The organism is Paenibacillus sp. E194 (assembly GCF_000935845.1).
GTDB lineage: Bacteria > Bacillota > Bacilli > Paenibacillales > Paenibacillaceae > Paenibacillus_B > Paenibacillus_B alvei_B.
Genome location: NZ_JMDX01000018.1, coordinates 1 through 42,276, shown reverse-complemented (window position 1 = coordinate 42,276; position 42,276 = coordinate 1). Strand labels below are relative to the sequence as shown.

The window sequence follows — 42,276 nt, the reverse complement described above, 5'->3', positions numbered from 1 at the left end:
TTTCCTGTGGCTATATTTTATAGATAGGCCCCTATAATGGAGTCATTGCTGGATTTCAACGAATCGGGCGTACCGGTGGCGATGACGGTACCACCCTCTTGCCCTCCTCCTGGGCCAAGCTCGATCAGCCAATCCGAATTTGTGATAAGTTGGGTATTATGCTCGATCAGTAGAACCGAATCCCCGCGATCGACGAGCCGATTCAATACGGCAAGCAATTTGCTCGTATCCTGGTCATGCAATCCGACGGAAGGCTCATCCAATATATACAGCGTGTGGCCGCTGCGGGCATTGAATAGTTCTGCTGCCAGCTTGACGCGCTGCGCCTCGCCTCCAGAGAATGTGCTGGATGGTTGCCCCATCCGCAAATATCCTAAGCCTATATCGCATAAGCAATCCAGCTTGACTGCGATCTTCGGAATATCGCGGAACAGTTCTCTTGCTTGCTCGATGCTCATGCCCAATACATCGGCTATGGAATGTCCATGCCATTGCACAGACAGTATTTTCTCACGATAACGCTTCCCGTGGCAAGTCGGACAAGGAATCAAGCGATCGGCCATGAAGTGCATCTGAACCTTAAGACTGCCCGTGCCTTTGCAGGATTCGCATCTTCCTCCAGCTACATTGAAGGAGAAATCAGAGGCTTTCAACCGCAAGCCTTGTCTAGAGGCCAATTCCTTGAACCATTCCCGAATGTCATCGAATACCTTTGTATAGGTTGCAGCATTAGAACGGGACATTTTGCCCATCGCTTGCTGATCGACAACGACGAGATGCTGAATATGTTCTATACCGCCAATTCGGCTAGAAGCATTCGATGCCGAACCAATTGATTGCAACTGGGGAAGCAGTTCTTCCATGACCAGCGTGGACTTTCCGGAGCCCGACACGCCAGCAATGGCGGTAATGATGCCCAGAGGAATGTCCACAGTAATATGCTTTAGGTTGTTTGTGTGTGCATCGCGGATGGTTAATGTGCGGTTCCAGCTTCGAGCGGTTGAACGATGCCGATTCAGAGATTCACGAAGGCTTTGAGCCGTCATGGATTCCGGATGATACAGCAACTCATTAACCGTGCCTTGGAAGACAAGCTCTCCTCCAAGCTCTCCTGCGCCTGGACCGATGTCCACCACATAATCGGCTTGTCGGATAACATCGATATCATGTTCAATGACGATTACGGTGTTGCCGAGTGAGGCCAGCTTACGCACCGAACGCATCAGCTTGTCGGTATCCTGCGGGTGCAATCCTGTCGTAGGTTCATCAAGTACGCAGATCATGCCGCTCAAGTTCGAATTCAGCAAAGAAGCCAGCCGCATACGTTGCGCTTCTCCGCCAGATAGGCTAGAAAAGCTTCGATCTAGTGATAGATAGTTCAGTCCCGCATTCATGAGACTTCGTGTACGTTCCCATAATTCCCTGCAGATAGGCTGAGCCGCTTCGACGTATCGCTCAGGCAGAGCAGAAGGTAAGCCTTCAAGCCAATTCAGCAGTTGAGTTAGAGACATAGACATAAGATGGTGGATAGGCGTCCCGTTCACCAGGACGTACGAGCTTGTTGCATTCAACCGCGAACCGTGACAGGACTCGCAAGGAACTGTACGGAGGAAGCGGGCGAATTCCAGCAGCGATTCCTCGTCATCGTCACCCTCGTAATATCGGCGCAGTAGGCTGTTCACGGCACCTTCATATTTGCCTTGCTTCATATTGGATGGGGCAGGGGCATCAGGGCGAAGCTCGCGAATGCGTGGATCGTCCGTGCCGTGCAGCAGCATGTGACGCACGATGTCCGGCAATTCGCCGATCGGCCGCTGAAGATCTTCTTCATACAGAGGAAGGTGATAATATTTGGCTGCACGCAAGAGAAGCGGAGCAAAGTGCCACAGGAATCCCTTTTTCCATACTTGAATGCCTCCATCTTGAATCGACAAATCGGGACGTACAATTGCATCGAGAATGGGTTCAATTTGTTCGCCCAGACCGGTACACGCCGGGCATGCACCGAGCTGTGAATTGAAGGAAAAGTGAGCCATGGTTATATTTTCAACGGGTTGTCCGCAAGAAGGACACGCATAGTGCTTCTGATGGGAATGCTCTTCCTCAGACAGACGAACAGGGGTCGTACGTATATCCGCATAACTGAACGCAGCGTGGCAATGCGGACAAGCACGCTCTCCAATTGCCGTATACAGCAAACGCAGATATGTATAAATCTCGCTATATGTTCCAACGGTAGAGCGTCGGCTGAAGTTATGATGATGCTGACTAACGCTGACGATAGGGGACAGACCGTAGATGTCGTCATAATCTGGCCGCTGCACGTTGTCTGCTGCATGTCCGGAAGCACTAACAAATTTGCGCTCACCCTCTTGGACAAGTATGTTAAACAGCAGGGTTGATTTCCCTGAACCAGATACGCCGGATACAACGGACAAATGATTTCGTGGAAAACGAACAGTGACATCCTTCAAGTTATGTTCCCGAGCCCCTTGAATGACGATCCACTCGGGTGATGATGCAGTCATGTTAATTCCTCCTTATTACTTGAATAATTCAATAGTTGAGTTAGGAAACTATTGATTGCAGAAATTAATATAGACCTATACGTAGAAGTTGTCAAATGGCGATAGAGTGAGACTCTGAGACTCATTAAGCTTCGTGCACCTGCACTTTATTGTCCCAATGTTCTGTGTTACGGAATAAAAAGAAACGAGCCTGCTCGGATATTTTGGCGAGCAGGCCCTTGTGAGAACAGAATAATTGATGATCATGCTTCGTTAATATACGGTACAGATTGATAATAGAAATTCGGATTCACAATCGTATTGTCGTAGCTTTGGTGGAAAATAGGTGTTGCGGCGGGTGACATCGGTGGAATCAGCCATGTCCAGTCGCCTGTATGAGCACGGTCACAACTCTGTTCCTGCTCCTGGAACTTAACGAATTGTTGTGCTGCCGTATGGTGGTCTACGATGCTAACACCCGCTTCCTTGAAGGAGTGAAGCACTGCGGCATTAAGCTCAACAAGAGCCCTGTCCTTCCACAGTGATGTATTCGACACCGTAGACAGCCCCATTTGCTCTGCGATGACTGGCAGCAAATTGTATCGTCCTTCATCGGCCAAATTCCGTGCGCCGATTTCTGTTCCCATGTACCAGCCATTGAATGGCGCGGCAGGATAGGAGATGCCGCCGATTTCAAGACGCATATCAGCAATAAGCGGCACAGCATACCAACGCAGCTGCAGCTCGGCAAACCATTCGAACTCGGGATGGATGAGCGGCACCTCTATGACGGTGGACTTCGGTATCTCAAATAGCTGCGGGGGGTTCGTTCCTGTCTGAATGACAAGAGGCAGTACATCGAACGGAGTGCGTTCTCCCAGCCATCCAAGTGATTCACATATTCGGGTAAATGGGAGCGAGTGTGGATCTCCCATGATGCCTTGGTTAGTCTCATAGCCGGCATAGCGAATCAACTGATGATTCCATATCCGAACAGGATGCATTCCGTCTGGATGAGCAGGTGGAAAAATCGTGATTGCAGGACGAATCCGGCCATCATTTGTTGCGAAGTCAATATGTTGGACTAACGCGTCTGCGATCTGCTTACCCTCGGTTATATGTCTGGCGTCAACCACATGCAAGGATGACCAGAACAAGCGGCCAATACAGCGATTGCTATTGCGCCAAGCCATCTTAGCTCCGTGAGTTAGTTCTTCTGTAGTATGCGAATAAGTGCCAGTATGTTCAATCTCGGAATGTATTTGTGATAGGCGCCCCTCTATGTCAGTTGGGAGCTTGCCAAGCTCTTGATAGCATTGCCTAATAAATGTTGAAGCTTCTTCTAGAAGCGTATGCTTCGCGTATACATTCATCTTCCGATGTCCTTCCTTGCGGCGTAAGCGCCGTAATGTGTCGGATTAACTATATCAGATTCTAACGATTTGGTATGTACCATTGATGAGGATGTCGATGAGATGTAACAATTTCAGCCAGAGAATCGTCGCAAAAATTTTGTTATCCGATCATAAATGGTGACATACAAGCTGTCACCATTCACATGATATAATCAGGTCAAACCATGAAAATCATCCAGCTAAGGAGAAGCCATTGAAACGAATCGATCGATTAATTGCTATCATTATCGCCCTCCATCACCGTTCCGAAACGGCTCAATCGTTAGCAGAGAAATTCGAAGTCTCTCGCCGTACCATTATCCGAGACATGCAGGCATTGGGCGAGATGGGAGTACCGTTATATGCGACAGCGGGTTCAAGCGGGGGCTATCGGTTAATGGATGGCTACAAGCTCCAGCCGCTTCAATTATCGACCACAGAAGCATTAACCGTGCTCTTCGCGCTGCAAGGCATGACACAGCTTCCCGATTCACCATTCAATCAGGAGCGTTGGACGGTCATGGACAAGCTGAAGCAGATCGTTTCCAGTGAAGTGCTGACTGAGGTAGAACCGATGTTAGAGCGTGTCGAGCTGTCCGTACCTACAAGAAACTACCGTGCTCCGCAGTTGAAGCAGCTGATTGCGCATCTATCACAGGCGAAGCCCAAGTGGCTCCATATATTTTATCGTTCTCAGAAGCATCAGCGTTGGTTGTATGTTCAGCCGAAGCGGATATATTCTGCACATGGGTTCTGGTATTGTGAAGCCTATTCGTTAACACATGGTGAAGATCGATCGTTCCGTGTCGATCGTATGTCTCAAATCTCGATAGCCGAAGATGAAGATGTACGCACAGTACAGGGCAACGGGGACAACGGCAAGGTCAGCCAAGTAAAGCGTAATCTAGAAGCCGTGAAGAAGGAAGACCCGATCCGAATCCGGGCAAAACTGACTTATCGTGGCATGCTGCTTGTCGAGCAAGACGAACATATTGGGGAATTGGTGCATGAAACCGGTGAAGATGTGGGAGAGGTTGAGTTTAACTGTCCTCGATCAGAATGGGAATGGGCACAGCGCTTCTTCTATGGCCTTGGATTGGATGCAGAGGTGTTGGAGCCTGTGGAATTGCGAGAAGCCATTTATAAGCATGCTTATCAGGTATATGAGAGGTACAAGGGAACAACGTGAGGCCTTTAGGTCTCTCTTTGATACATAGCGATTGGAACAGAGGAAGGAAGAAGATGTTAGATCAGACGAAGAAGGGATGAAATCGAAGATGAGCGCGAATACGAATTTGATTCACAGTTATAAAGAAGCAGTTGAGCTTATTCGCCAAGTGGGTATTCTGCCGCTGGCCAACCTTGCACCCCATCATCCTTCACTTGCGGGTGTGACAGAAGAATCAGCATGGCATAGTGACACGGATGCGGATCCCTGGCGATGGCGGGTTCAATTTCCTGGGGATGGGGTTGCTGCCTACGGCAAGTTCATCAAGAAGAAAGGGGTGTTTATCTCGCTGGAGTGGGTATCGATTGTCCGCTCCGTACTTGGCGATACTCGTTCCGTCAAGGAACGGTATGCAGCGGGTGAGATGTCGCCGGAGGCGAAGCTGTTGTATGGCATCATTGTTGAACATCCCGGTATCGATACGAGGCTGCTTCGAGTGAAGGCAGATATGAAATCCCCTGATCAGAAGAAGGCATTCGACAATGCGTTAAATGAGCTGCAGGGGACGATGGATATTGTCATCTCGGGTGTGACAGAACGGCGCAATAGCGCTGGCGAAGTGAACGGATGGAATAGTACATCCTATGAGACGATTGACCATTGGCTGGAGAATCTGGGTATCGAGACGTCAATGATATCTGTACAGGATGCGAAGGAACAGCTCTATGAACGTCTTGTTCGTTCTACGACTTCAGAAGCAGTAACTTATTTTAATAAAATCCTGAAGCTGCGTTAAACTGCAATGACGAGGCGGGACAAGATGTTCATGCAATGAACCACACTAATTATTATAGGAGTTGATAATAATGTTGAGTGTAGACAGCTTCAATCGCGCGCAGCGCTTTATTTACGAGAATGCGAGACTGCTCGACCGCAGACGTTTTGAATATCATTTCGGCCAAGGGAGCAAGGCAGCTGTTATCAAAGCCCTTACAGGTTTTCAAAATGAGGATGGCGGCTTCGGTCAAGCGCTGGAGCCAGATATTCGTTGTCCGCATAGTCAGCCTGTACCGACAGAAGTAGCACTATCAATTATGCAGGAGATTGACGAATATGACCGCGAGTTAATCGTTGGAATCGGCAGCTATTTGAAATCGGTTACAGTAGGCGACACTGGAGGATTCCCTCTTATTCAGACGTCAGCGAATGAATATCCACACGCGCCTTGGTGGACAGTCGCCGATGATCGTCATGCCTCCATAAATCCTACGGGACATATTCTCGGGTATTTGATGAAGCAGCATACCGTTCCTGAGCTCACCCGAGAAGAATGGTTCCAACAGGCTGAGCAGTTCATGTGGAATCAGCTAGAGGCAGCCGGTAATGAAGGCTATCACAGCAATATACAATATATCTCCTTCTTAACTGCGCATCCGGATAAGGAACGAGCAGAGAGTGCATTGCAGAAGGTGAACGAATGGCTGCAGCTGCCAGGTGTCATTGAACGCAATACGAAGGCGGAAGGGTATGTTCATAAGGTGCTGGATTGGGCACCAACGTGTCACAGCTACTGCGCACAATTTGTCACTAAGAAAGAAATCGAAGACCATCTGCAATCCCTAGTGGAAGAGCAGCAAGAGGATGGCGGTTGGCCAATAAGCTGGCCAGCAGTGAGTCCAGCAGGCGAGATGGAATGGCGGGGATACGTAACCGTCAATCGGCTGCTGACCTTGAAGTCATATGGATGGTTGGAACGCTAACAATAACGACGATAAGGCCGACTTCCAACAATTACGAAGTTATGCACAACATAGTGATTTTGTTGTTTTGTCTATGTCTACAAGGGGGAACTTGGATTTGAGCAACATGCATCGAATTTTATGGTTTGATCAAGAAGTACGATCGAATCATTTTCCGAATTGCACTCAATTAGCACATCAATTCGAACTGTCTACCAGACAAGCCAATCGAGATATTGAATATATGGTCAACTCTCTTGGAGCTCCTCTTCAGTATGATGCCAAAAAAAGAGGCTATCGGTATACGGATGCGACATTTGCTTTGCCTAGCACGTATATTACGGAAGAATTAAGACGAACGCTGGCATTCTTGTCTCATCGTTATCAGGATTACAATTATGGCGGTTATGATGAATACCAAGCGAAATTGCCAATTATGATGCAAGTATCAGAATTGTTCCGTCGCTTGTCAGACGTTAATGAGCTGCAGTCTCAGCAAATTCCAGCTTATGAGATCAATGCCGAGATCATTGACATAGCAAATCAACTAAGCATGGCCATTCAGAACAACCAAGTGCTTACCATTCAATATGACGGTATGGAAGGAGCAGAGACGTATACGTTTCACCCCTATAAGCTGTGCTACAAGCAATACGTCGATTACGTCATTGGATGGTGCGAGCAGGAGGAGGAGCAGAAGATGCTTCGCTTGGATCGAATCATCCGAATGGAACGAGCAGCGGGAATATCTCGGCTAAATGGTGAACTGCCCTCTACCTTCGGTTCATCGAATCTTCCTGTTCAGCCATTTACGGCAATCATAGAGTTTATAGATAAGCCTTCGGAAGCATGGAGAGATTACAATCTTATGAAACGAGAAGATTCGGTGGTATTCGAGATCCAATTTTTCGATGTATCCTTATTTATAAATCAGTTGATGTCAACAAGAGATTGGGCAAGGATTGTGAAACCGAAATGGCTGAAAGAGAAGGTAAAAGCAAGATGTGAACAAATAATGGGGATGCTTAGCGAATAGGCGTAAATATAACAGGAAAGACAAAAAACAAAACGAATTTTAAGGTATGACATTATATGTCGTACCTTCTTTACTATAATTGGATTATCGCGATAAGAGAGGAGCGGCCGCTCATGAGTATAGGAACTACTCTATCTCTTTCTTTTCAAATTGAACATCGTTCTTACGTGGATGCCCTGCATGCTGTTCTCACGGGTGCTGGTCTGTACGAGGGTTCGAAATATATGCTAGGCGGAATGACAGGTCTATTATCTAAGTTTGTTATTCACAAGGAATTATCAAGGAGTTCGGTTACAGCATACGGCAACTTGGGAGAAGAACATGGCAATGCGCTCCTTCGAATTGGGATTGAATCAAATCAATTTGCTTGGCATACGCGTCAACGTACGTTTGAATTGGCGCAGCAGGAGTCGATACGTCATATTCAGCACAGCATCGATCGAGGAATAGGCGTCGTCTATTGGAAGCCTGAGTTTGCCGTGATTACGGGTTATGACGATGAGGACGAAGTGTTCTTCTATCTAGACGGTTACTCGAAGGAACAACAAGTGCTGCTGTATCGGAATTTTGGCATCATCGATAATCCTACGCCGTTCTGGTACTATCAAACGATTATTGGTGCAGTGGACATGCCGTACCAAGAAATCTACCGAGAGTCGCTAATTACAGCAGTTACAGATTGGGATACGCCGCATCGAACTTTGCCGGATCTGGACTTTGCTGCAGGCTGTAAAGCATACGATTATATGATTGCCGCACTGTCTAGTCAACAATATCATCCGCATGGTAGCGCTTATACCATTAGCTCTTATGCTGGTATCAAGCGTGACATGATGAAGTATTTGGCTTCTATCCAAGATGAGGTTGGCATATCTGCAGAGATTGTTCAACTTTATCAACTTGTAGATGAGGCATTTCAAGTAATGAAAGCGACGGTTCAGAATGGGTCGGGACATGAGCTGTGCATCCAATCAGACCATGTACCACAGCTAATCGAGCAGGCTCACCTTGCGAGGGAACATGAACGAGCAGCGATTGAAATACTGCGCACTGAAATCGGTTACGAGGAAGTCATGCGTTCGCGTTCCAACAGTCTCCACTGGGGATCGACGGCGCCAAGATAATTGCGGTCAACAACTAAGAATAGGTGCAGGTGAAGAGATGACGTCTATTATCCTTGGAAATATGAAAATCGTACCGGAAACAAAAACGTTTATCGATCATTTCCATAGTGTACTGCTGGCCGGCGGGCTAACCACGTATCCGAAGCATACGATTGCGTGTATGTCATCATTGGCCTTCCGCATGTCCGTTCATCGTCAGTTGGATGCTATATCTGTGACGGCCTATAACTGGCCTGCCGAACACTTCGTTGCTGCGGATTTGCTTGGTCTCTACTCAGAGACGTATGCAGGCTACAATACAGATCCGGTCTTCCCGGTCTCTCGTAAGTATGCAATCGAAGAAATGAAGCTTTCTCTACAAGAAGGTGTCGGACTCATTTATTGGCACGATCAGTACTACACGATCTATGGCTATGACGAAGCAGAACAGTGTTTTTTCGCAATAGATTCGTGCGGGAATAGCGGATGCAAGGTGTCTTATCAGACACTCGGGCAAACGGGAAATTCGTCGATTGTATTTATACAGCGGATATCCAAACGAAGCATTTCCTTAGATGTACGTGATCTGATTACGGAATCGCTGGTGCAGGCGATTTATAAATGGGAGCAGCATGATAGCATTTTGCCGCCTGAGCAATTTGCATGTGGCGAACAAGCTTATGATGCAATGATAGAGGAAATCCAGTCGGGCACGGCGGATTGGGATGGGGCGGAGCAAACATTGTCCATGTATCGTACGTTCAAGCACTACATTGCTCGTTATTTGCATGATATGAAGCAGTCGATGGATGGGCTGGAGCAGCTGGCTGAGAAATATCGAGTTCTAGCGGGCTTATATGATGATATTGTGGCAATCCTCCGAAGATTACGACACGACTGGAATGATGCGCATGAAGAGGGGCTATGTCACGAGATGGTGACCACTCTTATCTCTGCCCAACAAATTGAAAAAGATGCTATAGAAGCTATGAAACAGGTGGTGAAGGACGTTCGCGAAGCGCGCGGAGCCACACCACATTTACGATAATAGATACGAAAAAGGGGAAACGAAATGGCTAAAACAAAACGCGGTAAAGCATTATGGAACGTTCCATCACATGGACGGGGAACATGCCCAGTGTGTGGAAGCACACGGATTAAAGTATTGTACACGCAAACAAAAAGCGATGGCACATCTCTTAAAGTTTGCAAAAAATGTGTAAAAGCGACTCAATATCGAATTGATATGGCGTTATCTGGTTAGTAGTTAGTAGTTAGTAGTTAGTAGTTAGTAGTTAGTAGTTAGTAGTTATGCTGTCTGTGCATGCAGAATCTTACCATTAGCATCCTTGCCGATTATTTCGGCAAGGATGTTTTTTTGTAGATGACTTCGTTTAAAAGGGACGCTTTTTCCCCATACTCGGATATACATGCTCTTTTTTCTATAAATAATCCACAAAATTTTTAAATTTGCCTATTCATTTTTGTCGAAATATGACGATATATAGCTCATTGGCATAGATTGATCGGTCAGCAAAATCGGACAAGGTTTATAGGCAATAGGATTCGAATGGAAAGAACTCCTGTATATAACCTGTTTGTCAGTCAACTAGGAGGCTATTGAATGAAAAACAGAGGTTTAGTGATGAAATCTATCATCGTCGTGACCATTCTTCTTATGGTCATGTCTATTGTATTCATATCATCCTCATATATGATGGAGAGAAAAATCTATAATGATGAATTACTATCCCTTCATACTACGCTTACGAAGAATATCGAGATAGAAACGGAGGGTATTGCAGGAGCTGCTAACAAGCTTAAGTCAATGGAGTCCTCACAATATGCAAAGGATAAGAATATTGTTTGGATTCAGGAGAGCTTGAACAGCATGGTACGGGACAATTTCATATCGAATTCGTACTTGCTTGCTCCCGGTTTCACGGAACGTGATGGAAAGTTCTATCTGAAGGTGCTTCAGGGCAACGATTCCTTTGTTGAATTAGGAAATGCGCCAGGAAGCGAGTATGAGATCAAGCCAGAGCTTGTCGATGCGATCCATGAAATGGAGCGGACAGGTGTTGGCTTTAGTGACATCTATGAAGATCTTGATGGCGAATGGATTACGGTGCTGAGGCCGATCTATAATGACAGGAATGAGACGATAGCGGTCTTTGCCATAGATTTCAATAATAAGAAGATTGAAGACGATCTGAATTCCATGTTGTGGGAAATTGTTGGTATTGGCTCATCGATCGGTATCGTGTTTATTATCGTGATTGCCTTCTTAATACGCCGATTAGTTAAGCCTCTTACAGAGTTGTCCGTTCTGTCCACGAGAGTGGCGGCCGGCGACTTAACGGTATCTATTCCGGTTCGCTCGAAAGATGAAATCGGCGTTCTATCTGATAGTTTCAACACGATGATTGCTCAAATCAAGCACTTGGTTACCGATGTCAAGACGACTGCAGATCAGGTTGCGGAATCGTCACAGCAACTGACGGTAATCGCTAAGCAAACATCTCAATCCAGCTATGAAATATCCGGCTCTATTCAAGAAGTTGCGGCTGGTTCGGACACGCAGATGCAAGGTGCCGAAGAAAGTAAGGCTGCTATGGAGGAAATTGCAATCGGCATCCAGCGAATCGCGGAATCATCCTCTGCCGTATCTGAACTGAGCATGGATGCAACAGAGTCGGTAGAACAGGGCAATCAGGTTGTTCAGCTGACGGTGAATCAGATGGCACAGATCAGAAATTCCGTCAGTCGTTCAGAAGCGATTACACAGTCTTTGTTGAATCAATCCGAGAAGATTGAGCATATCGTCAGTATCATTGGCAATGTAGCGGTGCAAACCAATTTGTTGGCGCTCAATGCTTCTATTGAAGCGGCACGGGCAGGAGAACATGGACGAGGCTTCGGCGTTGTTGCCCAAGAGGTACGCAAGCTTGCAGAGCAAACGAAGGACTCTACGGAACAAATTGCTGAGATGGTGAATACAGTAATTGCATTTACGAAGGAACTGGCCGAAGCGATGGGCGAAAATACGGAGCAGGCTGAACAAGGAACCTTAATTGTAGAAGAGGCCGGGGAGCATTTTAGCAAAATATGGACGTCTGTGCAGCAGGTCACGGAGCAAATTCAAGAGGTATCGGCTGCTGCTGAAGAGATGTCTGCTGGTAGTGAGGAGGTCGCTGCTACATTAGACAACCTCGCATCCATAGCGAAGGATTCATCACTGAATACACAGAGCGTCGCCGCTTCGACCGAGGAGCAGCTCGCTATTGTGGAAGAAATATCGGATACAGCTACCTTATTGAATCGCAAAATGCAAGATCTGCAAGAAGAACTTCGAAAATTTACGATATAAACGAACAATACTCCCTGCTCGCTAAAAAGAGCAGGGAGTATTGCTGTATTACGTTCCTCATGATGGGATCGCAGCTAACTAATTTTATCCAGACCACCGGTTAGCAGTTGAACCAACATGTATAGTGCAATCAACCAAATGGTGATCGCGGATATCTTGTTCAACCAAGTGAGGATGCGGCCGTCAGCATCGATTTTGCGAGTGAAAAGACCTACTGCAGCAAGTCCCAGGAACCACAGCCACGAGATTGCGATACATGCAATTGTGAATACCCACTTGAGTTCATCGGAATATTGCAAAGAGTTCGTTCCAATAACGCCAATCGTATCGAGAATCGCGTGCGGATTCAGAAGAGAGACGGACATGGCAAACATCATTTGCTTCGGGACACTCATAGCATTTCCCTGACTCCCATTCAACCTGCTTATCGACTTCCACAGACTCCAACCCATATATAATAGGAAGATGAATCCCAATAGATACAGTCCGTATTGAAGCCATTTCCACTTCCAGATGAATAGCGAGATACCTTGAACTGCTGCTAGAATAAGCAGGGTATCGCATAATGCCGCTATTATCACGACAGGGATGGCCTTTACGAACGGCTTAGATAAAGCCCCTTGATTGAAAATAAACACATTTTGTGCGCCTAACGGCAATATAAGGCCAAGTGCGAGCAATATTCCGTGAACGAATGCCTCGACCATTGATATCTACCTCCGTTTGTCATCATCCATAGAACCGGTTCTAAGACAATATCATAACGCAGCTATTTACAATTGTCCCCGACCATTTGGTTGAGTTCAAGACCAACCAAATTCTATAATAAGCTTATCAATCAACATGGTGCAGGAGAGGAACATATGCGAAAGACGTGCAGCATTGACTACAGCGATTGGAGACTCGAACGATCCTCATCGATCGCGCTGTATAAACAAATCGAGCATTATATGAAATCTAAAATCTTGTCTATGGAATGGGAAGCGGGTGCGAGACTCCCTGCACAACGTGAGCTTGCGAAGCAATTGGGTGTGAATCGAAGCACGCTGGTAGCGGCCTTGGATTGCTTGACTGATGCGGGGTTTATTGAAGGGAATAGCGGAGGCGGTACGGTTATATCGGACATAGTCCATCGTGTCGATAGCATGTCTCCTATTCTACCGAATTGGAATGCATATGTGGAAGAAGGCTCACATTATCCCAATTTACCGATTATTCAGACGATAAATAACATGGAATTCTCACCGCAAATGATTCGCATGGGCACGGGCGAGCTTTCCCCTGACTTATTGCCAACAAAAGAGATGGAGAAAACGATACGCTGTGCAATCGATCATGGAATATTACTCGGGTATGAACAGCCGCTTGGGCATTATCCGCTGCGAGAGCAGCTCAGCAAGAGTTGTCGAAGCAAGGCATTGAAGCAGCGCCTAACTCGATATTGATTGTCTCGGGGGCACTTCAAGCACTGCAGCTCATTGCAGCAGGCCTCGTTGGTCGTGGATCCACTATGCTCGTAGAGAAGCCCTCCTATTTATATTCTATTCATGCCTTCCAATCGGCCGGACTAAGAATGGTTGGTGTACCAATGGATCAAGGCGGTATACAAGTGAATGCTCTGGAGCAATATGCTCTACAGTATAAGGCTTCGCTGCTGTATACGATTCCTAGCTTCCATAATCCAACGGGTACGGTGATGGAGCAGGACAGAAGAGAAGCATTAATGAACATCAGCAATCGCATTGGATTGCCGATTATTGAAGACAGTGCCTACGAATCGTTATGGCTGGATGCCCCGGCGCCACGATCATTGAAGTCGATGGATAAGCATGGACAAGTCCTCTACGTAGGAACGATGTCCAAGTGTGTTTGCCCTGGCCTACGAATGGGCTGGATTGTTGGTTCGAGAGAGGTGATAGAACGCTTGGCAGATATTAAAATGCAGATGGATTACGGCTCCAGCTCATTATCGCAACAAGTTACAGCGGAGTGGCTCCGATCGGGCCTTCACGAGGCGCGCAATCAACACATCAGGTCATATTTATGATCGTTCGAGCAAGCATCAACTTCGACTATCGTACGCTTACGCAAGCTTTGAAGAAATGGAGCGGGCTATCCAATTGATTGCGAAGTGGGTAAAGAATAGGAATGTCACCGAATGATGGGATGTCAAAAGTGTTTGACATATTAATATGGATCACTATAATAAAAGATGTAAAATGTTTTTTACATTTGAGGAGATAGAACTCGTTATGAAAAACAAGATTTCAGAGCTGCGCAAGCGAATGGGCATGTCACAGCAAGAGCTGGCTCAGCGGTGTGAAGTGAGTCGGCAGACGATTAACGCGATTGAGAATGATAAGTATGATCCAACCTTAGCGCTAGCGTTCAAGCTGTCACGAACGTTAGAGGTCACAGTCGATCAGTTGTTCACTTATGAGGAGGCATCAAGATGAGAAAGCAAGATGAAATGGAACGTTATCATAATGACAAGTCAGCGAAGAACGGCTACATGTTCTATACGATCGCATTGCTGGTGTGGGGGCTGTATGATTTTACTGTCAAGGGGAATAGCGGATTGCAATTTACCATCCTATTAATCGGGAACGCCATCTTCCTATGGACACGCGTCTATTATAAGCGAAAAGTGATGTAAGAATTACAGTAGATAAATCGATGAGATAAGGTTCGCCTGTATGAATATATAAATTTAATTATGTAAATTAAAATAAATAATGATGAAGATTGAACGTAAGGATCGTCTCAACCGTACTATAGATACTTTATGATTCATTATGGGTTTCCGTCTAGAAAAGGCGGTTGAGGAGGAGTATTGATGATGATTATCGTAACAACAGAGCAAGTGGCCAATTATGAAGTAAAGGAAGTACTCGGTACAGCATTCGGACTGACCGTTCGCGCACGAGGGTTGGGGAAGGATATCGCTGCTGCATTCAAAGGATTGGTTGGAGGCGAAATCACTCAATATACGGAAATGCTGGAGGATGCAAGGAAGCAAGCGCTGGATCGCTTAGTATCAAACGCTCAGGCGATGGGGGCGGATGCTGTCATAATGGTGCGCTTCGACTCTGGTGAGGTCGGAACCAATATGAGTGAAATTGTTGCATACGGCACGGCTGTAACGCTTCGGCCTAATCGTGAAGTAAGATGATAACGTTTTTGATTGTTTATTTTTCATTGCAGTTGCTCTTTTTTATCGTATTTCTTATTGTCTCAGCTTTCCGAGATCGCCGTCACCAAGCGAATGAACATGAACATGTGCCGGAAGGCTTCGAGGAGACTTCGGAAGTTAGTATCGATCCATCAACAGGGAAAAAGGTAACGGTTTATTACAATCCGCGTACAGGACAGCGATGGTACCGCGTGGAGTAACAATGGAAGGATGCAATCCACGAATGAACAATTTTGTTAAGGTGGTTGCTTTCAATAGCCAGATACCTCGATACTCAAGTGATACCCCAGTGTTGGTAGGCGGTTCGTAAGTCGTAACAGTACTTATGAGCCCGATGCTGCCAGCTGCTGGGGTATTTTTTGTATATTCATTCTCAGCCACAGAGAACAGTGATAAAGAATTACGTCCTCAGTCCTATTTATTAGACAAAAGTATACTTTTGTCGCTATATACATTCGGTTTGAAATATTTTAAACTTAAACTGCTTCAAAGATTGAAATAAAATTTCATTCATCTAGAGCCGACATACGATGATGTTCTCATTACTTGATATCCAAAAGGAGGGAATTAACATTGTATTTTGCAAGGAACCGGGCTCGTATCTTACTCATGTCGATGATGTCGGTCGTGCTTATGTTCAGCACAATTGTAAACGCTTCCGCAATGAGTTCCTCTGAGTTATCCCCTTCATCCTTATCATCATCTGAAGCGCAGGCAGAACTGCTCGCATCAGGCAGTACGGCTTCATCCCAGATTATTGAAGACTTCGAGCAGCTTCAACAGCTGTCTGCAACCTCAGTAAGAGTAGTCCCTGGTTCTGTTAAGGCGGTTTTAACCTCACGACCGGAACCGGTACAACATGATGAACATGCAGTAAAGCTCACCTATGATTTCACGGAAACGACGGGAACATCAGCGGCTTATCTGAATTTCTTGAATGCATCTGGGGGAGTAGGACGTGAGATGATAGGATATCCATCTTCAATCGGAGTGTGGGTGTATGGGGATGGAAATAAGCACTGGCTGCGAGGTCAACTGCAGGATGCCAGCGGAGCGAAGCCAACGATTGACTTTACTACTAGCAATGGGCTCAGCTGGAATGGCTGGCGGTACGTTACAGCGAGTTTGCCTAGTAATCTTGTTCAGCCTATCAAATTGAATCAGCTCTATGTGGTAGAAACGAATGATCGAAATAAAAATAGCGGCGCTATTTATTTTGATAGCCTGCGAGCTTTCTATGGATCAACAAATATATATGAGCTAACGATGATCGGCTTGCCCCCTATGCAAGCAGGAGAGACAAAACGGGTTCAGGTGTTAGCGACATCTGCTGGTGAAGCAGAACAAGTAGATGTGACGAAGGAAGCTGTACTTATCAGTGATGATCCTTCCATTGTCGCTGTAAATCCAGACAATACGCTTACTGCTGTGGCCGAAGGACGCACAAGACTAACGGCTCGCTACATGCAAGCACCAGAATCCGTAGTTGATGTAGTCGTCAGCCAAGCCGCACCAGTCATTCAGCAATTGAACTTGTATGGAGCATCAGCTATGGAGATTGGTGAGCGCGTGAAGACCCATACATTTGCGCGATATGAAGGTGCTGCGAAGCCTGTATCCATGCTGGATGGAGTTAGCTACAATAGCAGCAATCCGGAGGTTGCTTCCATTGATGCAGCTGGCATGGTCACTGCACAAGCGAATGGAACGACTGTTATGCGGGCGGTATATGGCGAACTCTCCTCCGCTTATGAATTGAAGGTATCCGTGCCTCAGCCGAAGCTGGAACGACTTGAGCTGACCGGCTTGCGTGCAATGACCATCGGCGAGTCGCTGCAAGGGAAGGTGACAGCATACTATTCCGATGGCTCCTCCTCAGAAGTATCGACAGGCGTTGTGTTCAAATCCAGTCAGCCGAACAATGCAACGATAGATGCTAGCGGCAACATCATGGCTCTTCAAGTAGGCATCAGCTCCATTACGGCTGCTTTCGGAGGCAAGACTGCCGATTTCACACTTGTCGTGAACAAGGATACAATCCTGCCTAAGCGGCAATTGCGAGCAGCTTGGATTGCTTCCGTCGTCAATATTGATTGGCCGCGTGAAGGTGTAGTTACGGAAAAAGAGCAGAAGCAAGACTTTGTAAATCTTCTCAATGAATTAGAAACAGCAGGCATGAATGCTATTGTGATGCAAATTAAACCGACTGCGGATGCTTTTTATCCATCTAAATATGCACCTTGGTCGGAATGGCTCACTGGCGTACAGGGCAAGGATCCTGGCTATAATCCGCTTCAATTCATGATTGACGAAGCACACAAGCGCAATATGGAATTCCACGCATGGTTCAATCCGTATCGTGTAAGTATGCAGCCAGATATCAACAAGTTAGTTCCCAACCATCCTGCAAGATTGCATCCAGATTGGGTGGTATCTTATGGCGGCAAGCTTTACTTCAATCCAGGGGTGCCGGAAGCGAAGCAATTCGTGATGGACAGCATCATGGAGGTCGTCAACAATTATGACATTGACGCGGTTCATTTCGACGATTACTTCTATCCGTATAAGGTGGATGGGGTAGAGTTCCCTGATCGCGCAACCTACCAGCAGTATGGAGCTGGATTCTCCGATATTACGGACTGGAGACGCAATAATGTGAATACCTTCATTGAGGAATTGTCCAAAGAAATGAAGCAGGCGAAGCCTTATATGAAATTCGGCATCAGCCCATTCGGCGTATGGCGCAACAAAGCGACAGATCCGACAGGCTCGGATACAACAGCTGGGGTTCAGAATTATGATGACCTCTATGCAGATACACGCTTGTGGATTCAAAAGGGATGGATTGATTACATTACGCCACAGATATATTGGTATTTTGGCTTTACTCCTGCATCCTTCGAGAAGCTTGTGGATTGGTGGGTGAAGGAAACAGAAGGAACAGATACACAGCTCTATGTCGGTCACGCTGATTATAAGGTGAATGATCCGAACACGCCAGCCTGGCTCAATCCCGATGAGCTTCCGAATCAATTGAAATACCTGCTCAACTTCGATACGGTGAAGGGAAGTATGCATTTCAGCACCGTTGATATTCTCAATAATCCGCTTGGGTTGAAGGATCGACTAAGCGGGGACAGTTACCGGTATAAAGCACTTGTGCCAGAGATGCCGTGGCTTCCCGCCAATACTCCATCTGCACCGAAGCTTACAACTGCACATGTCACCGATAAAGGAGTTCACCTGTCATGGGAGGACGTTACGAACAGCTCGGCTGCATACTATGTGATCTATCGGGCAGAGGGCAGCGAGTCGATTAATGTCAATGATCCGAAGCAAATCGTGAAGACTATACGTAAAATAAACGGCGTATATCAATTTTACCTCGATACGACAGGTGAGTCAGGCAAACAATATACGTATGCGGTTACGGCGGCTGACCGTCTGCACAACGAGAGTGTGCCTAGCCAATCCAAATGGATTTGGAATGAACCGCTTGTCTTAATTGAGGTGAAGGGCGATACGAACATGACAGCGGGGAAACAACAGCAATTGAAGGTGTTCGGAGTTGGCAAGAGTGGGACTCGAGTGGAATTAGCGAATGATCTTCGATTCACAACGAATCAGCCTTCGGTGTTGTCCATTAACGAGGCTGGCATGGTGAAGGCGAATCAAACGGGTACTGCTGTTGTGACCGTAAAGTATGGAAGCTTCTTGCTGAGCACAATGCAAATTAAAGTGTCACAGAAGTAGTCGGACAATATCACATCACGATATTCGTTATAGCCGTTACAGCATATTCAGCGAAAATAGAAGCATACGAGAGACAGTGCCAGTGTTCCTTGCGAATGCTGGCATTGTTTATAAGCAATGACAGAAAAGGAGTTGCGATCAGGCTATACCGTTATTTTCAGAAAATTTATGAAAAATATTGAAAGGTTGTTTCAAATAAGATTAATGAGGTTAATAATAGACATGTCCTGCAACACTCATCGCAGGACGCCACTCTGGTGAAGTGAGAGGATTGCTACAAGGAGGCAGTTTCAATATGAACGCACAAGGCAAAACTTATCAACTGAAAGCAGAGAGAAGAACGGACTTTACTCGCTCTTCCCTTCGTGAATTACGTCAGAAAGGTCGGATCCCGGGCGTCGTATACGGTGCGGATATCGAGAGTACTGCATTGCATGTCGATTCAAGAGACTTCGTCAAGCTTGCACATGTTGGCCGGACAGAAGTGTTCCAACTGCAGGTGGAAGGCATGAAGCCAGTCCAAGCGCTAATCAAAGACGTTGTCAAACAAGATGGTGCTTATGCGCATGTTGATTTCCAACAGGTATCTGCAAATCACCCAATACGTATTCATGTGCCTATAGAATATATCGGTACACCTGCTGGGGTCAAAAAAGGCGGTATCTTGCAAACGCAAGAAACAAGTTTGGAAATCGAGGGTCTGCCCGCACATCTTCCTTCTGTGATTCAAGTGGATATCTCCCATTTGGGCATAGGTGGTAAGATGTTGGTGGAAGACGTGCAAATTCCAGAACATATCCATCTCTTGTCCCATAAGAATGAGCTATTGGTTTCCATTGTTACACAGCGGGGCATTGAAGAGGTAGAGGATGAAGAATCAGAAGCGGCAGCAGCAGTACCGGTTTCTGTGGAAGCATAGCACTTTATTTCATTTAACTAAATTAAATATAAACAGTAATGAGGAGTCTGCCAAGTGCGAATGGGCGAGCACAAAGCAGGCTCTTTTTTCTTGCATACAACTGATAATTGGCTCACATGAATCATGTCTCATCGATCCATACTAACGATAGGCGATGGGGGTGATGGATTGCGATTTGCACGAGTAATGTCCATGCTGTTGTTGATTCCATTATGCAGCAGCTGCAGGATACAAGGGATGGAACATCCAAGATATGGAGTGACAGTGACTACACAGATGAACGCTCTCCATCCAAGACAAGCAGTCGATGCTGTCGCGATGCAGCTGGATGGTTTGAAGTCATTCCAGCATACGATGTTGAAGATGCATCAGATCCCAATTGAACTTACTGTCAAAATGGATAAGACTCAAATCGGCAGTATCGGGATCCTTGTTAATAAATTTCACGAACTCCCTCTTGATTACCGGCCAGATGATCTGGTTTATCCGAGGGCTCCCTTTATTTTTGACGAGCGAGTAGATAAGCGCAAATTGCGCAAGGAAGCAGCTCGAGCTCTGGAGCAGCTAATCGCTGGTGCAAGACAAGACGGTATTTATTTGGCAGGTGTGTCTGCTTACCGATCGCATGCTGCTCAGACGGCCATTTATCATAGCAATGTACGGCGTTATGGCAAGAAAAATGCGGAGTTGTATTGTGCGGAGCCGGGGCATAGCGAACACAAGACAGGGCTCGCCGTAGACCTCACGCGCAGCGATGGAAGATGTGCAGCGGAAGCTTGCTTCGCGGACATGAAAGAGGCAAAATGGCTGCAGAATCATGCACATGAGTATGGGTATATTGTTCGGTATCCAAAAGGAAAAGAGCATATTACAGGATATCAATATGAGCCATGGCACATCCGTTATGTTGGGAAGAAATTGTCCGCTCTATTGACAGCACGGAGGATCACACTGGAAGAATATTATGATTCATCTTATCCGTATTGGTCTGCTCCTGAGAATGGATAACGACGTCGATGGCAAAAGGAAAACCACCCAAGCAATGCCTGGGTGGTCGCCTGGGCGCAGCTCTTAGAACAAGAAAGAACGGCTTATGATTACGAGCAAAATGAAAAGTACCAAGATAACGCCAGTGCTTGTAAATCCAAATCCACCGAAGCCACAGCTTCCACAGCCTCTTACATCAGACATGTTCAAATCCCCTTTCGTTTGGTTATGATGTATTACCGTATAAGTGTATGAAGGAAACTGAGGAGGTGATTGGACGTTTGACGGGTTGCTTCGCGTCTGTTATGTAAATAAGCCATGCATTTCCTGCATGGCTTGTATGTTCTACTAGGATTAGAAGCCTTTATATTGAGGCTCCTCCGTTTCTAATTGTTGCACACGGTTTTCCACTTGGTCGACGATCTGCTGCGTTTGCTCTGCGGCATTCGTATATAATTGCTTTGCTTCTTGGTTCTGAGTGGCCAATGCGAAAGACTCCAAGTCAGCTTGTACACCTTTTAACGAAGCTAAGCATGTTTTCACTTGAGATCCAACTGTCATGCTGCACACCTCCCTTCCTCCTCCGATACAGAGGATAATGTGTCCCGAAAGAGGAGCAGCCATACCTCCATTAAATAAATTAACTCACTTCATAAAATCATGAGCATCTACAAATAATGACGTAGTGGAATGGAACTTTTTCTTTTCAAGGAGGATGTATAATGCCACTTTGGCTGGAAATCACGCTTCGAACTTTGGTTGCGGTCGTTGTCTTGTTCCTGATAACGAAGATGTTAGGGAAGCGACAAGTTACTCAATTATCCGTATTTGAATACATAACCGGCATCACGATCGGAAGCCTTGCTGCGTATGTTTCCTTGGATTTGGAGGACAATTGGTATCTTGGGCTTGTGTCGCTGGGCGTGTGGACTGCGGTATCATTCGGGATCGAATTCTTGCAATTGAAGAGCAAGACGATGCGGGATTGGATTGACGGCAAATCTACGGTTCTCATCAAGAATGGTAAAATTCTTGAAGACAACTTAAAAAGGAACGCCTGACCTCTGATGAATTGATGCTGAAGCTTCGCAAGAAGAATGTGTTCAAGGTAGCTGATGTGGAATTCGCGATGATGGAATCAAGTGGAGATGTCAGTGTACTGTTGAAGAATGAAAATATGCCTTTTACTCCAAAGCATCTGGGGATTAAGGTCGCACCTGAGTATGAACCGCAAGTGGTTATTATGGACGGGCAGGTTATGGAGCAGCCGCTTGCAACGATTGGCCGCGATAAAAAGTGGCTGAGCGAGCAGCTGACTTCGCTTGGTGTAAAGGCGGTTCAGGATGTATATTTCGGCCAAGTAGATAGCTTCGGGGAGCTGTATGTTGATCTCTTCAACGATCAAATTAAAGTTACGATCCCACAGAAGCGGGCTAATGCTTTAGCAACGATGAAAAAGTGCGAAGCTGATCTGGAAATGTTCTGTCTGTCAACGGAAGATGAGAAAGCAAAACAAATGTATGGACAGTGCTCTCGCACGTTGCAGCACATTATTGAGAAGGTACGACCATTACTCATCCAATAATCGAAGGTATGCGATAAAGTGAGGTGGCTTCATGCTAGTAGGTAAGCAATCTTGGAAATTCGAGCGAGCTCCTTATATTATAGGCACTTCAGCCATCGTTGGGCCTGAGGAAGGGCAGGGGCCGCTTGCCGCTGATTATGACCTTATCCACGAGCAGCTTGATATCTATGAGACCAGCTGGGAGAAGGCAGAGCGCAAACTTCTCGAACAAGCAACAAGTCTTGCGATCACCAAGGCGAACGTCAACACGAACCATATCGAATATTTTATTGGCGGGGACTTGATGAACCAAATTACGAGTAACAGCTTCGCGGCTCGAACTCTGTCTGTTCCCTATATTGGCGTATTCGGTGCGTGTTCAACTTCCATGGAATCACTTGCGCTTGCAGCGATGATTATTGATTCCGGGAATGCGCATTATGCACTTGCAGGAACATGCAGTCATAACTGCACAGCGGAGAAGCAATTCCGTTACCCTACGGAATACGGTTCCCAGAAGCCTCCTACTGCACAATTCACCGTAACCGGGGCAGGCGCTGCGGTATTGTGCAATCGCGGGAGTGGGCCACGGGTAACGACCGCTACAATTGGGAAGGTCATAGACTTAGGTATAACCGATCCGTTCAACATGGGGGCGGCTATGGCGCCAGCCGCAGTAGATACCTTGCGGGCGCATTTCACAGATACTGGGAGAGAGGCTAGCTATTACGACATGATCGTAACCGGGGATTTGTCTGCCGTGGGCCATCCTATTGCTTCAGACTTATTGAGGCAGTCCGGGGTATCGATGGAGGATACCGTATTCGATGATTGCGGCTTAATGATATTTGACCGCAACAAGCAAGCCGTACAAGCTGGAGGGAGCGGCTGCGGCTGCTCTGCTGTTGTCACCTATGGGCACCTGATGAAGCGGATGATTCGAGGACAATTGAAACGAATGTTAATTGTGGCCACTGGTTCACTGCTGTCGCCACTCTCTTATCAACAAGGAGAGAGCATACCATGCATTGCTCATGCGGTATCCATTGAGATGGATTCGGAAGGTAAGTAAGAAGATAATATCACAACAAATAATTACTATTATGGATCTTGTATATCAAGATCCCTTTTTATGTAATAATGTATTTTGTTTTCAGACATATGGTTAATTATTCATATGTCTTCCGTAGAGGAATCCACATGTATGAAAATCCTCCCCACGACTACTCCTGTAAGAAAATCTAAGAAACTACTTTACAAAACTATGTAGATAAAGTAGTATAGTGAGAAATATTGAAGTGCCTATTTATGGTAAGCGGTTTTAGATGCAAAGAATCGTACGGAGAACACTCGGAATTCTCGTTTTTTTGTCGCTGCTTCCATGTTTAAAATAGTGCATAAAAAAACATCACATCATTGGATTTATTCCAGAAATAGGGGGAGTTTTGTATGAAGAAGAAGTGGAGTTTGTTCTTGAGTACGCTTCTTGCTGTATCGATCGCGTTGTCCGCGTGCGGTAGCGACAAAGCGAAGGAACCAGAGAAGAACGCTCAATCGAATGAGCAGGGTTCTAGTCAAGAAGAGAAGAAGGATGATGCGGCTGGAGAAGGCGAAATAGTTTCTGAAGGTGTCATTAAGGCTTCAGATCCTTCCAAGTCTCCCGAATTGGCGAACAACCGTAAAGATATGGTGATTATCGGTATTACAGCTCCGAAGGGGATTTTCAACCCGATTTACTCGGAGTCTGCATATGATGTATACGTTATGCGTTCCTTGTTCAAAGGGATGTTACAATATGACAAAGACGGTACAGTGAAGCCAGCATTGGCGGAAGAATATCAAGTGTCTCCTGACAATTTGAAATATACATTCAAGCTGAAGAAAGACTTGAAATTTAGCGACGGAACGGCTCTTACGGCAGAAGATGTAGCGTTTACATTTACAGTATTTCATGATAAATCCTACGACGGTCCGGCTGATATTGTGAAGGATGCACATATTAAGGGTGGACAAGACTACCGCGATGGCAAAGTATCTTCCATCGAAGGGATTAAAGTTATCGATCCGTTGACAATCGAATTCACGACCACTGAAGTTAGTGCGACAGCACTAGCTGCAATCGGCGCTTTGGAAATTATGCCTAAGGCTTACTACGGCAAGGATTACAAGCAAGGCAACCTGAGCTACATGCCTGACTTGTTCACGAGTCCAGTTGGCGCAGGCCCTTACAAGCTGGATAAGTTCGTAGCTGGACAAGAAGCTCAGCTTACGGCAAATGAGAACTACTACTTGGGCAAGCCTAAGGTTGAGAAGCTGATCTATAAATTTACAACCGACGAAACAAACGTTCAATTGCTACAAACAGGTGAAACGGATATGGATGCTCCAGCAGTATCCAAAGACCAAGTTGAGCAATTGAAGGAAATGGCCTTCTTGGATAATACATTGTATCGTACGAATGGTTACGGCTATATCGCATTCAACCACAAGTTGGATAAGTTCAAGGATAAGCGTGTTCGTCAAGCGTTGACATACGGCTTGAACCGTCAAGAGATCGTTGATGCGGTATACCAAGGCTATGCAGACGTTATCGACGTTCCACAATCGAAGCAATCCTGGTCTTACACAGACGATGTAACGAAGTACAACTTCGATCTGGAGAAGGCAAAGCAATTGCTTGACGAAGCTGGCTGGAAAGTCGGCGCTGACGGCAAGCGTGAGAAGAATGGCGAGAAGTTCGTCATCCACTTCACAGCATCTACGCCTAACGTAGTTAATGATGCAATCATTCCGGTTGCTCAGAAGAACTTCGGCGATCTCGGCATTGAGTTCATCGCTGACCAAATGGAGTTCAACGCCGTTATCGATAAGCGTAAGAAGGGTGACTTCGACATGCTGTTCATGGCATGGGGCTTGACACCAGATCCACAATCTTCTGAAGGTGTATTCACAACGAAGGGCTTCCAGAACGATATTGGATACAGCAATCCGAAGATCGATGATCTGTACAAGCAATCCAATTCGACTCTCGATGTTGAGAAGCGTAAAGAAGTCTTCCACCAAATCTATAAAGAGTTGAACGAAGATCTTCCTTATATCTTCATGTACCAACGTCGTGATATGTTCGCAACGAACGCTCGTGTTCAAGGCTTCGATATGTCGCCTTACAACGATTTCACTTATTCTCTTCCTACGATCCACATTCAATAATTGAACATGAAGATGTTCTCGGGAAGTCCAGCAATTTGCTGGACTTTCTTTTTTGATGTTAACAAATAGACATGATTTTGTTCGTTATATGATAATCATCTATGCGTTTTCCTGTATTCAAATCTTTGCTCCGATATCGTTTCATAACTAGGAGTACGAGAATTTTATTCTAATGGCTCATTCATGTTACAATAGTGGCTGATTACATTAGCTGTAGATAGATATATGGAGGGAATTATACGTTGAGATGGATGAAATCGCTGTTCGTCCTGTTCCTTACCTTGATGGTAATGACAGGTTGCGGCACGACACAGATTGGAAATGAGAAGAAGGTTGCGATAGATGGCCCTTCGACAACAGTAGAAACAAACGAACCAGCCCAATCGAAGTCCCTCACAGACTTCGAGGAAGTGGCGAGTTATATACGGAAGCATCATTCTCTTCCTGATAATTTCATCACGAAGAAGGATGCTGAGAAGCTGGGCTGGAATGCGAAGGAAGGCAATCTAAATGAAGTAGCTCCAGGCAAGAGCATTGGCGGAGACATCTTCCGCAATCGGGAAGGCAAGCTGCCGAAGAAGAAGGGACGCATTTGGTATGAAGCAGATATGAACTATTCCAAGGGATTCCGCGGCAAAGATCGTCTTCTCTTCTCAAATGACGGGCTGATCTATAAGACAGAGGATCATTATGATACATTCCAGCAGATGAAAGGGAAGGATGGAGAGCGATGACCAGACAGATTGTTGAATTGGATGGACGACTCTTAACCTCGCATACGATGCTGCATGATCTCCTCAGCAAGGAATTAGAGCTCCCTGAACATTATGGACGTAATCTGGATGCACTGTGGGATTGCTTGACGGAATCATCTGCACGTCCGTTAACAATCCATTGGAGCCATTATGAGGCAAGCAAAAAGCAGTTGGGAGAGTATTGCGAGCAGGTGCTGCATTTGTTCCAAGATGCAGAAGCCCAGTTGGATGGATTCAAAGTGAAGGTCACACGGTAATGTGCGGCAGATAAGGAATAAAGACATCATAATGAATATAGAAGCTATAACAGAGAACAAGCCTTTGACAATAGGGACAAAGGCTTGTTCTTGTATAAATCACATGTGTTATCTTACAAGAAGACAAAATAAATGACGGCTGCCAATACGATGCGATAGATAGCAAATGGTACGAGTTTCACTCGATTAATCAGCTTCAAGAAGAAGCGGATAGATATGAGAGCGAATAGGAATGCGCTAATGAAGCCGACGATGAAGAACGGCAGTGCATCCATGGAGAAATCCTTCCAATGCTTCAGAAGAGATAATCCGCTCGCTCCAGCCATGACAGGTACGGCCATAATGAATGTAAAATCAGCAGCCGCACGGTGACTCATCCCCAGCAGTACCCCGCCTGAGATCGTAGAGCCGGAACGGGAGAATCCTGGCCATAGGCCGAGACATTGGAACAAGCCGATGCCAAATGCTTGCTTGTACGTTACTTGATCCACCGTCTTTGCCGTTGGCTTCGCAGGGCGGAACCAGTCTGCTGCGATCATGAGCACTGCTCCGAGCACAAGGCCAATCAACACAGTCTGGATGGAAAATAAGTATTGATCAATATACTTTTCGAACAGTAATCCAAGCACTGCTGCTGGAATTAATCCAACGAGCACTTGTGTGAGCTTCAATCTGGAATGTCCGGCTCTACCTAGCTCTGGATCAATTGGAGCACGCTTCAACCCAAGCAGTTGGAAAAAACGATCCCAAAACACAACGACAACCGCAAGGATGGAGCCAAGCTGGATCACGACTTTGAACATATTCGCCATTTGAGGGCTAAATATCTCTTTTGAATGAAGCATAAAGTCATCCACTAGAATCATATGCCCGGTCGAAGAGACCGGAGCAAACTCAGTCAGGCCTTCTACCACACCTAAAATAAATCCAACAAACATGTCCCACCAATTCAACGATAGTCACTCTCCTATGTAAGGCCTGTAAAATAGAATGGCATAGCACAGATTGTATTATATAGCGATCTTGCACATTGTGGTAGTGCTAGTTTACATAATATGTAGTGTGTTAACAAATGATTTACATACAAATAGTACGGGAGTTAGCGCCAATCGAAAAATCATCTAGTATAGAATACAAATAAAAAACTGCTTACGACGTTAAGCAGGATTTTTTCAGGAATTCATATCTGCAAATATTTCCTCGCTTTTGTTCGTATCAAAAACAGAAAACCAAATACTAAACCTGAGGTATTAAAAAATGCTAAAAATAACTGAGCTTCTGGCATGAATATACGCCCAGCATTTCTTTTTGATATTTGAAGAAAAATTCCATCGTGGATCAAAAGCTCAGATATAAGGAAATATACACGCATATTTAGCTTTAGTTTCAGCTCTGTCCGGCGGGGATAGAAGGATTCTTTATTCAATGAACAAAATAACTTCTTCGGTCGACGATACATAATCCGTGTCTGTATCGCTACATTCAGTGCTATGTTCAAATATCAGATCAACAACGATTTTTTAATGATTTGAAGTAGTTCGCGCTCAGATTTATGTCTTGTACTTGTAAGAGAGCTCGTATATGATAATTATATCTAAATAGGTAAATTATTCCCAAATATAAAAATAACAAGATGATTAGGAGGTAGTCGATTGTGGGGAAGACGGTCAGAGTGCACCAGACGTACATGACAAGCTGGAGTGCGCTTGGTATCGCTGTCATCTGTATAATGCTTGTTCTCGCAACACTTTGGTCAGAACAGCCGCCGGCGCCAAAAGGAGAGAACGCGCCGATCGAACAATTTTCAGCGGAAAGAGCTATGAAGCATGTGAGAGCCATCGCACAGCTGCCGCATCCATCAGGTTCGCTTGAGAATGAAAGGGTTCGAACCTATTTAGTTGAGCAAATGGAGCTATTAGGGCTACAGCCAAATGTGAACATGTATCCAAGGGCAGGGCAATTTAATGGCATTTCCGAGTCGTTCGAGCTGCACAATATCATTGGAGTACATAAGGGAACCAAGCCGGGAAAAGCATTGATGCTTACCGCTCATTACGATTCTACACCGTTTGGCCCAGGGGCTAATGACGACGCGGTTGGAGTTGCAGCACTCTTGGAGACGGCACGCATTCTACAGGCCAGTCCGTCGATGGATCGGGACATTTGGTTCGTTCTGACCGACGGGGAAGAGAAAGGGTTGCTTGGTGCAGAGGCATTCTGGTTAAACAATAAAGTTCGTGAACAGATAGGACTTGTCGTGAATTTCGAGGCAAGAGGTTCGAGAGGACCGTCAATCATGTTCCAAACGAGTCGAGATAATGGGAATCTTATTTCTGAATTTGCCTCTTTCGCGGTGTCTCCAGTCAGCACTTCTCTGTTAGGCGACATGTATCGGACGATGCCGAATGAGACGGATTTGACCGTCTCACTGAATGCAGGCATACCAGGGCTGAATTTCGGATATATCGACGGCTGGGACAAATACCATTCCGAACAAGATACGCCCGATAATGTCTCAATGGCTACATTTCAGCACCATGGTGAGAATGCACTTGCAGCGGCGAAGCAGTTCGGAAGTATGGATTTGGAGCAATTGAATGGTTCCGATAGGGTCTATTTTAACTGGTTTACGATGCTCCTTCATTATCCTGCTTCCTGGACGATACCGATGTCTATCCTGATTGGAATTGGATGGCTATTCTGCATCGCGGTGTTCTTCAAGAAGAGAACGATTACGTTGAAGGGAATGGCACTCAGCTTCCTGCTTACACTTGGAAGCATCATAACATCAGTTGTGATTGGTTACTTGGTGTTTGTAGGGGTTATGTATATTGGAAGTTCAGTGGCGGGGATGCCACTGGAACCGGCTTCCATTCCGGCTCAGGTCAATCTTGCTTTTGTACTGATCGCACTACTTGTTCATCTCGTATTCACGCGTCTGACTCGGCATAGGGTCAACGTCTTGGAAATGATTCTAACCGGAATGTTGTTCTTCTTCCTGCTTCTAATCGTTGTGTTAGGGCTTATCCCTGGAGCAAGCTACCTATTCCTGTTCCCGCTTCTTATTCACTGCATCGTCATCGGGTGTACACTGCATAAGCGCAATCCGATAATAGTCCTGCAGCGGCCATGGGTGAGCCTTGTATTTGCGCTTGCTCCATTGACGCTGACAACAAGTTTATTTCATGTGCTATATACGGGAATGCCACTTCAGATTACGGTATTCACCACGGTTCTGTGCGTGTTAATATTGACCTTGCTGCAGCCGCTTATGACGAGTCTAACGATGGTTCGGAGAAGCCGTTTCGCGAAAATTGTGGATAGAAAATAGGTAAAACAGAGCCCATGAGAGCCCATATATGCATCATGGGCTCTGCTCGTGTTTTATTCGGTTTGCTAGGAGTCGCGACAGTGCCATAATAGTTTCATCACATCAACCCGCTCATACGAGCACCATTTCTCCCATTGCTTGATTGCGCCTTCTAATCCACCGACCTGCGGATGCACCGTTGTAATTGCACGGTTGAAGCGGGAACTGAATGGAATGAACGAGAGCGGCGAACCGGCGGTGATATGAATTTGGTTCCACCTTTTATGGGTAGTCGTAGTTGTACCATCCGTATCGGCCACATCCATTTCAAATACCGTAAAGGAGTGGATATCTCCCTGCTTGCTGAGCATAGACATCGCAGGTGCGGTGATTGCATCCATGCTGTGTGAATAGTTCTGTAGGGCGTCAGGCTGTACCGTGATATATTCAACATAGAATGCACATTCTGGCGGCAAGTTCGTCTCTTCTCCGATTACACAGCTAGGTATAAGATGAGCTGATAAGGTTCGGCTGTGTGAGCGGAGCTGCTCAGTCATGCAGGGATCGCCATCGTTTACATACGTCTGTTCCAGCGCCGTAAATTCCGCTGCGCTCATGTCCGGAGGAAGCTTGTAAATGAATAGATCGCTCCATTGCGATTTGTTCGTTCTTCCTTGTACAACGAGAGAGGTGCGGAATCCCCATGCCTCTAACAAAACTCCATGCGAGATCATGTGCTGTAGAAGAGCTTCGTATCGTCGTTCCCATTCCGGAATTGCATTTGTCTGTACCGTCCGTAAAACGTACTTCGCTTGATGATTCGTCATTGGTTCTGGGTGAGGAAAATTGAAACGATTGCGATTTGCAAGTGTTATCCGAAAGCTTCTACGTAGCCAGCGTATAGATGCACCAGCAAAAATAATGACGAGGAGCATTACCGTTCCCAAACTTGTCATGATGATCGTAAGCATAAGTTGTAGTCCTCTCTATTGTTCATTTACAAACCATATGAAGTGACTTGTTTTGTTCTCCTGGACACTTTTCGAGCGAACGGGAAGGATTTCGTTGATCAACGTACTTCACAATTTGTAGCTACAACATCTAATGGTAGCGAACCTTAAAGCTAACAACATCAATCGCAGGAAGGATATCGATTCCATCTGACGATGTAATCTTACGCGGGCAAGAAAGTAGATGTTCATGGTGCTAATGTAAAATAGCGAATAGAACAGAGTGGCTCGTCAACGGTTCAGTCATGATCTGGATATCGAATGACTGAGGTATGAATCGACAACGTATGTTCTTCCATGCATGCTGTTACAACCTGTTAAAATTCTGGTATTATATAGGGTGTGCATGTTTTGTTTTTAGTGGAAATGATAGATTCGGGAGGATATCTGATTGGAAGGGTTAGTAAAGTTGGAGCAAGTGACGAAGAGCTATGATCGTCGTGTCATCCTGCAACATGTAGAATTGTCTATCGGAGCACAAGAAGCAGTATCGATTACAGGAACGAATGGATCGGGGAAAAGCACGTTGCTCCGATTAATTGCCGGATTAGCCAAGCCGACGAGTGGAATGATTCATCGTCACGGAGGAAGCAAGCAGCGTATTGGCTTCGTTCCTGATCGACTGCCGAAGCTGCGGCTTACACCGGAAGAGTACCTATTTTCCATGGGTGGTATGCAAGGGATGAGCAAGGAGGCCATATCTGCACGGCTGGATGAATTGCTTGCCTTGTTCAAAATGGAGGATGCAGCTGCACGAAGAATGAATATCTTCTCCAAAGGGATGCTGCAAAAGGTGAACCTCATGCAAGCAGTACTGAATAAGCCGGATTTGTTACTGCTAGATGAGCCTCTATCCGGATTGGATACGGACTCACAGCGAGAGCTAATTCGTCTGCTCGGACATATGAAGCAGCAGGGCATTGCAATGGTAATGTCATGTCATGAGGCCTCCTTAGTCGAGCAGCTGGCGGATCGATGCGTAAGCATTCACCGCGGCTCTATTGCAGTTACAGAGGTTCGTCCGCTCGAGGAAGATGTGCAGATTGAGGTGACGGTACAGGCATCCCAGTCTATAAGAGAAGAGATTGGTCGAATAGAAGGGGTTCTCAGTTATGACAAACATAATGGGATAGCAGACAGTTACATTATACACACACGACGACAAGATTCGGATCGTGTGCTGATAGAGCTGCTAATGCGGAAATGTTCGATTGTATCGGTTCAAGCAAGTGTCAAACGGTATGTCGGGACAAATTATGCCCAGCAGTCCTCACGACAGGAGATACGCGAAAATGCTTAAATCAACCATAAGGTACCTGCTGCGGAACTACAGTCGTTCGTATCGCTACATACCGCCATTATTTACGTTCTTGATTAGTTTGGGCTTGTTCTATACGTATACACCGAACCCGATTATGGGCAGCTTCTCGTTCACGACGATGCTGATTTATGTCTTTGCAGCTTGGTTCAGTTACAGCTTCCTGAAGACGGAGCATTCGGTTCAGGAGGAATTGACCATCTTGCATGTGAAGAGCCGAGCACTCTATCTGATTGGGCTTATTTGTTCGGTTGCGCTTCTCATGTGTTTCATTGTTGTTGTGGCAATTGCTTACCCAATCGTGTTCGATAAATTTGACGAGCCTATTCGGTTCGAGCATCTCATTGTCGGGCTGTTCACGCACCTCAGCTCTGCACTCCTCGGAATTGCGATATCGCTGTACTTCGCGAAGCGGGTGGAGCGTGCTAGCTATGCAATTGGCGGGATACTGCTTATTCTTGCACTGTCCTTCTGTCAAGGAGCACTTATCGCAAAAGCAGGCATAGCAGGTGCGCTTCTATCTTGGGTATTTCCGCCTGCCTATCACACTATGAATATGCTGCTGAACTATAGCAGTTATACAATGGCATCAACTGTTGGTACGATCGGGTTATCTATTGGATATGCGGTACTACTGATGATTCTACTCATTCAGGTGCTGAAGCGGGTTGAAGAGTAGTCTGCAGATCATGGGTGCAATTATATGTAGGTACATCATATAAACGAGATACTTTTACGAAGCGAGGAGTACTATATGGGGAAAATAATTGCATCGGTTAGCTGCACATTGGATGGAATATATACATGGCCTCAAGGCGATGAAAATAACATGGTGAGTTGGGCGTTGCCTGGTATTATGGACTCCATGGGCGACAATCTGATGATGTTTCAGAACGCAAGCGCAATTTTGATGGGGCGAATCAACTACGAAGGATTAGCAAGCTACTGGCCATCCCGAGAGGGGGAGTTCGCCGACGCCATGAACAAGACCTCTAAATATGTGGCTACGCGTAATCGAGAGCTTGCGGAAGTGCAATGGGGGAATTACGGCGATACGATCTCGCTGCTCGCCGGCGACTTGCATCAGCTTGCTGCTGAACTGAAGAACGAAATCGAAGGGGACATTATCGTCCCAGGAAGCGCCAGCTTGGTGCAGAGCCTATTAAAGGCTGGCTTGGTGGACGAAATCAATATGATTATCCACCCGGTCATCCTTGGCAGTGGGAAGCGATACTTGGAAAGCGTTGCTGCAAGGAACGACATGAGACTCCTAAGCAAGCAGCTTTATGAAACAAGCGGCTCCATTAGGTTGCGCTACGAGGTCATTCATTAATGATGTCGACGTTCAACGCTAGATACTTGTCTTAAATCATCAATCTAAGGGCTATCGTTAGCGCTAGTCTATTACTTTATTTTCTTTGATAAGGAGAATCGTCATGATTGATAACGGTAGGTTAAAAATGTGCTCTATGCAAAGTCTGAACTATGAACAACGGCGGTTGTTTGTATAGAGCTGAAGCCTGAATGAAATAGATACCGCCATGACTTCAAATGAAGTTATGAAGTTGATAGCTTAGACTTTGCTCTCTTCACAGTATATTTCTGTAAGGAGTAGAGCGAAGATGAAATATGTAAATGCAGATCGAGTATTACCCGAGACATTGATTCAAGAGATTCAAAAATATATACAAGGCGGACTGCTGTATGTCCCTGCCCCGAAGTCGCAGCATAAGAAATGGGGCGAACAATCGGGAAACAGGAAGATGTTGAACAGGCGGAACACGGCTATTCGTCATTCCTTTGCAGCGGGCTCAACTGTGGATGAGCTTGCAGAGCAATATTGCTTATCCTCGGACAGCATTAAGAAGATTGTATATACAAAATCATAGAGGTTTGGATGTATAGGCTGCATCAGAGGGATCTGGTGTAGTCTTTTTTATTTGCAATATGTTGCAGCTTCTTGGAGTCCACCTACTACAATAAAGGCTGTAAGAGCAGCTTATGAATGTGTCGACCGAGAAATAATTTGATAAGAACTTTCAACCATCGATACGAATTTCATATGGCTATGTGCTCGAATATGCTCAAATTGGAGTGGAGAAAAATGATATCATTCTTTCGATTCGACACGAACGAAGAGAAACATGCGCTGCTGGATCGGGCGAGAAATGTGGCGTTAACGGCTATTCAGAGGTATGAAATCGCATGGGAAATGATTCAGTTCATTCAGTTGTCGGATACAATTACATATAAGCTTGAAGCGACTCCTCAGGAACGCTATCTACTGCGTATTCACTCGGATCGGTGCAGTCGAGATGAGATTGCTTCCGAACTCGCCTTTCTTCAGATGTTACACTATTCGAATGAGTTGATGGTGCCAACTGGGGTGGCGAGCAAGGTTGGGAGCTCTATCAAGCAGCGGCCGATAAGGTTGATGCTCAAGTTGCCGGGATGGAGCGAAATGCTGATACATATGGTCTGATTCATGCTGATTTGCACACAGGGAATGTTGTATATAACGGGGAAGAGCCACGTCCGATTGATTTTGGTCGGTGTGGATATGGCTATTATCTTTATGATATGGCGGGTGCACTATTAGGACTTGGTGTAAAGCAGCGTGATCAGTTTATTACAGGCTATGAAAGTAACTTCTCATTAGAACGTGCAAGGAGAATGCGCAGCGAGATATTATTCTCTCTTGCATTCCCCATATGTACGAGTACGATTGTTGTATTATTGTTTGCAATGCGTGCTTACGAACTGTTGGACAAAATACTTAGGATTGAGTGGTTCGCCCGTTGCACGTTTCAATAGATCATTCCATGTCCATGTAGCGCCAGGGAAGAAAAATTGCTCCTTTATATAAGTTCCTGCTTCCTGAGAAAACAAGTCATGCGAAATGTTCGTCATCATATAATGATGCAGTTGGGAAGCGGTCAGCTCGCCTAATAAATAGCTCTGATAGCTTACAGGAGCGAGCGTGAAATGCATCTTGGCAGCCCAGTCCGGATACCGGGTATCCTCTGGTGCATGCAAGTGCTGGATCTCTTCTACGAGCTGCCACCAACGTTCATTCACATTCGTATGCGGACACTCATACAGCTCGCGCTCGAACTTCGCAAATGTAATATACCATCTCATACTGACCAGCATCTCGCGTTGAAGTGTACCGCGCAGGGCAGAGGCATGGGAAGCAAAGGCGTTTGGTTCCGGCTTGATGAAGCGGGTAATCCATTCCCGATCCTTTGTCAGTCGGCCAAAAAGCATCGCAATCGCTTCGGTAGTAAGTGTATGGGCTGGCTTGCGTAGAAGGAAAGGCAGCGCAGCATCAATATTTTTCTCATATGCCGCATGACCGAACTCGTGCAGCATTACGCTCATCCAAAATTCGCTCGGATTCATGCTCATCATGATCCGTGGTTCGCCCGTACGTCCCATCGCCGTGCAATACCCATATGGATATTTCTTATCGCGCGGATATAGGTCACTGCGTGCAATAACATCTGTGATATCTAGCCCCATACTTTGAAACGTCTCTGCTGTAATTGCTTCCATCCGGTCATTTTGTAAATAATCAGCCATACTCCATTCACTGACGGCAGACGTACTCTGAAAGAACGGATCTGAATAGTGCCACGGCCTAAGCTGCGATACTGAAATATGGAACTTTTGGGCAAGTTCCTCGTCAATTTGCTGCTTCACAAGCCGATACGGTTCTTCACTCTGGACAAGCAGCTCATCGATTAAGGCAAATACGACGTCAAGATCGAGATCCTGCGCGCTATATTGCATCTGATAATAATTGTCGTAACCAAGTGTGTGCGCCTCTTCATTGCGCTGCTGGATAAGCTGCAGTGCACGATCACAGACCTGCTTGCCAATTTGCTTGCTAGCGAGCCATGCCTGCTTACGTTCTTCCGGATCAAGACTTGTTTCCAGAATCGTGCGAATATCATTGTTCGATACATGCTGGTTCTGTACGGTAGGACGGTAGGAATTGAAAATGTCCACTAGCTCCTTTGTCATGCGAGTAGAGCGTTCAGCAAGCTTCGGATCTAACTGTTGATTGATCATCAAGTGATGAAGCTCTGTAAGCTGCCGTTGTTGTAATGATGTTAGCTGCTTATTCTCTAGGTGCTTCGTAATGAGGGCGAATCGCTCTGTGTCTGATAAATAACGCTTCCATTCATTTTGAGCAACCTCCAACGCATCATTCCATGATTCCTCACCTGTAGAAGTTACCATCCATCCTGCTTGACCGATCGTTATGCTTAGCTCCTGAAGATTCTTGTTCTCACCCTGCAAAAAAGACTCCACATCCATCGCATCCATATGAATTCTCCTCTCCATAACACTACTAGCACAATGTGTAAGTTTATACTTATTACAATACCAAAATAATGAAATTTGGAATTTTTGATTTATGGCATTAATCGTACAATTAGGTAGGTATTATTGACGTATAGCTGGGTGTACCGGGGAAATGAATAGAGCAGGCAGCTCCAATTAACAGTTACTTAGAGGTAACAAGGTTACTTCTAGGTTACTAGAACACTTCAAAGTGCGTACTTCCTTTTCGAATTCATGTAAGCCATAATGCATGTATATTCGCCGATCACATGATGTGAACGGGTGGACGATCATGAAGAAGACTTAGGAGGAACGTGAAATGGCAGCGAATTTACAAGATAGAGTGACATTGCATAATGGAGTGAAAATGCCGTGGTTCGGACTTGGTGTGTTCAAGGTGAATGACGGTTCCGAAGTTGTCGATTCCGTTGCGGCAGCAATCAAGAATGGATACCGCAGTATTGATACTGCAGCTATATATGGAAATGAAGAAGGCGTAGGACAAGGGATCCAAATCGGATTGAAAGAAGCGGGTATCGCGAGAGAAGACTTGTTCATCACTTCGAAAGTGTGGAATGCGGACTTGGGTTATGAATCTACGCTTGCAGCCTATGATGAAAGCCTGAAGAAGCTCGGTCTCGAATATTTGGATTTGTATCTAATTCACTGGCCGGTAGAAGGTAAGATTAAAGACGCATGGAGAGCGTTGGAGACCCTTTATAAAGCTGGCCGCGTGAAAGCAATTGGGGTGAGCAACTTCCATATTCATCATTTGCAAGATTTGCTGAAGGATGCAGATATCAAACCAATGATCGACCAAGTCGAATTCCATCCACGTTTGACACAGCAAGAGCTTCGCGAATTTTGCTTGGAGCAAGTCATTCAGTTTGAGGCATGGTCTCCGCTTATGCAAGGACAACTGCTTGATCAACCTGAATTGCAAGAAATTGCTAGTAAACACGGAAAATCGGTTGCACAAGTAATCTTGCGTTGGGATTTGCAGCATGGCATCATTACCATTCCGAAATCGATTAAGGAACATCGGATCGTAGAGAATGCCTCTATTTTCGATTTTGAATTGTCACCAGAAGAGATGGAGCGCATTGACGGATTGAATCAACATCATCGTGTTGGTCCAGATCCCGACAATTTCGACTTCTAAATTGGATAACGAAGGCTGCCCAAGTCACTAGTGTGACAAGGGGCAGCCTTTTTACGTTTATTGAGCGGTCATCATGCATCATCTATAGACAAATGAAAACGAACATGAGAAAATAAATAACTGATATTGAGAATCATTATTAATTAATTAATAATCGTGGTTAACGAATGATAGGAGTAGGAGGAAAGTGGTGAAAGAGGATATACACAACGCCTTTTTACATAAAACCTTGTTGGAATTCAAACAGATGGAGCAGGTTGAAATTCACGATAGTAGGCGATGGGAGAAACAAGAGCTTATATCGCATATGTTACTGTATGTAGTGAAGGGTCAAGGAAAATTGTACATGAACGACGGATGTAATGCTGCGGAGCTGTTGCCGAATACTGTTTTTCTATTGCCGGTCGGATCCGTTCTTGCAGCTGAATGCGCCGCGGAACATGGACTGCACCTCTATAAAATCGAGTTCGACATCTATCGCGCAATGGAATGGAGCGATAAGAGAAGAGTATATGAGAAGGAGTTGACTTTGCCTGTTAGCGGGGAAATACGGGTCGAGCAGCAGCATCGCATTAGACGCTTGATTCGATTATTATGCAAGGACAGCCCCTCTATAACGCGTATGGCTCATTCCCCTTATCAGCCTCATCTACATGATATATTAAGCGTCATATTTGAAAACAGGACGTCCAGGATATTAGATAGCACCGACAATTTGCTGGATTGCACAATTGAGTATATGCAGCAGGCATTTTCCACGAATATTACCTTGGCTAAGCTAGCAGATTTAGCAGGCATGAATCCTTCTTATTATTCTCAGCTATTCAAACGGAAAATGAAGAAGAGTCCAACCGAGTATTTGACCGATCTGCGCATGAATCAGGCGAAGCAGCAATTGCTGCAGCCAAGCGGGAAAATACGCGACATTGCTCGAGATGTAGGATATAAGGATGAGTTTTATTTCAGTAGGCGGTTTAAGGCATGCAGCGGAATTGCGCCAACCGCATATATGAAGAAGCGGCATATTCATATCGTGTCACTCTCTCAGCCATACACAGACCATCTTTTTACACTGGGTGTAAAGCCATTTGTCTTACATATCGATAAAGAAGCGCCAATGATGTCTATGCCGGTCTATGATCGAATGTGGGAACGATATAGAGAATCATTATTGAAGAACAAGCCCGATATGATTTTGTGCAAGGATCACATTTCCCAGCAAATGAACAGGTATTTTGGGGATATCGCTCCCATTGTAACGATTCCTTGGAAGCGGTTGGACGTGTTCGGACACATGCGCGAGATTGCCCGTCTTGTGGGTAAAGAAAATGCAGCACATGAATGGATAGCACGTCACGAAGAACGAGTCGAGCCGACCAAAAGAAAGTTAAAGCAATGATCGGGGAAGGTACGGTTGGGCTGCTTACATTTGTCGATCATAAAGTAAAACTTTATGGCGCGCGCAACATTGGGCATGTGTTTTATCGATCTTTGAATTTATCACCCCCTGATAAAATTCGAAGAGAAATAGATAAGCACTTGCCTGGAACGATCTTTAATTGGATGTCTGCGACCACAGCAAATTTATCTGATTGCGATACGGACTATTTGTTCCTTGTAACGAAGTCTGAAGAGTGGGCAAGGGATTCCATAAAAGAATTACAGCAGATCGAAGGCTGGCGTAGTCTCCCTGCCGTGAAGTATGGTAATGTGCATGTGTTGGATTGGGACAAATGGATGATGTATTCTCCGCGGTCAATTGAAAGTCAACTCAACGAGGCCGTAAGTCTGCTCATGGCTGCAAAATAAAAATTATACAAATAGATATCTAAAGATATGGTATGGATTAATGGATAAAGTTCAACCATAATAATGATTATCATTATCATCTATACTACATATAAAGGGGTTTGGCATCATGATTACACGTCATCGCATGAAGATACTTACTTGTATCAGCACATTACTCGTAATGATTACTGCAGCATGCAGCGGGCAAGTGCCCTCAAATAAACAGAGTGAATCGGGGAAATCATCACAGGTTCAAACGGTCTCTTCCGATATGAAGCCTCAGGCTGATATTGCAGGAGCGGACAAACGTATTGCGGTATTATCTATTCCTTTTACGAGCGACTTGCTTGCTTTAGGAATTACCCCGATAGGAGCGGTCACGCAAAAAGGTAAAGAGTTTCTCCCACATGTAGCTGATCTCTTGCCACATACGCAAAATTTAGGCAATTCCCAAGATCCCAACCTTGAAGCGCTCGTGAACGTGGAACCAGACCTTATCATCGCGCAGGAAGAGCTGATAAAGGGCAAGGATGAACTTGAGAAGATTGCGCCGACAATTGTGCTTAATTTCAAGCAATCGACCTGGCAAGAACAGTTGCAGCAACTCGGTAAGGCGTTAGGTAAAGAAAAAGAGGCCGAAGCGTTCATTGCCGATTATAAGCAAAAAGCGGCTACAGCAAAAGAATCTATCAAGCAAGTGCTTGGTGACGAGACGGTGTTAGTGCTGCGCGTCATGAAAAAAGAGCTCAGAGTATACGGATTGGATCGCAATTACGGCTCATTGCTTTATCGAGACTTGGGGATTAAACCCGCCAAGGGCTTAGAAAGTATAGGCCGAGGAAAGGAAGGACCGCAAGCCATCTCCAGCGAGCTGCTGCCGGATTTCGATCCCGATCACATTCTGCTTGAAGTATCTGCCGACACGGCTGCGCAGCAGCTGTTCAAAGAGTTGGAGGAGAGCGCCATCTGGAAAAATCTAAAGGCGGTCAAAAGAGGCAATGTTCATGCGATTGAACAGCAGCCATGGTTAGATTACTCGGCTCTTGGTCAGCTTAAATCGTTGGATGAGGCGGTAAACCTATTTACGCGCAAATAGGAGACGGCGTCTAGCAACAATAAGGGGCTACCATTACATCATCAAGGATGACGGGTGGAAGCCCCTTACTCTTATGACCATTACTATTGAATAAGCCCACATGCAATGCGATCACCTGAGTTGCCTGACGGATCAGTCTTATAATCATCAGGCTGTGCATGGATGATTAACGCTGTACCGCCTGACTTCAACAGCGAATTCGGTTTATCCTTCTCCAGCGTGACCATCTCGGTTGTGAAGGTGGCTTGCGCTTTGCCGTCTTCTCCTACCTCTAGATTCGGCAAATCGCCACTATGGTAGCCCTTCGGATTCTCAAAGCCATGCTCCTTATGAGTCGGGTTCAAATGAGCCTCAGCGGTCTTGAAATCAGGGGTATCGCAACGGCCTACCGCGTGAAAGTGTATGCCATGCTTACCTGGTGACAGAGCTTGGACATCGATCGCCATTTGAACCTTATTACCGACTTGAGTTAGTTGTGCCGTACCGATGGAATCTCCTTTCGTGTTAATGATATTTACGTTTACACTTGGAGACTTCACTCCCGCCATTGTTTCCTTAGCTACACATGCGCTAAGCAGCAGACAGCTTGTCAGCAGGCACGCGAATACGAATTTCTTCATGTTGACCTCCTTGAGTTATATCGTGTCGGTAACAGTGTTCACCTATTTTTCAGAAAGAAAACCGTCTTTCTTCAATTTTGCTCGTGGCTGGGGAATGAAGTTTGCAAATATGGTATGCTTGTACAAGAATAAACGAGACAAGGTACTAGACAAGGGGTTAGCACGATACATGATGTTTGCGATAGATATGTAGCATGCTAATTTGAAGATAGCAATAAGAAAGTAAAAGGAAGAAAGCCTAAAGCGAGGGTTGAGCATGATTCAGGTGAAAGGCGCAATTGATACGAAGACGAGATGCCGTCATTATCATTCAGAGGTGGACGTAATTGCGATTAAGTTCAAATGTTGTGGTACGTATTATGGCTGCTATTATTGTCATGAGGAGGCAGAGGATCACGAGCCTATGGCATGGCCAATAGCGGAATGGGGTACGAAGGCGATTTTATGTGGCAATTGCCATACGGAGCTCACGATTCATGAGTATCTTAGTTGTAACTATGAGTGTCCGATATGCCGAACCTCATTTAACCCAGGATGCAAGAACCACGATCATTTGTATTTTGATCAAGAGAAGGTAACGCGGTTGTGAGTATAGGCTAGAGAAGCAGACGGAAAATATACTTTCTTATATGGAATACACAAAAGATGACTTCTGAATGGATCG

At 45.6% G+C, this 42,276-nt stretch carries 42 protein-coding genes and 1 pseudogene; 34 read left to right on the top strand and 9 right to left on the bottom strand.

Annotated features, from left to right (window positions below):
* Window positions 1-17: 17 nt before the first annotated feature.
* Window positions 18-2,528 (bottom strand): excinuclease ABC subunit UvrA, encoded by a 2,511-nt coding sequence (uvrA, locus tag AZ66_RS04340; RefSeq protein ID WP_044353730.1) that lies wholly within the window; start codon window positions 2,526-2,528, stop codon window positions 18-20.
* Window positions 2,529-2,770: 242 nt separating this feature from the next.
* On the bottom strand, window positions 2,771-3,880 hold the full coding sequence (locus AZ66_RS04335) for a nitric oxide synthase oxygenase (RefSeq protein ID WP_044353729.1): 1,110 nt from the start codon (window positions 3,878-3,880) through the stop codon (window positions 2,771-2,773).
* A 235-nt stretch (window positions 3,881-4,115) separates the two neighbouring features.
* Here AZ66_RS04335 and AZ66_RS04330 point away from each other — a divergent pair, with 235 nt between their 5' ends.
* From AZ66_RS04330 to AZ66_RS04300, 8 genes are all read left to right on the top strand, one after another.
* A complete protein-coding gene (locus AZ66_RS04330) occupies window positions 4,116-5,090 on the top strand; it encodes a helix-turn-helix transcriptional regulator (RefSeq protein WP_044353728.1) in 975 nt (324 codons plus the stop codon).
* Between the two features lie 88 nt (window positions 5,091-5,178).
* On the top strand, window positions 5,179-5,865 hold the full coding sequence (locus tag AZ66_RS04325; RefSeq protein ID WP_021261473.1) for an AlkZ-related protein: 687 nt from the start codon (window positions 5,179-5,181) through the stop codon (window positions 5,863-5,865).
* 70 nt (window positions 5,866-5,935) lie between these two features.
* Window positions 5,936-6,829: a hypothetical protein gene (locus AZ66_RS04320; protein ID WP_044353727.1), complete on the top strand. Its 894-nt coding sequence runs from the start codon at window positions 5,936-5,938 to the stop codon at window positions 6,827-6,829.
* Window positions 6,830-6,935: 106 nt separating this feature from the next.
* The gene (locus AZ66_RS04315; protein ID WP_231586727.1) at window positions 6,936-7,844 is read left to right on the top strand and encodes a helix-turn-helix transcriptional regulator; all 909 of its coding nucleotides are present in this window, start codon (window positions 6,936-6,938) and stop codon (window positions 7,842-7,844) included.
* A 113-nt stretch (window positions 7,845-7,957) separates the two neighbouring features.
* Window positions 7,958-8,968: a hypothetical protein gene (locus tag AZ66_RS04310; RefSeq protein WP_052648387.1), complete on the top strand. Its 1,011-nt coding sequence runs from the start codon at window positions 7,958-7,960 to the stop codon at window positions 8,966-8,968.
* A gap of 37 nt (window positions 8,969-9,005) precedes the next feature.
* On the top strand, window positions 9,006-9,995 hold the full coding sequence (locus AZ66_RS29635; RefSeq protein ID WP_052648386.1) for a hypothetical protein: 990 nt from the start codon (window positions 9,006-9,008) through the stop codon (window positions 9,993-9,995).
* Window positions 9,996-10,019: 24 nt separating this feature from the next.
* A complete protein-coding gene (locus tag AZ66_RS30400) occupies window positions 10,020-10,211 on the top strand; it encodes a hypothetical protein (protein ID WP_021253815.1) in 192 nt (63 codons plus the stop codon).
* Window positions 10,212-10,571: 360 nt separating this feature from the next.
* A complete protein-coding gene (locus AZ66_RS04300) occupies window positions 10,572-12,317 on the top strand; it encodes a methyl-accepting chemotaxis protein (RefSeq protein ID WP_044353725.1) in 1,746 nt (581 codons plus the stop codon).
* A gap of 74 nt (window positions 12,318-12,391) precedes the next feature.
* Here the strand turns inward: AZ66_RS04300 and AZ66_RS04295 are convergent, their stop codons facing one another.
* Entirely contained in the window at window positions 12,392-13,024 is a 633-nt protein-coding gene (locus AZ66_RS04295; RefSeq protein ID WP_044353724.1) for a LysE/ArgO family amino acid transporter, read from the bottom strand.
* 156 nt (window positions 13,025-13,180) lie between these two features.
* Here AZ66_RS04295 and AZ66_RS33715 point away from each other — a divergent pair, with 156 nt between their 5' ends.
* The 9 genes from AZ66_RS33715 to AZ66_RS04255 all read left to right on the top strand — a co-directional run bounded on the left by AZ66_RS33715 (window position 13,181) and on the right by AZ66_RS04255 (window position 21,190).
* Window positions 13,181-13,762, top strand: a complete 582-nt coding sequence (locus tag AZ66_RS33715) for a GntR family transcriptional regulator (protein WP_052648385.1) — start codon at window positions 13,181-13,183, stop codon at window positions 13,760-13,762.
* Complete coding sequence (locus AZ66_RS33710) at window positions 13,720-14,364, top strand: aminotransferase-like domain-containing protein (RefSeq protein ID WP_052648384.1); 645 nt, start codon at window positions 13,720-13,722, stop codon at window positions 14,362-14,364. The genes AZ66_RS33715 and AZ66_RS33710 overlap by 43 nt, the downstream gene beginning before the upstream one ends.
* A 205-nt stretch (window positions 14,365-14,569) precedes the next feature.
* Window positions 14,570-14,773, top strand: a complete 204-nt coding sequence (locus AZ66_RS04285; protein ID WP_021253811.1) for a helix-turn-helix transcriptional regulator — start codon at window positions 14,570-14,572, stop codon at window positions 14,771-14,773.
* Window positions 14,770-14,973, top strand: coding sequence for a hypothetical protein (locus AZ66_RS04280; protein WP_021261482.1), 204 nt, complete (start codon window positions 14,770-14,772; stop codon window positions 14,971-14,973). Before AZ66_RS04285 ends, AZ66_RS04280 begins: the two co-directional genes overlap by 4 nt.
* A 183-nt stretch (window positions 14,974-15,156) precedes the next feature.
* Window positions 15,157-15,489, top strand: coding sequence for a YbjQ family protein (locus AZ66_RS04275; RefSeq protein WP_044353739.1), 333 nt, complete (start codon window positions 15,157-15,159; stop codon window positions 15,487-15,489).
* Window positions 15,490-15,497: 8 nt separating this feature from the next.
* A complete protein-coding gene (locus tag AZ66_RS04270) occupies window positions 15,498-15,710 on the top strand; it encodes a hypothetical protein (protein WP_052648383.1) in 213 nt (70 codons plus the stop codon).
* A 373-nt stretch (window positions 15,711-16,083) separates the two neighbouring features.
* Window positions 16,084-19,263: a glycoside hydrolase family 10 protein gene (locus tag AZ66_RS04265; RefSeq protein ID WP_052648382.1), complete on the top strand. Its 3,180-nt coding sequence runs from the start codon at window positions 16,084-16,086 to the stop codon at window positions 19,261-19,263.
* 295 nt (window positions 19,264-19,558) lie between these two features.
* A complete protein-coding gene (locus tag AZ66_RS04260) occupies window positions 19,559-20,182 on the top strand; it encodes a 50S ribosomal protein L25 (protein ID WP_044353723.1) in 624 nt (207 codons plus the stop codon).
* Between the two features lie 237 nt (window positions 20,183-20,419).
* Window positions 20,420-21,190 carry a M15 family metallopeptidase gene (locus AZ66_RS04255; protein WP_231586726.1) on the top strand — a complete coding sequence of 257 codons (771 nt, stop codon included), beginning with the start codon at window positions 20,420-20,422 and terminating at the stop codon, window positions 21,188-21,190.
* A gap of 63 nt (window positions 21,191-21,253) precedes the next feature.
* On the opposite strand, the gene AZ66_RS31780 is transcribed toward AZ66_RS04255, so the two are convergent.
* Together AZ66_RS31780 and AZ66_RS04250 are read right to left on the bottom strand one after the other, a co-directional pair.
* On the bottom strand, window positions 21,254-21,373 hold the full coding sequence (locus AZ66_RS31780) for a sporulation protein YjcZ (protein WP_194483580.1): 120 nt from the start codon (window positions 21,371-21,373) through the stop codon (window positions 21,254-21,256).
* A gap of 150 nt (window positions 21,374-21,523) precedes the next feature.
* Complete coding sequence (locus AZ66_RS04250; RefSeq protein ID WP_021253804.1) at window positions 21,524-21,730, bottom strand: DUF1657 domain-containing protein; 207 nt, start codon at window positions 21,728-21,730, stop codon at window positions 21,524-21,526.
* A 161-nt stretch (window positions 21,731-21,891) separates the two neighbouring features.
* Between AZ66_RS04250 and AZ66_RS04245 the strand changes: the two are divergent.
* The 5 genes and pseudogenes from AZ66_RS04245 to AZ66_RS04225 all read left to right on the top strand — a co-directional run bounded on the left by AZ66_RS04245 (window position 21,892) and on the right by AZ66_RS04225 (window position 26,955).
* Window positions 21,892-22,754: pseudogene (locus tag AZ66_RS04245) on the top strand (DUF421 domain-containing protein).
* A 31-nt stretch (window positions 22,755-22,785) separates the two neighbouring features.
* On the top strand, window positions 22,786-23,805 hold the full coding sequence (gene spoVAD, locus AZ66_RS04240) for a stage V sporulation protein AD (protein ID WP_044353722.1): 1,020 nt from the start codon (window positions 22,786-22,788) through the stop codon (window positions 23,803-23,805).
* A gap of 377 nt (window positions 23,806-24,182) precedes the next feature.
* Window positions 24,183-25,943 (top strand): ABC transporter substrate-binding protein, encoded by a 1,761-nt coding sequence (locus AZ66_RS04235; protein ID WP_044353721.1) that lies wholly within the window; start codon window positions 24,183-24,185, stop codon window positions 25,941-25,943.
* A 242-nt stretch (window positions 25,944-26,185) separates the two neighbouring features.
* The gene (locus AZ66_RS04230; protein ID WP_231586725.1) at window positions 26,186-26,677 is read left to right on the top strand and encodes a ribonuclease domain-containing protein; all 492 of its coding nucleotides are present in this window, start codon (window positions 26,186-26,188) and stop codon (window positions 26,675-26,677) included.
* Entirely contained in the window at window positions 26,674-26,955 is a 282-nt protein-coding gene (locus AZ66_RS04225) for a barstar family protein (RefSeq protein WP_044353720.1), read from the top strand. The genes AZ66_RS04230 and AZ66_RS04225 overlap by 4 nt, the downstream gene beginning before the upstream one ends.
* Before the next feature lie 113 nt (window positions 26,956-27,068).
* Here the strand turns inward: AZ66_RS04225 and AZ66_RS04220 are convergent, their stop codons facing one another.
* Window positions 27,069-27,893 (bottom strand): undecaprenyl-diphosphate phosphatase, encoded by an 825-nt coding sequence (locus tag AZ66_RS04220; protein WP_175560783.1) that lies wholly within the window; start codon window positions 27,891-27,893, stop codon window positions 27,069-27,071.
* A gap of 716 nt (window positions 27,894-28,609) precedes the next feature.
* Between AZ66_RS04220 and AZ66_RS04215 the strand changes: the two genes are divergently transcribed.
* On the top strand, window positions 28,610-30,286 hold the full coding sequence (locus AZ66_RS04215) for a M28 family peptidase (protein WP_052648381.1): 1,677 nt from the start codon (window positions 28,610-28,612) through the stop codon (window positions 30,284-30,286).
* A 65-nt stretch (window positions 30,287-30,351) separates the two neighbouring features.
* Here AZ66_RS04215 and AZ66_RS04210 read toward each other — a convergent pair whose 3' ends face one another.
* Window positions 30,352-31,236: a hypothetical protein gene (locus AZ66_RS04210; protein ID WP_044353718.1), complete on the bottom strand. Its 885-nt coding sequence runs from the start codon at window positions 31,234-31,236 to the stop codon at window positions 30,352-30,354.
* 430 nt (window positions 31,237-31,666) lie between these two features.
* On the opposite strand from AZ66_RS04210, the gene AZ66_RS04205 reads away from it, so the two are divergent.
* The 6 genes from AZ66_RS04205 to AZ66_RS32380 all read left to right on the top strand — a co-directional run bounded on the left by AZ66_RS04205 (window position 31,667) and on the right by AZ66_RS32380 (window position 35,407).
* The gene (locus tag AZ66_RS04205; protein WP_052648380.1) at window positions 31,667-32,575 is read left to right on the top strand and encodes an ATP-binding cassette domain-containing protein; all 909 of its coding nucleotides are present in this window, start codon (window positions 31,667-31,669) and stop codon (window positions 32,573-32,575) included.
* Complete coding sequence (locus AZ66_RS04200; RefSeq protein WP_044353717.1) at window positions 32,568-33,272, top strand: hypothetical protein; 705 nt, start codon at window positions 32,568-32,570, stop codon at window positions 33,270-33,272. Before AZ66_RS04205 ends, AZ66_RS04200 begins: the two co-directional genes overlap by 8 nt.
* Window positions 33,273-33,347: 75 nt before the next feature.
* Window positions 33,348-33,926 (top strand): dihydrofolate reductase family protein, encoded by a 579-nt coding sequence (locus tag AZ66_RS04195; RefSeq protein WP_044353716.1) that lies wholly within the window; start codon window positions 33,348-33,350, stop codon window positions 33,924-33,926.
* Between the two features lie 289 nt (window positions 33,927-34,215).
* On the top strand, window positions 34,216-34,482 hold the full coding sequence (locus AZ66_RS04190) for a CD3324 family protein (protein WP_044353715.1): 267 nt from the start codon (window positions 34,216-34,218) through the stop codon (window positions 34,480-34,482).
* 215 nt (window positions 34,483-34,697) lie between these two features.
* Window positions 34,698-35,075, top strand: a complete 378-nt coding sequence (locus AZ66_RS32385; RefSeq protein ID WP_044353714.1) for a hypothetical protein — start codon at window positions 34,698-34,700, stop codon at window positions 35,073-35,075.
* On the top strand, window positions 35,045-35,407 hold the full coding sequence (locus AZ66_RS32380; RefSeq protein ID WP_231586724.1) for a phosphotransferase: 363 nt from the start codon (window positions 35,045-35,047) through the stop codon (window positions 35,405-35,407). Before AZ66_RS32385 ends, AZ66_RS32380 begins: the two co-directional genes overlap by 31 nt.
* On the opposite strand, the gene AZ66_RS04180 is transcribed toward AZ66_RS32380, so the two are convergent.
* Entirely contained in the window at window positions 35,327-36,925 is a 1,599-nt protein-coding gene (locus tag AZ66_RS04180; RefSeq protein ID WP_231586723.1) for a M3 family metallopeptidase, read from the bottom strand. The genes AZ66_RS32380 and AZ66_RS04180 overlap by 81 nt on opposite strands.
* 337 nt (window positions 36,926-37,262) lie before the next feature.
* On the opposite strand from AZ66_RS04180, the gene AZ66_RS04175 reads away from it, so the two are divergent.
* The 4 genes from AZ66_RS04175 (at window position 37,263) to AZ66_RS04160 (ending at window position 40,992) form a co-directional block, all read left to right on the top strand.
* Complete coding sequence (locus tag AZ66_RS04175; protein WP_044353713.1) at window positions 37,263-38,105, top strand: aldo/keto reductase; 843 nt, start codon at window positions 37,263-37,265, stop codon at window positions 38,103-38,105.
* 190 nt (window positions 38,106-38,295) lie between these two features.
* A complete protein-coding gene (locus AZ66_RS04170; protein WP_044353712.1) occupies window positions 38,296-39,504 on the top strand; it encodes an AraC family transcriptional regulator in 1,209 nt (402 codons plus the stop codon).
* Window positions 39,501-39,914 carry a hypothetical protein gene (locus AZ66_RS04165; RefSeq protein ID WP_044353711.1) on the top strand — a complete coding sequence of 138 codons (414 nt, stop codon included), beginning with the start codon at window positions 39,501-39,503 and terminating at the stop codon, window positions 39,912-39,914. Before AZ66_RS04170 ends, AZ66_RS04165 begins: the two co-directional genes overlap by 4 nt.
* A gap of 109 nt (window positions 39,915-40,023) precedes the next feature.
* Window positions 40,024-40,992, top strand: a complete 969-nt coding sequence (locus tag AZ66_RS04160; RefSeq protein ID WP_052648379.1) for an ABC transporter substrate-binding protein — start codon at window positions 40,024-40,026, stop codon at window positions 40,990-40,992.
* A gap of 83 nt (window positions 40,993-41,075) precedes the next feature.
* Here AZ66_RS04160 and AZ66_RS04155 read toward each other — a convergent pair whose 3' ends face one another.
* Complete coding sequence (locus tag AZ66_RS04155) at window positions 41,076-41,612, bottom strand: superoxide dismutase family protein (RefSeq protein WP_044353710.1); 537 nt, start codon at window positions 41,610-41,612, stop codon at window positions 41,076-41,078.
* Between the two features lie 256 nt (window positions 41,613-41,868).
* Between AZ66_RS04155 and AZ66_RS04150 the strand changes: the two genes are divergently transcribed.
* The gene (locus AZ66_RS04150; RefSeq protein WP_044353709.1) at window positions 41,869-42,201 is read left to right on the top strand and encodes a CHY zinc finger protein; all 333 of its coding nucleotides are present in this window, start codon (window positions 41,869-41,871) and stop codon (window positions 42,199-42,201) included.
* Window positions 42,202-42,276: the final 75 nt, after the last annotated feature.

What these genes read in the sequence shown, in the direction of transcription:
- uvrA (WP_044353730.1), bottom strand. Translation starts at nt 2,528, where the DNA reads ATGACTGCATCATCACCCGAGTGGATCGTCATTCAAGGGGCTCGGGAA.
- AZ66_RS04335 (WP_044353729.1), bottom strand. Translation starts at nt 3,880, where the DNA reads ATGAATGTATACGCGAAGCATACGCTTCTAGAAGAAGCTTCAACATTT.
- AZ66_RS04325 (WP_021261473.1), top strand. Translation starts at nt 5,179, where the DNA reads ATGAGCGCGAATACGAATTTGATTCACAGTTATAAAGAAGCAGTTGAG.
- AZ66_RS04320 (WP_044353727.1), top strand. Translation starts at nt 5,936, where the DNA reads ATGTTGAGTGTAGACAGCTTCAATCGCGCGCAGCGCTTTATTTACGAG.
- AZ66_RS04315 (WP_231586727.1), top strand. Translation starts at nt 6,936, where the DNA reads ATGCATCGAATTTTATGGTTTGATCAAGAAGTACGATCGAATCATTTT.
- AZ66_RS04310 (WP_052648387.1), top strand. Translation starts at nt 7,958, where the DNA reads ATGAGTATAGGAACTACTCTATCTCTTTCTTTTCAAATTGAACATCGT.
- AZ66_RS29635 (WP_052648386.1), top strand. Translation starts at nt 9,006, where the DNA reads ATGACGTCTATTATCCTTGGAAATATGAAAATCGTACCGGAAACAAAA.
- AZ66_RS30400 (WP_021253815.1), top strand. Translation starts at nt 10,020, where the DNA reads ATGGCTAAAACAAAACGCGGTAAAGCATTATGGAACGTTCCATCACAT.
- AZ66_RS04300 (WP_044353725.1), top strand. Translation starts at nt 10,572, where the DNA reads ATGAAAAACAGAGGTTTAGTGATGAAATCTATCATCGTCGTGACCATT.
- AZ66_RS04295 (WP_044353724.1), bottom strand. Translation starts at nt 13,024, where the DNA reads ATGGTCGAGGCATTCGTTCACGGAATATTGCTCGCACTTGGCCTTATA.
- AZ66_RS33715 (WP_052648385.1), top strand. Translation starts at nt 13,181, where the DNA reads ATGCGAAAGACGTGCAGCATTGACTACAGCGATTGGAGACTCGAACGA.
- AZ66_RS04285 (WP_021253811.1), top strand. Translation starts at nt 14,570, where the DNA reads ATGAAAAACAAGATTTCAGAGCTGCGCAAGCGAATGGGCATGTCACAG.
- AZ66_RS04280 (WP_021261482.1), top strand. Translation starts at nt 14,770, where the DNA reads ATGAGAAAGCAAGATGAAATGGAACGTTATCATAATGACAAGTCAGCG.
- AZ66_RS04275 (WP_044353739.1), top strand. Translation starts at nt 15,157, where the DNA reads ATGATTATCGTAACAACAGAGCAAGTGGCCAATTATGAAGTAAAGGAA.
- AZ66_RS04260 (WP_044353723.1), top strand. Translation starts at nt 19,559, where the DNA reads ATGAACGCACAAGGCAAAACTTATCAACTGAAAGCAGAGAGAAGAACG.
- AZ66_RS04255 (WP_231586726.1), top strand. Translation starts at nt 20,420, where the DNA reads ATGGAACATCCAAGATATGGAGTGACAGTGACTACACAGATGAACGCT.
- AZ66_RS31780 (WP_194483580.1), bottom strand. Translation starts at nt 21,373, where the DNA reads ATGTCTGATGTAAGAGGCTGTGGAAGCTGTGGCTTCGGTGGATTTGGA.
- AZ66_RS04250 (WP_021253804.1), bottom strand. Translation starts at nt 21,730, where the DNA reads ATGACAGTTGGATCTCAAGTGAAAACATGCTTAGCTTCGTTAAAAGGT.
- spoVAD (WP_044353722.1), top strand. Translation starts at nt 22,786, where the DNA reads ATGCTAGTAGGTAAGCAATCTTGGAAATTCGAGCGAGCTCCTTATATT.
- AZ66_RS04235 (WP_044353721.1), top strand. Translation starts at nt 24,183, where the DNA reads ATGAAGAAGAAGTGGAGTTTGTTCTTGAGTACGCTTCTTGCTGTATCG.
- AZ66_RS04225 (WP_044353720.1), top strand. Translation starts at nt 26,674, where the DNA reads ATGACCAGACAGATTGTTGAATTGGATGGACGACTCTTAACCTCGCAT.
- AZ66_RS04220 (WP_175560783.1), bottom strand. Translation starts at nt 27,893, where the DNA reads ATGTTTGTTGGATTTATTTTAGGTGTGGTAGAAGGCCTGACTGAGTTT.
- AZ66_RS04210 (WP_044353718.1), bottom strand. Translation starts at nt 31,236, where the DNA reads ATGCTTACGATCATCATGACAAGTTTGGGAACGGTAATGCTCCTCGTC.
- AZ66_RS04200 (WP_044353717.1), top strand. Translation starts at nt 32,568, where the DNA reads ATGCTTAAATCAACCATAAGGTACCTGCTGCGGAACTACAGTCGTTCG.
- AZ66_RS04195 (WP_044353716.1), top strand. Translation starts at nt 33,348, where the DNA reads ATGGGGAAAATAATTGCATCGGTTAGCTGCACATTGGATGGAATATAT.
- AZ66_RS04190 (WP_044353715.1), top strand. Translation starts at nt 34,216, where the DNA reads ATGAAATATGTAAATGCAGATCGAGTATTACCCGAGACATTGATTCAA.
- AZ66_RS32385 (WP_044353714.1), top strand. Translation starts at nt 34,698, where the DNA reads ATGATATCATTCTTTCGATTCGACACGAACGAAGAGAAACATGCGCTG.
- AZ66_RS32380 (WP_231586724.1), top strand. Translation starts at nt 35,045, where the DNA reads ATGGAGCGAAATGCTGATACATATGGTCTGATTCATGCTGATTTGCAC.
- AZ66_RS04180 (WP_231586723.1), bottom strand. Translation starts at nt 36,925, where the DNA reads ATGGATGCGATGGATGTGGAGTCTTTTTTGCAGGGTGAGAACAAGAAT.
- AZ66_RS04175 (WP_044353713.1), top strand. Translation starts at nt 37,263, where the DNA reads ATGGCAGCGAATTTACAAGATAGAGTGACATTGCATAATGGAGTGAAA.
- AZ66_RS04165 (WP_044353711.1), top strand. Translation starts at nt 39,501, where the DNA reads ATGATCGGGGAAGGTACGGTTGGGCTGCTTACATTTGTCGATCATAAA.
- AZ66_RS04160 (WP_052648379.1), top strand. Translation starts at nt 40,024, where the DNA reads ATGATTACACGTCATCGCATGAAGATACTTACTTGTATCAGCACATTA.
- AZ66_RS04155 (WP_044353710.1), bottom strand. Translation starts at nt 41,612, where the DNA reads ATGAAGAAATTCGTATTCGCGTGCCTGCTGACAAGCTGTCTGCTGCTT.
- AZ66_RS04150 (WP_044353709.1), top strand. Translation starts at nt 41,869, where the DNA reads ATGATTCAGGTGAAAGGCGCAATTGATACGAAGACGAGATGCCGTCAT.